Source organism: Actibacterium lipolyticum, assembly GCF_900184935.1.
Classification (GTDB): domain Bacteria; phylum Pseudomonadota; class Alphaproteobacteria; order Rhodobacterales; family Rhodobacteraceae; genus Actibacterium_A; species Actibacterium_A lipolyticum.
Window position 1 is genome coordinate 1,187,520 of the sequence record NZ_FXYE01000001.1, and the last position, 54,699, is coordinate 1,242,218.

64 protein-coding genes (2 of these 64 running past the window's edge) are annotated in these 54,699 nt (G+C 57.8%); 32 read left to right on the top strand and 32 right to left on the bottom strand.

The window, feature by feature from the left end:
* Positions 1–743 carry the 3' portion of an ABC transporter ATP-binding protein gene (locus COL8621_RS05910; RefSeq protein WP_235823753.1) on the top strand. It extends 361 nt beyond the left edge of the window, so 743 of the gene's 1,104 nt are visible here — the last part of the coding sequence; its start codon lies off the left edge, out of view; its stop codon occupies positions 741–743.
* Here COL8621_RS05910 and COL8621_RS05915 read toward each other — a convergent pair.
* Positions 740–1,117 carry a rhodanese-like domain-containing protein gene (locus COL8621_RS05915; RefSeq protein ID WP_093966346.1) on the bottom strand — a complete coding sequence of 126 codons (378 nt, stop codon included), beginning with the start codon at positions 1,115–1,117 and terminating at the stop codon, positions 740–742. The two genes, COL8621_RS05910 and COL8621_RS05915, sit on opposite strands and share 4 nt — an antisense overlap.
* A 231-nt stretch (positions 1,118–1,348) precedes the next feature.
* On the opposite strand from COL8621_RS05915, the gene COL8621_RS05920 reads away from it, so the two are divergent.
* Genes COL8621_RS05920 through COL8621_RS05935 form a run of 4 tightly spaced genes read left to right on the top strand, consistent with a single transcriptional unit; the run spans position 1,349 to position 3,964 of the window.
* Positions 1,349–1,561, top strand: coding sequence for a twin-arginine translocase TatA/TatE family subunit (locus COL8621_RS05920; protein WP_093966347.1), 213 nt, complete (start codon positions 1,349–1,351; stop codon positions 1,559–1,561).
* A 32-nt stretch (positions 1,562–1,593) separates the two neighbouring features.
* Complete coding sequence (tatB, locus tag COL8621_RS05925) at positions 1,594–2,166, top strand: Sec-independent protein translocase protein TatB (RefSeq protein ID WP_093966348.1); 573 nt, start codon at positions 1,594–1,596, stop codon at positions 2,164–2,166.
* Positions 2,163–3,125, top strand: a complete 963-nt coding sequence (gene tatC, locus COL8621_RS05930) for a twin-arginine translocase subunit TatC (RefSeq protein ID WP_093966349.1) — start codon at positions 2,163–2,165, stop codon at positions 3,123–3,125. The genes tatB and tatC overlap by 4 nt, the downstream gene beginning before the upstream one ends.
* The gene (locus tag COL8621_RS05935) at positions 3,122–3,964 is read left to right on the top strand and encodes an ATP-binding protein (protein ID WP_093966350.1); all 843 of its coding nucleotides are present in this window, start codon (positions 3,122–3,124) and stop codon (positions 3,962–3,964) included. The genes tatC and COL8621_RS05935 overlap by 4 nt, the downstream gene beginning before the upstream one ends.
* 39 nt (positions 3,965–4,003) lie before the next feature.
* On the opposite strand, the gene COL8621_RS05940 is transcribed toward COL8621_RS05935, so the two are convergent.
* From COL8621_RS05940 to pyrC, 15 genes are all read right to left on the bottom strand, one after another.
* Positions 4,004–5,200, bottom strand: coding sequence for a peptidoglycan DD-metalloendopeptidase family protein (locus COL8621_RS05940; RefSeq protein WP_093966351.1), 1,197 nt, complete (start codon positions 5,198–5,200; stop codon positions 4,004–4,006).
* A 55-nt stretch (positions 5,201–5,255) separates the two neighbouring features.
* Positions 5,256–5,900, bottom strand: a complete 645-nt coding sequence (locus COL8621_RS05945) for a protein-L-isoaspartate(D-aspartate) O-methyltransferase (RefSeq protein ID WP_093966352.1) — start codon at positions 5,898–5,900, stop codon at positions 5,256–5,258.
* Positions 5,897–6,682, bottom strand: coding sequence for a 5'/3'-nucleotidase SurE (gene surE, locus COL8621_RS05950; RefSeq protein WP_093966353.1), 786 nt, complete (start codon positions 6,680–6,682; stop codon positions 5,897–5,899). The genes COL8621_RS05945 and surE overlap by 4 nt, the downstream gene beginning before the upstream one ends.
* 133 nt (positions 6,683–6,815) lie before the next feature.
* Positions 6,816–7,469: an SDR family NAD(P)-dependent oxidoreductase gene (locus COL8621_RS05955; protein WP_093966354.1), complete on the bottom strand. Its 654-nt coding sequence runs from the start codon at positions 7,467–7,469 to the stop codon at positions 6,816–6,818.
* Positions 7,466–8,923 (bottom strand): amidophosphoribosyltransferase, encoded by a 1,458-nt coding sequence (gene purF, locus COL8621_RS05960; RefSeq protein WP_093966946.1) that lies wholly within the window; start codon positions 8,921–8,923, stop codon positions 7,466–7,468. The genes COL8621_RS05955 and purF overlap by 4 nt, the downstream gene beginning before the upstream one ends.
* A 151-nt stretch (positions 8,924–9,074) precedes the next feature.
* Positions 9,075–9,635 (bottom strand): CvpA family protein, encoded by a 561-nt coding sequence (locus COL8621_RS05965; protein WP_093966355.1) that lies wholly within the window; start codon positions 9,633–9,635, stop codon positions 9,075–9,077.
* Positions 9,636–9,653: 18 nt separating this feature from the next.
* Positions 9,654–11,021, bottom strand: a complete 1,368-nt coding sequence (gene radA / locus COL8621_RS05970) for a DNA repair protein RadA (protein WP_093966356.1) — start codon at positions 11,019–11,021, stop codon at positions 9,654–9,656.
* A 52-nt stretch (positions 11,022–11,073) separates the two neighbouring features.
* Positions 11,074–11,517 carry a paraquat-inducible protein A gene (locus tag COL8621_RS05975; protein WP_093966357.1) on the bottom strand — a complete coding sequence of 148 codons (444 nt, stop codon included), beginning with the start codon at positions 11,515–11,517 and terminating at the stop codon, positions 11,074–11,076.
* Between the two features lie 73 nt (positions 11,518–11,590).
* The gene (locus COL8621_RS05980; protein WP_141137840.1) at positions 11,591–12,361 is read right to left on the bottom strand and encodes a DNA repair protein; all 771 of its coding nucleotides are present in this window, start codon (positions 12,359–12,361) and stop codon (positions 11,591–11,593) included.
* A gap of 107 nt (positions 12,362–12,468) precedes the next feature.
* Positions 12,469–13,215 carry an ABC transporter ATP-binding protein gene (locus COL8621_RS05985; RefSeq protein ID WP_093966359.1) on the bottom strand — a complete coding sequence of 249 codons (747 nt, stop codon included), beginning with the start codon at positions 13,213–13,215 and terminating at the stop codon, positions 12,469–12,471.
* The gene (locus COL8621_RS05990) at positions 13,212–13,991 is read right to left on the bottom strand and encodes an MlaE family ABC transporter permease (protein ID WP_093966360.1); all 780 of its coding nucleotides are present in this window, start codon (positions 13,989–13,991) and stop codon (positions 13,212–13,214) included. Before COL8621_RS05990 ends, COL8621_RS05985 begins: the two co-directional genes overlap by 4 nt.
* Positions 13,991–15,040, bottom strand: a complete 1,050-nt coding sequence (gene alr, locus COL8621_RS05995) for an alanine racemase (RefSeq protein ID WP_093966361.1) — start codon at positions 15,038–15,040, stop codon at positions 13,991–13,993. Before alr ends, COL8621_RS05990 begins: the two co-directional genes overlap by 1 nt.
* Positions 15,041–15,109: 69 nt before the next feature.
* The gene (locus COL8621_RS06000; RefSeq protein ID WP_093966947.1) at positions 15,110–16,603 is read right to left on the bottom strand and encodes a replicative DNA helicase; all 1,494 of its coding nucleotides are present in this window, start codon (positions 16,601–16,603) and stop codon (positions 15,110–15,112) included.
* A gap of 201 nt (positions 16,604–16,804) precedes the next feature.
* Positions 16,805–17,485 (bottom strand): orotate phosphoribosyltransferase, encoded by a 681-nt coding sequence (locus COL8621_RS06005; protein WP_093966362.1) that lies wholly within the window; start codon positions 17,483–17,485, stop codon positions 16,805–16,807.
* 42 nt (positions 17,486–17,527) lie between these two features.
* On the bottom strand, positions 17,528–18,568 hold the full coding sequence (pyrC, locus tag COL8621_RS06010; protein ID WP_093966363.1) for a dihydroorotase: 1,041 nt from the start codon (positions 18,566–18,568) through the stop codon (positions 17,528–17,530).
* 195 nt (positions 18,569–18,763) lie between these two features.
* Here pyrC and COL8621_RS06015 point away from each other — a divergent pair, with 195 nt between their 5' ends.
* From COL8621_RS06015 to ureG, 13 genes are all read left to right on the top strand, one after another.
* Positions 18,764–19,591 carry an urease accessory protein UreD gene (locus COL8621_RS06015; protein ID WP_093966364.1) on the top strand — a complete coding sequence of 276 codons (828 nt, stop codon included), beginning with the start codon at positions 18,764–18,766 and terminating at the stop codon, positions 19,589–19,591.
* Positions 19,592–19,600: 9 nt separating this feature from the next.
* Positions 19,601–19,903 carry an urease subunit gamma gene (locus COL8621_RS06020; protein WP_093966365.1) on the top strand — a complete coding sequence of 101 codons (303 nt, stop codon included), beginning with the start codon at positions 19,601–19,603 and terminating at the stop codon, positions 19,901–19,903.
* A gap of 10 nt (positions 19,904–19,913) precedes the next feature.
* Entirely contained in the window at positions 19,914–20,069 is a 156-nt protein-coding gene (locus COL8621_RS19000; RefSeq protein WP_235823754.1) for a hypothetical protein, read from the top strand.
* On the top strand, positions 20,066–20,371 hold the full coding sequence (locus tag COL8621_RS06025; RefSeq protein WP_093966366.1) for an urease subunit beta: 306 nt from the start codon (positions 20,066–20,068) through the stop codon (positions 20,369–20,371). The genes COL8621_RS19000 and COL8621_RS06025 overlap by 4 nt, the downstream gene beginning before the upstream one ends.
* A 26-nt stretch (positions 20,372–20,397) precedes the next feature.
* Positions 20,398–20,979 (top strand): hypothetical protein, encoded by a 582-nt coding sequence (locus tag COL8621_RS06030; RefSeq protein ID WP_141137842.1) that lies wholly within the window; start codon positions 20,398–20,400, stop codon positions 20,977–20,979.
* A 9-nt stretch (positions 20,980–20,988) separates the two neighbouring features.
* Positions 20,989–21,309, top strand: a complete 321-nt coding sequence (locus COL8621_RS06035) for an antifreeze protein (protein WP_141137843.1) — start codon at positions 20,989–20,991, stop codon at positions 21,307–21,309.
* Entirely contained in the window at positions 21,306–21,755 is a 450-nt protein-coding gene (locus COL8621_RS06040; protein WP_093966369.1) for an Rv1443c family protein, read from the top strand. Before COL8621_RS06035 ends, COL8621_RS06040 begins: the two co-directional genes overlap by 4 nt.
* A complete protein-coding gene (gene ureC, locus COL8621_RS06045; protein WP_093966370.1) occupies positions 21,755–23,464 on the top strand; it encodes an urease subunit alpha in 1,710 nt (569 codons plus the stop codon). Before COL8621_RS06040 ends, ureC begins: the two co-directional genes overlap by 1 nt.
* Positions 23,465–23,588: 124 nt before the next feature.
* Complete coding sequence (locus tag COL8621_RS06050) at positions 23,589–23,810, top strand: hypothetical protein (RefSeq protein WP_093966371.1); 222 nt, start codon at positions 23,589–23,591, stop codon at positions 23,808–23,810.
* Positions 23,811–23,941: 131 nt separating this feature from the next.
* Entirely contained in the window at positions 23,942–24,157 is a 216-nt protein-coding gene (locus COL8621_RS06055; RefSeq protein WP_093966372.1) for a DUF1127 domain-containing protein, read from the top strand.
* A gap of 72 nt (positions 24,158–24,229) precedes the next feature.
* Entirely contained in the window at positions 24,230–24,724 is a 495-nt protein-coding gene (gene ureE, locus COL8621_RS06060) for an urease accessory protein UreE (protein ID WP_093966373.1), read from the top strand.
* Between the two features lie 17 nt (positions 24,725–24,741).
* Positions 24,742–25,365, top strand: a complete 624-nt coding sequence (locus tag COL8621_RS06065) for an urease accessory protein UreF (protein WP_093966374.1) — start codon at positions 24,742–24,744, stop codon at positions 25,363–25,365.
* Complete coding sequence (gene ureG, locus COL8621_RS06070; protein ID WP_093966375.1) at positions 25,362–25,973, top strand: urease accessory protein UreG; 612 nt, start codon at positions 25,362–25,364, stop codon at positions 25,971–25,973. Before COL8621_RS06065 ends, ureG begins: the two co-directional genes overlap by 4 nt.
* Here the strand turns inward: ureG and COL8621_RS06075 are convergent.
* The 7 genes from COL8621_RS06075 to COL8621_RS06105 form a co-directional block, all read right to left on the bottom strand.
* Positions 25,970–26,929 carry a regulatory protein RecX gene (locus tag COL8621_RS06075; RefSeq protein WP_093966376.1) on the bottom strand — a complete coding sequence of 320 codons (960 nt, stop codon included), beginning with the start codon at positions 26,927–26,929 and terminating at the stop codon, positions 25,970–25,972. The genes ureG and COL8621_RS06075 overlap by 4 nt on opposite strands.
* Before the next feature lie 131 nt (positions 26,930–27,060).
* Positions 27,061–28,104 carry a glycosyltransferase family 2 protein gene (locus tag COL8621_RS06080; protein WP_176438458.1) on the bottom strand — a complete coding sequence of 348 codons (1,044 nt, stop codon included), beginning with the start codon at positions 28,102–28,104 and terminating at the stop codon, positions 27,061–27,063.
* Between the two features lie 6 nt (positions 28,105–28,110).
* On the bottom strand, positions 28,111–28,800 hold the full coding sequence (locus tag COL8621_RS06085; protein WP_093966378.1) for an FkbM family methyltransferase: 690 nt from the start codon (positions 28,798–28,800) through the stop codon (positions 28,111–28,113).
* Positions 28,801–31,176: a glycosyltransferase family 2 protein gene (locus tag COL8621_RS06090; RefSeq protein ID WP_093966379.1), complete on the bottom strand. Its 2,376-nt coding sequence runs from the start codon at positions 31,174–31,176 to the stop codon at positions 28,801–28,803. It lies immediately after the preceding gene.
* Entirely contained in the window at positions 31,176–31,793 is a 618-nt protein-coding gene (locus COL8621_RS06095) for a sulfotransferase (protein ID WP_235823755.1), read from the bottom strand. Before COL8621_RS06095 ends, COL8621_RS06090 begins: the two co-directional genes overlap by 1 nt.
* 26 nt (positions 31,794–31,819) lie before the next feature.
* The gene (locus COL8621_RS06100) at positions 31,820–32,851 is read right to left on the bottom strand and encodes a glycosyltransferase family 2 protein (RefSeq protein WP_093966381.1); all 1,032 of its coding nucleotides are present in this window, start codon (positions 32,849–32,851) and stop codon (positions 31,820–31,822) included.
* A gap of 182 nt (positions 32,852–33,033) precedes the next feature.
* Positions 33,034–34,254, bottom strand: a complete 1,221-nt coding sequence (locus COL8621_RS06105; RefSeq protein ID WP_093966382.1) for an acyl-CoA dehydrogenase — start codon at positions 34,252–34,254, stop codon at positions 33,034–33,036.
* 224 nt (positions 34,255–34,478) lie between these two features.
* Here COL8621_RS06105 and COL8621_RS06110 point away from each other — a divergent pair, with 224 nt between their 5' ends.
* The 4 genes from COL8621_RS06110 (at position 34,479) to COL8621_RS06125 (ending at position 38,390) form a co-directional block, all read left to right on the top strand.
* Positions 34,479–35,738, top strand: coding sequence for an efflux RND transporter periplasmic adaptor subunit (locus COL8621_RS06110; protein ID WP_093966383.1), 1,260 nt, complete (start codon positions 34,479–34,481; stop codon positions 35,736–35,738).
* A gap of 1 nt (position 35,739) precedes the next feature.
* The gene (locus COL8621_RS06115; RefSeq protein WP_093966384.1) at positions 35,740–36,447 is read left to right on the top strand and encodes an ABC transporter ATP-binding protein; all 708 of its coding nucleotides are present in this window, start codon (positions 35,740–35,742) and stop codon (positions 36,445–36,447) included.
* A gap of 3 nt (positions 36,448–36,450) precedes the next feature.
* Positions 36,451–37,659 carry an ABC transporter permease gene (locus tag COL8621_RS06120; RefSeq protein ID WP_093966385.1) on the top strand — a complete coding sequence of 403 codons (1,209 nt, stop codon included), beginning with the start codon at positions 36,451–36,453 and terminating at the stop codon, positions 37,657–37,659.
* Between the two features lie 320 nt (positions 37,660–37,979).
* Positions 37,980–38,390, top strand: coding sequence for a DUF1801 domain-containing protein (locus tag COL8621_RS06125; RefSeq protein WP_093966386.1), 411 nt, complete (start codon positions 37,980–37,982; stop codon positions 38,388–38,390).
* 23 nt (positions 38,391–38,413) lie between these two features.
* On the opposite strand, the gene COL8621_RS06130 is transcribed toward COL8621_RS06125, so the two are convergent.
* The 4 genes from COL8621_RS06130 to phnF all read right to left on the bottom strand — a co-directional run bounded on the left by COL8621_RS06130 (position 38,414) and on the right by phnF (position 42,698).
* Positions 38,414–39,079, bottom strand: a complete 666-nt coding sequence (locus tag COL8621_RS06130) for a hypothetical protein (RefSeq protein WP_141137844.1) — start codon at positions 39,077–39,079, stop codon at positions 38,414–38,416.
* A gap of 340 nt (positions 39,080–39,419) precedes the next feature.
* Complete coding sequence (locus tag COL8621_RS06135) at positions 39,420–40,634, bottom strand: glycerophosphodiester phosphodiesterase family protein (RefSeq protein ID WP_093966388.1); 1,215 nt, start codon at positions 40,632–40,634, stop codon at positions 39,420–39,422.
* A gap of 89 nt (positions 40,635–40,723) precedes the next feature.
* A complete protein-coding gene (locus COL8621_RS06140) occupies positions 40,724–41,905 on the bottom strand; it encodes an alpha-D-ribose 1-methylphosphonate 5-triphosphate diphosphatase (RefSeq protein WP_093966389.1) in 1,182 nt (393 codons plus the stop codon).
* An 82-nt stretch (positions 41,906–41,987) separates the two neighbouring features.
* Positions 41,988–42,698, bottom strand: a complete 711-nt coding sequence (phnF, locus tag COL8621_RS06145) for a phosphonate metabolism transcriptional regulator PhnF (RefSeq protein WP_093966390.1) — start codon at positions 42,696–42,698, stop codon at positions 41,988–41,990.
* A gap of 113 nt (positions 42,699–42,811) precedes the next feature.
* Between phnF and phnG the strand changes: the two genes are divergently transcribed.
* From phnG to COL8621_RS06160, 3 genes are read left to right on the top strand one after another with little or no spacing between them, the layout of a single operon-like run.
* Complete coding sequence (gene phnG / locus COL8621_RS06150) at positions 42,812–43,249, top strand: phosphonate C-P lyase system protein PhnG (RefSeq protein WP_370804569.1); 438 nt, start codon at positions 42,812–42,814, stop codon at positions 43,247–43,249.
* Between the two features lies 1 nt (position 43,250).
* Positions 43,251–43,823, top strand: coding sequence for a phosphonate C-P lyase system protein PhnH (gene phnH / locus COL8621_RS06155; protein ID WP_093966392.1), 573 nt, complete (start codon positions 43,251–43,253; stop codon positions 43,821–43,823).
* Complete coding sequence (locus COL8621_RS06160; RefSeq protein WP_093966393.1) at positions 43,823–44,911, top strand: carbon-phosphorus lyase complex subunit; 1,089 nt, start codon at positions 43,823–43,825, stop codon at positions 44,909–44,911. The genes phnH and COL8621_RS06160 overlap by 1 nt, the downstream gene beginning before the upstream one ends.
* Before the next feature lie 5 nt (positions 44,912–44,916).
* Here the strand turns inward: COL8621_RS06160 and COL8621_RS19100 are convergent, their stop codons facing one another.
* Positions 44,917–45,060, bottom strand: a complete 144-nt coding sequence (locus COL8621_RS19100) for a hypothetical protein (RefSeq protein ID WP_176438438.1) — start codon at positions 45,058–45,060, stop codon at positions 44,917–44,919.
* 56 nt (positions 45,061–45,116) lie between these two features.
* On the opposite strand from COL8621_RS19100, the gene COL8621_RS06165 reads away from it, so the two are divergent.
* Genes COL8621_RS06165 through phnN form a run of 4 tightly spaced genes read left to right on the top strand, consistent with a single transcriptional unit; the run spans position 45,117 to position 47,989 of the window.
* Positions 45,117–45,995: an alpha-D-ribose 1-methylphosphonate 5-phosphate C-P-lyase PhnJ gene (locus COL8621_RS06165; RefSeq protein ID WP_093966948.1), complete on the top strand. Its 879-nt coding sequence runs from the start codon at positions 45,117–45,119 to the stop codon at positions 45,993–45,995.
* A complete protein-coding gene (gene phnK / locus COL8621_RS06170) occupies positions 45,992–46,762 on the top strand; it encodes a phosphonate C-P lyase system protein PhnK (protein WP_093966394.1) in 771 nt (256 codons plus the stop codon). Before COL8621_RS06165 ends, phnK begins: the two co-directional genes overlap by 4 nt.
* A gap of 4 nt (positions 46,763–46,766) precedes the next feature.
* Positions 46,767–47,447 (top strand): phosphonate C-P lyase system protein PhnL, encoded by a 681-nt coding sequence (gene phnL / locus COL8621_RS06175; RefSeq protein ID WP_093966395.1) that lies wholly within the window; start codon positions 46,767–46,769, stop codon positions 47,445–47,447.
* Positions 47,447–47,989: a phosphonate metabolism protein/1,5-bisphosphokinase (PRPP-forming) PhnN gene (gene phnN, locus COL8621_RS06180; protein WP_093966396.1), complete on the top strand. Its 543-nt coding sequence runs from the start codon at positions 47,447–47,449 to the stop codon at positions 47,987–47,989. The genes phnL and phnN overlap by 1 nt, the downstream gene beginning before the upstream one ends.
* On the opposite strand, the gene COL8621_RS06185 is transcribed toward phnN, so the two are convergent.
* Complete coding sequence (locus COL8621_RS06185) at positions 47,971–48,660, bottom strand: DUF1045 domain-containing protein (RefSeq protein ID WP_093966397.1); 690 nt, start codon at positions 48,658–48,660, stop codon at positions 47,971–47,973. The two genes, phnN and COL8621_RS06185, sit on opposite strands and share 19 nt — an antisense overlap.
* A 71-nt stretch (positions 48,661–48,731) precedes the next feature.
* Here COL8621_RS06185 and COL8621_RS06190 point away from each other — a divergent pair, with 71 nt between their 5' ends.
* Both COL8621_RS06190 and COL8621_RS06195 read left to right on the top strand, forming a co-directional pair.
* Positions 48,732–49,871 carry an alpha-D-ribose 1-methylphosphonate 5-triphosphate diphosphatase gene (locus COL8621_RS06190; protein WP_093966398.1) on the top strand — a complete coding sequence of 380 codons (1,140 nt, stop codon included), beginning with the start codon at positions 48,732–48,734 and terminating at the stop codon, positions 49,869–49,871.
* Between the two features lie 160 nt (positions 49,872–50,031).
* On the top strand, positions 50,032–50,373 hold the full coding sequence (locus tag COL8621_RS06195) for a phasin family protein (protein ID WP_093966399.1): 342 nt from the start codon (positions 50,032–50,034) through the stop codon (positions 50,371–50,373).
* Between the two features lie 3 nt (positions 50,374–50,376).
* Here COL8621_RS06195 and argE read toward each other — a convergent pair whose 3' ends face one another.
* Together argE and COL8621_RS06205 are read right to left on the bottom strand one after the other, a co-directional pair.
* Positions 50,377–51,537 (bottom strand): acetylornithine deacetylase, encoded by a 1,161-nt coding sequence (argE, locus tag COL8621_RS06200; RefSeq protein ID WP_093966400.1) that lies wholly within the window; start codon positions 51,535–51,537, stop codon positions 50,377–50,379.
* A gap of 1 nt (position 51,538) precedes the next feature.
* Entirely contained in the window at positions 51,539–52,726 is a 1,188-nt protein-coding gene (locus COL8621_RS06205; RefSeq protein WP_093966401.1) for a M24 family metallopeptidase, read from the bottom strand.
* Positions 52,727–52,898: 172 nt separating this feature from the next.
* Between COL8621_RS06205 and COL8621_RS06210 the strand changes: the two genes are divergently transcribed.
* A complete protein-coding gene (locus COL8621_RS06210) occupies positions 52,899–54,269 on the top strand; it encodes an aspartate aminotransferase family protein (RefSeq protein WP_093966949.1) in 1,371 nt (456 codons plus the stop codon).
* A gap of 20 nt (positions 54,270–54,289) precedes the next feature.
* Here the strand turns inward: COL8621_RS06210 and COL8621_RS06215 are convergent, their stop codons facing one another.
* Positions 54,290–54,699, bottom strand: the 3' portion of a protein-coding gene (locus COL8621_RS06215) for a protein tyrosine phosphatase family protein (protein WP_093966402.1). It continues 19 nt past the right edge of the window; the window shows 410 of its 429 coding nt (coding positions 20–429); its start codon lies off the right edge, out of view — the gene reads right to left on this strand; it ends in the stop codon at positions 54,290–54,292.

Sequence of the window (54,699 nt, forward strand, 5' to 3'; positions counted from 1 at the left end):
AGCTTTTGACCCGCGTCGATCTTTTACGTTTCATCGATGAATACCCCCATCAACTGTCAGGTGGGGAACAACAGCGCGTCGCCTTGGCCCGCGCTTTGGCGCCGCGTCCTGGTATCATGTTGATGGATGAGCCGTTCTCGGGCCTTGATGATCGTCTGCGCGATGACATCCGGGACGAAACATTAAGCGTCCTGAAGGAAGAGGGCACCGCGGTTCTGCTGGTAACCCATGAACCCGAAGAGGCGATGCGCATGGCCGATGAAATTGCGCTGATGCGTGACGGGCGGATCGTGCAGCAGGGTGCGCCCTATAACATTTATAACGCCCCTGTGGATCGTGCTGCGGCAGGTTTCTTTTCTGATATCAATGTCATACGCGGCGAAGTTCATGATCTTTTCACCAAAACGCCGTTCGGCCAGTTCATGACGCCCGCCATGCCTGACGGGGCCGAGGTGGATATCATCATCCGCCCTCAGCACCTAAAGATTGAATTCGATCGCAACGGAAATGGCCCCAGCCCAACGCCGGAAAACGGTGTTCCGGCGCGGGCGTATGTTGAGCGCGCGCGCTTTATGGGAAGCGAAAGCCTGATAGAATTCCGCATGGATTTTGATGGCTCCATCCTGAAGGCGACGGTGCCGGGCGTGTTCTTGCCTCAGCCCAATACGCCCATGTGGCTTATGATCCGGCGGGAGCGTTGCTTTGTCTTTCCCGCAAAAGACCCAGCAGTCGCAGGCGCTTAGCTGCCCATCTTGCGCGGCGCGCCGGTGGCCGGATCTGTGCCGGTATAGGGCTTGGCCGCTGTTTTCCAGGCTGCGAAACCACCATCCATATGGGCGATTTTGTCATGCCCGGCTTCAAGGTATTTGGTCGCAACCATTCGTGACCGCATTCCAGAGCCGCAGTGAAAGACAATCGGTCGATCATCGGCAGAGGGCATGAATGCCGCGTCAAACCCCGACATCGGTGCCAGCAAAGCACCATGGATATGTTCGAACATGTATTCCTGCGGGGTTCGGACATCGATCAAAATGATCTTTTTCGCAGCAATTGCGCTGGCCACGTCTTCGACGCTCCAGTGTTCTAGGGTCTTTCCGTTCAGGTCTTCTGTATGCATCTCAGCCGCTCCTCAAAGTGAATCATCACTGTCCGCATCGCTAATGTAGGGGCGGAAAGCTGTGACAAAACAGGCAATGGTGCGGTCAGACGCCGCGCAGGGGCCTTTTTATGCAAGAAATCACATTCTTCTGTGGAATGGGGCTTTGAACTCGGTCTGATAACCCATAAATGTGTTGGACAGATTTAAAAACGGGTACTGCCAGACTTGGTACACCCAAGGGAGAAGACCATGCTTAACAATATCGGCCTTCCCGGCCTGTTGCTTATCGCCGTTGTCGTGCTTGTGCTGTTTGGACGTGGCAAAATTTCGTCTTTGATGGGCGAAGTTGGCAAGGGCATCACCGCCTTCAAGAAAGGCGTGAAAGACGGCACGGAAGAGTTGGAAGACCAAGCCGAGTCCGCACGTGACGTGACGCCCGAAACCGAAAAGGACAAGGCGTAATAACCTTGCCCCGCGCCTAAGGCGGATCGCATATGTTTGATCTTGGCTGGACCGAACTTTTGGTCATCGGCATCGTCGCGTTGATCGTGGTTGGCCCCAAAGACCTTCCCGGCATGTTCCGGACGTTGGGTCGTTTTACCGCGAAAGCAAAAGGTATGGCGCGCGAGTTTCAGCGCGCCATGGATGATGCTGCGGACGAAGCTGGTGTGAAAGATGTCTCGAAGAACCTGAAAGACATCGCAAACCCACGGAAAATGGGTTTGGACGCCGTTAAGGACGCCACTGACGGCCTAACAAAGTGGGATCCGACGACACCGTCCCCGGCCAAAGGCCCGGCAACCGCAGCGCTTAGCGAAGAGCGTGCAGAGGCCGCAAAGAAGATTCAGCAGGCCGCCGCGAAAAAGGCCTCTGATCGCATCGCAGCAGAAGAGGCGGCTAAGGCTGCTGAAGCTGCGGCACCGGCAAAAGCGCCAGCCGCGAAAAAAGCCACAGCCAAGAAACCCGCCGCTAAAAAAGCACCTGCAAAGAAGGCTGCTGCCAAGAAAACAGCCTCAACCCCCCGCGCTTCCAGCAAAACGGCCAGCGCGAAGAGTGACGACGCATGAGCAACGCCGACGAGATCGAAGATTCCAGCGCCCCGCTAATTGAACATCTGGCGGAGCTGCGCACGCGGCTTATTCGCGCTGTTCTGGCTTTCATCGTGGGGATGGTTATTTGCTTTGCCTTCGGTGGCGCGATCTTGGACTTCTTGCTGGTGCCGATCGAAAACACCATGCGTGATCTGGGCAATCCAAACCCGGTCATGCAGTACACCGCGCCGCAGGAATACTTCTTTACCTTGATCCGAATCTCGATGGTTGGTGGTCTTGCGCTGTCGTTCCCGGTGATTGGTTATCAGCTTTGGCGGTTCGTTGCGCCGGGGCTGTATCGTAATGAAAAGAATGCGTTTTTGCCGTTCTTGTTGTCCTCGCCCGCGCTGTTCCTTCTTGGCGCGGCCTTTGCGCATTACGTCGTTGTCCCGCTTGCGATGAACTTCTTCCTTGGCTTCGCGGATCTTCCGTCCTTGGTTGCAGCTTTCGTAACCGGCGAAGGGGCTGGCCCCGCAACTGACAGCGGCATCGACATTGTCTTTAACGGCAAAGTTAACGAAACGCTTGATATCACGTTGAAAATGATCGTGGCCTTTGGGCTGTGCTTTCAGCTTCCGGTCTTGTTGACCCTGATGGGCAAGGCGGGCTTGGCAAGTGCTGCTGGGCTTCGCAACACGCGTAAATATGCCGTTGTCGGTATTCTGGTCGTTGCCGCGTTGGTCACGCCGCCAGATGTAACCACGCAGCTTATCCTATTCGTCGTGGTTTACGGGCTCTATGAAATCTCCATCTTCTTGGTGGCGCGCGTTGAAAAGAAACGCGAAGCCGATTTGCGGGCACAAGGCTTGTGGTTCGACGAAGAAGAAGAGGATGACGAAGCCGTTGCCGATGCGTTTGATCCTGAAGCAGTCGACGACGAAGAGCTGATGAAGGAATTCGACGAAGACGACGAGGAAGGTGAAAACCGCACATGAGCGAGGGCGAAACACTTATTCGTATAGCCGAGGCGTTAGAACGCGTAAGTCCGCCCTTGGCTTCAAGCCCCGATTTTGATGCGGCCGATGGTTTCGTTTGGCACGTGTCGCCAGACCGTCTTGCACCGATTGAAAAGATCAACCGCGTTGATTTGAAGCTGCTGCTGGGCATCAACCGCTCGCGCGATACGTTGCTGGAAAATACCCTGCAATTCGCGCGGGGCCTTCCGGCGAACAACGCCCTTTTGTGGGGGGCGCGTGGCATGGGGAAGTCTTCGCTGGTGAAGGCCATTCACGCCGAGGTTTTGCGCCAAGGTCACGCGCTGAAGATCGTAGAGGTCCAACGCGAAGACCTGCCTTCGATTAGTCGGCTTCTGACACTGCTACGCAACTCTGATGCGCGCTTTTTGCTGTTCTGTGATGACCTGTCGTTCAGCCATGATGATCAGCACTACAAGTCGCTTAAGGCGGTCTTGGACGGCGGGATCGAGGGGCGACCAGAGAATGTGGTGTTCTACGCCACGTCCAATCGGCGCCACCTGATGCCACGCGACATGATTGAGAATGAGCGCTCAAGCGCCATCAACCCGTCCGAAGCGGTTGAGGAAAAAGTATCCCTGTCTGACAGGTTCGGGCTTTGGCTTGGGTTCCATCCCTGCAATCAGGATGAATACCTTGCGATGATCCGCGGGTATTGCGACGAACATGGCGTGGTGATTGATGATGATACGCTACGTGCCGAAGCCATCGAATGGCAGGCAACCCGTGGTGCACGATCAGGTCGGGTTGCTTGGCAGTATTTTGTCGATCTTGCAGGTCGACAAGGCGTTACCCTTTAGGGTGGCAGGCGGGCCCAGCGGCCCGCCCACGTAAACCTATCAGTTAAGATACGGCATTGGGTCAACGCTTTCAAAGCCTTGGCGCACTTCGAAATGCAGGAACGATGGATCGCCCGCCCGCACAGTGGCCACGGTTTCACCGCGTTTCACGGTGTCGCCCTTTTCAACTTTGATGGTGTCGATGTTGGCATACACCGTCAGCAGGTTGTCTTCGTGACGCAAAACCAGAATTGGAATCTGATCCGTATCGCGGGTGATTGCCGCGACGGTTCCTGCCTCGGCTGCTTTCACTGGGGTGCCAGCGGCGGCTGAGATGTCGATCCCGTCATTCTTTTTCTTTTCGTAGCCCCGGATGATGCTTCCATCCACTGGGAAGGCCAGCCTTGAGGATACGGTCTTTTCCTTAACCATCTGCGGAGAGGGGATCGGCGCAGCGGCCACTGGGGTAGGGGCGGCTGCCGCTGTTGTCGTTGTTGCGGTCGCCGGTGCCGGGGCCGCCGCAGCGGCGGGTGGCGTGGTTTCTTCGTCTGGCAGCGGGCTGGCCGCGCTTGGCGGCGTCGGAACGGCCGAGATCGCGCCAGGCAAGGTCGCAACCACGACCTCGGGGGCCGCATCGGCTTTGTCTTCCACTGCGACGGGAATCAAAAGGTACTGCCCTTCGCGGACTGTAAGTTCTGTGCCAAGGCCGTTCCATTCTGACAAGGAGCGAACAGACACATTGTAAAGCCGCGCGATGGAGTAAGCGGTTTCGCCGCGTTCAACCTTGTGGCGGATGGGTTCTGCTGTTGGGGCCTGCCGAACCGGCGCGGGTGTCGCGGTGGTTGTACCAGCGCGTTCGATCGCGCTTCCGGCCAGGGTCGCGATGTCGATGTTACCGGATGGTGCTGGCGTCGGCTGGTCAACGCGTTTGGGCAGCGCAAGGATTTCACCTTTGCGCAGCGTGACATCCATCGGGATACCGTTATAGCGGCTCAGCTCTTCGGTTGTCAGGCCAACCCGGTTGGCAACGTCCGAAACGGTGTCGCCGCGCTTTGCCACGGCAACTTGATAGCTGGGGTAAGAAATAATGCCGCGCGCGTCCGGTTCGGGGCGGGGCGCAGTTTCTTGTAGTGCGGCTTGCGACGTGTTGGCGGCATTGTTGCGCAGGTCGATGTCAAAATCATCGCAGGCGGTAACGGCCAGCGCCGCACAGCCCAGCAATAAGGCTCGCAGGCGCACGGGGCGTAGGGTTGGCATGGCTCACTCCTCAATCGTGGGCCCCTTGTTTGCGGGGCTCTCAACGTAGTTCTTTCTACTCTTGTCCGAGCCCCTCGACCAGAGGCACGAAGCGCACTGGGCGAAGCTCGTCATATTCGAAACCATCTGGGGTTCGGGTGACCTTGATCAGGCTTTGCACCGCATCAGACTGCCCCACCGGCACCACCATGATACCGCCCTCACGCAATTGCGCCAATAGGGGGCCGGGCGGGTCTTCGGCTGCGGCGGTCACGAGGATGCGATCAAACGGTGCTTGTTCGGGCAAACCGCGCGATCCATCGCTTAACATGGCCATGACGTTAGTCAGGCCAAGCCGATCAAAACTGCGCTGTGCTTCTTGGACCAGACGGCGGTGGCGTTCCACCGTGTATACGCGCCGCGCCAGCTGACTTAGGATGGCGGCCTGATAGCCGGAGCCGGTTCCCACCTCTAGCACCTTATCGCGTGGCTGTACGTTCAGGGCCTGCGTCATCAGCCCAACGACGGACGGCTGCGAGATGGTCTGCCCACAGGCAATCGGCAGCGGCATGTCTTCGTAAGCGCGATCGGCAAACAGCCCACCTGGAACGAAATCGCCGCGATCGACCTTTTCCATTGCGGTAAGCACGCGCTTGTCCGTGACGCCCTTAGAGCGCAGCGCAAATAGGAACTGCATTTTGCGTTCGGCGGTGTCGCTCATTCCAAACGCTCTTTCAGTGTGGCGATGGTGTCGTGGGCGGTTAGGTCGGCGCGCATCGGCGTGACAGAGATATATCCGTCCAGACAGTCGTGAACATCCGTTCCCGGCGCGGTGGGAAGGTTCTGAGGCCCGCCCTTGATCCACAGGAATTTCCGCCCCGATGGTGACAGATGCGGTTCCACGCCAAAGAAGCTGTCTTTGCGATAACCTTGTGCGCCAACGCGGATGCCTTGAACTTTCTCTGCCGCGATGGGGGGGAAGTTCACGTTGTAAAACAGCCGGTAGTCTTCGCCATCCCAGATGCCATCATCCAACAACGCGCGAACGGTTTTGGCACCATGCGCGGCGGCGGCTTTGAATTGAAGATCTTCGGCGAAATTTTCGGGGCCCAGATATTGGGAAAGGGCGATGGCGGGAAGACCCTGAAGGGCCGCTTCCATCGCGCCGCCAATGGTGCCGGAATACAGCGTGTTTTCGCCAGCGTTGTTGCCGCGGTTTACGCCAGAAAGCACAAGGTCGGGCTTTGCATCGGGCATCACATCGTAAAGTCCGGCCAGAACGCAATCGGCGGGGGAACCTTCGGCGGCGAACCGGCGTGGGCCCAGCTCGGCGATCATCATCGGGTGCGTATATGAGATTTTGTGGGCAACGCCGGATTGTTCAAATGCAGGCGCAACGGTCCAAACTTCGCCATCGGGTCCGGCAATTTCGGCGGCTATCGCCTCTAGGACCTTAAGGCCCGGTGCGTTGATGCCGTCGTCATTGGTGATGAGAATGCGCATGTTTGCCTGCCCCTGTTGCCCTTGGTCTTCATTAAATCAGGCAATGCAGGGCGGCAAGGCGCGTGGGGCATATTCCCCATGCTCAGGCACAGAGTGAGTCTTTTGAACAATGGTTGCGCGTAGTCGGGCGCGTTTAGGCGCTTAGCTGCGCGACCAATCGCTTGGCTTCGGCGGATGGGTGGGTCAGCGGTTCGCGATCTTCACCGGGATAGAACCGGGCGCGTGTGGCTGTTGGCATCGGGGCAGGGACAAAGGACAGAACGCGTGGCGTCCCGGTCTTTTCCGTTTCCGCGGCCCAGGTTTCGAACAACGCACGCTGTGCTGCCTTGGCCGCCACATAGGGGGCAAGGAATTTCCCGGCGTTGTCGTCATCCACAAAAACAGCGGTGCCGTTCGCGGATGCCGTCAAAAGCGGAGAGATAAACGGGATCAGCAAACCAGGTGCGGTGATGTTGGTTGCCACAACCTTGGCCCAGTCTTTTTCATCCAGATGATCGGCCGGGGTCATTGGTGGCACGTGAATGGCACTGTGCAGCCACAGGTCAAGCTTGCCCCATCGGTCGTGGATCGAACGGCACAGGTGGCGCATTGCGTTTGGGTCGGTCACGTCCATCGGGGCAAGGGTGGCTTGACCACCCTGTGCCTTGATGCGGTCGTCCAACTCTTCCAAGGCGCCGACGGTGCGGGCGACGGCAATCACGTGCCAGCCGTTCGCGGCCAATTCCTCGGCCATGGCAGCACCAAACCCGCGCGACGCGCCAGTTACCAGAGCAAGCTTGTCGGTCATTCGGCTGCTTTCACCTCAAAACCCTTGGCGATCATATCGCTGGGGGCCACCGGATATTCACCCGAGAAGCACGCATCGCAATACTGCGGCGCATCAGGGTTACGCCCTTCGGCTTCGCCAGCGGCCCGATACAGCCCGTCGAGAGAGATGAACTTCAAGCTGTCCACGCCAAGATGCGCGCACATCTCATCCTCGCTCATGTGACTGGCCAACAGCTTTTCACGCTCGGGCGTATCAACGCCATAGAAACAAGGCCATGCCGTGGGCGGGGAGGCGATACGGAAGTGAACCTCGGCAGCACCTGCATCAAGGATCATCTGTTTGATCTTCATCGACGTTGTGCCACGCACAACGCTGTCATCAACCAGAATGACCCGTTTGCCTTTGATCAGCGCACGGTTCACGTTCAGCTTTAGCCGGACGCCCATGTTGCGGATCTGTTCAGTCGGTTCGATGAACGTGCGGCCCATGTATTGGTTGCGGATGATCCCCATCGCATAGGGAATACCGCTTTCCTGACTGAACCCAATCGCCGCTGGCGTGCCGCTGTCTGGGACAGGGCAGACAAGATCGGCGTCAACCGGGTTTTCCTTGGCCAGTTCCACACCAATCTGACGGCGTGTTTCATAAACCGAACGACCGCCAAGAATACTGTCTGGGCGCGAGAAATAGACATGTTCGAAGATGCAGAAACGTGGGCGGGTGCGTTCGAATGGGTGGAAGCTTTCGATGCCACCTTTTTCGGTAATCACCAGCATTTCGCCCGGCTCAACTTCGCGAACGAATTCGGCGCCGATGATATCAAGTGCGCAGGTTTCCGAACTAAGAACCCAGCCATCGCCGATGCGGCCCAGCACCAGCGGGCGCACGCCCAGCGGGTCGCGCACGCCGATCAGTTTGGTGCGGGTCATCGCGACAACCGAAAACGCGCCTTCGACACGGCGCAGCGCGTCTTTCATACGTTCAGGGATGTTCTGCTGAAGCGACCGCGCCATCAGGTGAATGATACATTCACTGTCGGACGAGGATTGGAAGATCGAACCGCGTTCAATCAACTCTTTGCGCAGGGAATCCGCGTTGGTGATGTTGCCGTTATGAGCAATCGCCGCGCCGCCCATCGAAAATTCGCCAAAGAACGGCTGAACATCGCGGATCTGGGTTTGCCCCTTGGACCCGGCGGTAGAGTAGCGCACGTGGCCAATCGAAAGGCTGCCGGGCAGCGTTTCCATTAGGCTGGCTTTGGTAAAGTTATCACGCACATAGCCAAAGCGACGTGCGGAATTGAACCCGATGTCCGGCGAATATGAAACGATGCCGCCTGCCTCTTGTCCGCGATGCTGAAGCGCATGCAAACCAAGAGCCACGAAGTTCGCCGCATCGGTAACACCGATTACGCCGAACACGCCGCATTCTTCCTTCAGTTTATCGTCGTCGAACGGGTTGCTGGGGGGCATCTCGCGCATTTCAGCGGGGCTCCGAATCCGTTGGGGCAGGTTGGCCCCTTCCTTAGAGGGTCAGGCCCGCAGTGTCACGAAAGGATCACAAAACAATCTGTCTTTTGGGCCGGAAAGTTTCCCGGGGTGGGAAGAACGGCCCAATTTTCAGTTACTGCGCCGCGCCACATTCGCCGACAAGTTCACCATAGCGGCTGGTCAACCAACCCAGTGCTTCTTCGGGGTCGCGATCTTCGATCTTGCCAGTAAGGTTAGCGAAAACCGTGGCAGAGCGGCTGTCGTCGACGATCGGGATCGGCTCGCTTGTGATGACTGCATTGTACACAAAGAAGGCCACAGCAACCAACAGAACGCCACGCGCGACGCCAAACAGAAAGCCAAGACCTTGATCCACGCCACCAAGCGCAGATCGCTGAACCAGCGATGAGAACAGCGGTGTGAAGATCGAAACAACAACCAGCGCCAGTGCGAAGACCACCGCGAAGGATGCGAGGATAGAGATTTCGCAGCTATCGGCGATGAAATCACCAATGACCGGGATTTGTTTAATCAAGGGTTCTGCCTTGCCGGCGAACAAAAAGGCCAGAACCGCGGCAGCGACCCAACCAAGGATCGCCATCGTTTCACGCACAACGCCGCGCGAATAGGCCAAGATTGCCGAAAGAACGATAACGACGGCAACAACCGCGTCTATGATGGTGAAACCGTCCATGATCCACTCCTCCGTGGCTCAACCGGCCCCGAATATATCTCCAACAAATTCCGCTAGATCGGCCATCTCTCGCAGCTTCAACCCGGCGTCACCCCCCGGCTTACCGCGCGCGGGAGTAATTGCTTGTGTGAAACCAAGTTTTTGCGCTTCTTTCAACCTGTTTTCGGTCTGACCTACGGGGCGTAACGCACCAGAAAGGCTGATTTCGCCAAAAACCACGGTGTCTGGCGGCAGGGAAACGTCCTCTCGCGCGCTTAGAAGTGCGGCCGCGACGGCAAGGTCGGCGGCAGGCTCGGTAACCTTCATGCCGCCAGCGACGTTCAGGAACACATCAAGCCCGGCAAACGGAATGCCGCACCGGGCCTCTAACACCGCCAGTGTGGTCGACAGTCGACCAGCATCAAGCCCGACAACCGTGCGCCGTGGCGTACCAAGCGGAGAGGGTGCGACGAGCGCTTGAATCTCTGTCAAAACAGGGCGCGTGCCTTCGATGCCAGAGAAAACAGCGGACCCGGCGGCAGGTTTGTTTCGATCTGATAAGAACAGGGCAGAGGGGTTCACCACCTCCGAAAGACCGGCGCCGGTCATCTCAAAAACCCCGATCTCATCGGCGGGGCCAAAACGGTTCTTTACGGCCCGAAGAATCCGGAATTGGTGCCCACGTTCACCTTCGAAATAAAGAACCGTATCGACCATATGTTCGACAACGCGTGGGCCTGCGATTTGCCCTTCCTTGGTGACATGACCCACCAAAATGACGGCTGTGCCGGTTCGTTTGGCAAATGTCACCAATTCATGCGCAGAAGCGCGAACTTGGCTGACCGACCCGGGCGCACTGTCCACATTGTCGGCCCACATCGTCTGAATCGAATCAATAATGGCCAGTTGCGGCCGCTCTGCGTCCAGTGTGGTCAGGATGTCGCGCAGGTTGGTTTCTGTGGCCAACTTAACGGGCGCATCCGTCAACCCCAGCCGCTGCGCGCGCATACGCACCTGTGCGCTTGCTTCCTCGCCCGAGATGTAGACGCAGGATAGGCCTGCCCGCGCAAAAGAGGCCGCAGCCTGAAGCAACAAGGTCGATTTCCCGATGCCGGGATCACCACCAACCAAGATTGCCGAGGCCGGAACAAGCCCGCCGCCCAACACCCGATCCAGTTCCGATAGGCCCGAACTGGTGCGCGGTGGGGGCGCCTCTTTGGTGGATAGGTCAGACAGGGCAAGCGATTTGCCGCGGGTGCCCCCCAAAGATTTTGCTTTTGGCCCCGCGGATAGGGGCGCTTCTTCGGTGATGGTGTTCCACGCACCGCAGCCGTCGCAGCGCCCTGACCACTTTGTGTGAACCGCGCCGCAGCCTGAGCATGTGAAAGAAGATGTTGCTTTTGCCATGGCCAATGTTCTGCCTTGGTTCTCTTTTCAACGCAAGCGGTGCGTTGATAAATCAGCCCACCGATTTGCGTTTGGACAAGATTGAAAAGGCAAGGGACGCCAATATGCAGAACGTGAACAAGTAAAGCCCCCAGGCGGTTTCAATTTTCCCAACACCAATCCCTTTCGCCACAACGATATAGAGCGCAATGAGGAATACGTCGGCCATTGCCAGTTTGCCCAACACACCAATCGCGGGCAGCAACCGAGGAGAGGCAAGGCGGAACTGCACCAAGGCCAGCCCGATTGTTTTCAGATAGGGGGCGAAAAGGGCAAAGATCGTAACGATCAATGCCAGAAAAACGTCTTTTTCCCAAAGGCTTTGCAGGCCAGAAATGACGGAGACTTCGCTCATACCGAACAACGGCAATAGCCCTGCACGAAGCAACGGGGCGAACCAGGCAATGGGAAAAAGGATTAGAAGCGAAAGATTAGCGAAACGTAGAAAGGTGTTCATAATTACTCGTCAGGACCGGGGCGTTTGGTCGGGCATAACCGAACCAAACGCTATGGGCCATCGCTAAGAAATCCTATTCCGCTGTTTTGGCCGCAATTGGCACGATGTTCGCGCCAGTCTCGTTAGCGGGCTTAAGCCCGTAACCGATTGCGGGAAGCAGCTCTGACAGATCGGCCGTTAGGCTTTCCATCTGTTTTTCAATCAGAGCTTCCTCGACCGAGACTTCTTGCATCCAGCGGCGCAATTCATCCGTTGTCTGGCGTGCAAGCCCGATGTTTTCGCCAAGCGCGGTCAGTTCTTCCTGACGTTGCTGCAAGAAAGTGCGGGCGCGATTAACCTTTTCATCCGAGTAGACAGTGGCAAGATCGCGCGACTGAAAACTCATTTGGGCGGCAAGGTCCAACAGCTCTGGCTCAAGCCGACCTAGGTCTGGGTGATTGCGCATATGGGTGATGCGTTCGCGCATGTTGTCAAATTCAGAAGACAAAGCGAAAACACCTTCGCGGTCTGCGGCGTGGCTTGCGCGATAAGCATTGGCGACATCGTCCATACGCACCGCAAAATCACGATGAGAATTTTCCAGCGCCATAACGCGATTGCCGGACGGGATGAAGATGCACAGCGCCAGCATCAGTGCGGTCAACCCTAGCTGGGCGATCATACCGGCATTGGTAAAGACAGTGTCGCCATAACTTGCGCTGAACGACAGCCACGGCAAGACGCCGAAGCCCGCCAACACGCTTGCAATCACCAAGCTGACCGCGGTGATCGCGATGAAAACGAGACAGAATTTCTGAGCAATGCGTTGTAGAGTGAATAGGTTGGTAACAGATGTACTGGTCATAAAAACGCTCCTGTCGCAAAGATTCGCCGATGCAAACATGATAGGCGGAAACTTGCCGCAAATTAATGGGAAAATCTTCTGCCTTTTGTCACCCTTAGGGAGAGTGGCTATCGAACAGCAGCAATTGGACCTTCTGCGCGGCCATTAATGAACTGATCTAAATAGGGATCACCAGAGCTGTCCATCTGATCAACGCGACCCGTCCATTTGATCACGCCATCATGTAACATCGCCACATCATCGGCGATCGCGCGAACTGATGTCATGTCATGGGTGATGGTCATGGCAGTCGCGCCCATCTCAACCACGATTTCACGGATCAATTCATTGATGACACCCGCCATGATCGGATCAAGGCCGGTGGTCGGTTCGTCGAAAAAGATGATTTCGGGGTCGGCGGCGATGGCGCGAGCAAGGCCTACGCGCTTTTGCATGCCCCCTGACAGTTCTGCCGGGTACAGGTCGGCGACATCTGGCTTCAGCCCGACACGGCGCAGCTTTTCGATGGCGATATCGCGGGCCTCGGACTTGGTCTTTTTCAGTGAGCCGCGCAGAAGGCGAAAGGCAACGTTTTGCCAAACGGTCATACTGTCGAATAGGGCCGCACCCTGAAACAGCATCCCAAAGCGCGCCAGAAACGCATCCCGATCGGCCGTGGTCACATCTTGACCATCGACCAGCACGCTTCCTGCGTCGGGCTTTACTAACCCCAGAACACATTTCAGCGTCACCGACTTGCCCGTCCCCGAACCGCCGATGATGACCATGCTTTCACCCTTTGGAATAGTCAGGTCAACACCGCGTAATACGGCGTTGTTTCCAAAAGATTTATGTACGCCTCTAAGCTCTATCATCCGGTGAAAAACAACTCTGTCAGCAGGTAGTTGGCTGCAAGGATAAGTACGGACGCGGCGACAACTGCGGATTTTGTGGCACGGCCAACGCCCTGCGCCCCGCGGCCAGAGTTCATGCCGAAATAGCAGCCGACCAACGCGATCAGGAAGCCAAATACCGCACCTTTGATAAGGCCCGATGTCACGTCCCACATCTCTAGGAAGTCGACGGTGTTCTTTAGATACGCAGCGCTGTTAAAGCCCAAACGCCCGGTGCCAACCAGATAGCCGCCGAATATGCCAATCGAGTCGCCAACCGCCACAAGGATCGGCACGGTCAAAGTCGCGGCCAAAACACGCGGGGCCGTCAGATAACGCATCGGGTTCGTCGATAGGGTGACCAAAGCATCGATTTGTTCGGTTACCTTCATCGTGCCAATTTCCGCAGCGATGGAGGATGCAACGCGCGCCGCCACCATCAAGCCACCCAAAACCGGGCCCAGTTCGCGCGTCATGCCGATGGCAACGATGGACGGGACAACCGCCTCGGCCTGAAAACGGCTGCCGCCCGCATAGATTTGCAGGGCAAGTGCCGCGCCGGTGAAGATGGCCGTCAGCCCAACGACCGGAAGGCTTAGATAGCCGATTGTCAGGAGTGCACTGGCAAATTCCCGAAAATAGAAAGGCGGGCTGAATATGGCGGCAATTGTTTGCGCCATGAACAGAACACCGCGCCCAAGCCCCGCAACAAGTGCAAGCGTTGAACGGCCGATTCCTGCGACGGCACCAAGCACCATCAGCTAACACCCCCGGCGTAGCGGCGCTTGTATCGGCTACCCAGAGAGGTGAGTATTTCATACCCGATCGTCCCAGCGGCATCCGCCAAATCATCAACGGATTGATCGACGCCCAAAATATCCAGCGATTTTGGCGTGGTGTTCAGATGGGTAATGTCGACGGTGATCAGATCCATGGAAACGCGACCAACGATGGGGCAGGGCGTGCCTTCGAAGAACAGCATCGCTTTGTTGCTCATGGCACGGATCAGCCCATCGGCGTAACCACCTGCAACGGTTGCAAGCACCGCAGGTTTATCCGTTACCCACGACGCGCCGTACCCTGCGCTTTCGCCCGGCTCCAACTCTCGCGTCTGGATCACGGGCAGTGAAAGATGCGCAACCGGTTCGGCGTTTTCAAAGGGCATACCGCCGTAAAGGCCAATACCCGGGCGCGTCAGGTCAAAATGATAATCCGGGCCCAATAGGATGCCACCCGTCGCGGAGAGGGAGCGGGGAACATCAATACCATCCGTCATCTCGCGGAAGGTCGCCAACTGCTGAGCGTTTTGCGGATGGTCAGGCTCATCGGCGCAGGCCAGATGGCTCATGATCAGTTTCGGGCCAGCAGGCAGGGCGATTTCGGCAACTGCGGCCCATTCGCTGGGTTCCATTCCCAACCGGTTCATTCCGGTATCAAGCTGAATACCAAATGGCGCACCAGGAAGGGCCTCGAAGTGGCGGGTTAGCTGGTTCAGCGAATTCAGCATCGGAATAAGATCAAGGTCGTTGATCATATCCGTGTCGCCAGGCATGTGGCCGCCAAAGACATAGATTTCCGGCCCGCGGCCCAAAACCTCGCGCAGGGCTGCGCCTTCTTCGGCAACGGCGACAAAAAAGCGCCGCGCGCCAGCGCGTGCAAGTGCGCGCGCCGCCCGGCCGGCGCCAAGGCCATATCCGTCAGCCTTAACCACCGCAGCGGTTTCCACGTTTTCGCCGGTCGCTTTGTTCAGCGCCTGCCAATTGCGCATTAGCGCATCGAGATCGATAGAAAGAGAACCAGTAGCCATAACAAGGGTTTCGGTTGCAAGTAATGTCAGGTCAAGGGGGAAACGCGTAACCTTGCGAAGCGTTGCGCATTAGAATCTGTCGTCGCCACCCGCGCCCTGCTGCCACGGCTTCACAAGGTTGCCAAAGCGTGTGAACTGCGGTTCGAACGACAGTTCGACCGTGCCAATTGGGCCATGACGTTGTTTGCCGACAATAACTTCGGCCTTGCCGTGCAGGCGTTCCATGTCTTCTTTCCACTTTTCAATGGCAGCCATGTCACCTTCATCGGGCTTTTCGCGTTCTTTGTAATATTCACCGCGATACACAAACAGCACGCAGTCGGCATCTTGCTCGATCGAGCCCGATTCCCGAAGGTCACTTAGCTGCGGGCGTTTATCGTCGCGGCTTTCGACCTGACGGCTAAGCTGGGACAGGGCGATAACTGGGATGTTCAATTCCTTGGCAATCGCTTTCATCCCCATCGAAATTTCGGCAATTTCGTTGACCCGGTTGTCGGCGGTCCCGCGGCAAAGCTGCAAATAGTCGACGATCAACACATCCAATCCATGCGTCCGCTTCAGGCGCCGCGCGCGGGCGGCCAGCTGGCTGATGGGCAGGGCGGGCGTGTCGTCGATGAATAGGGGGCAGGCCTCTAGGGTTTTGGCGGCCTCAACAAAGCGACGGAATTCGGATTCCGTCATGTCACCCTGACGAATCTTGTGTGACGAAATTTCAGAGGCTTCGGCCAGAACCCGGCCCGCCAACTGTTCAGCGCTCATTTCCAAGGAAAAGAAGCCGACCACACCGCCATCAATAGCGCCTTCGGTGCCGTCCGGGCGAACGCCCCGCTTATAGGCTTTTGCGACGTTAAATGCGATGTTCGTTGCGAGCGATGTTTTCCCCATCGACGGACGACCCGCAAGGATCAGCAAATCCGAAGGGTGCAGGCCACCAAGTTGCTTGTCCAGATCGACCAGACCGGTTGAAAGCCCGGCCATGCCGCCGCCGCGCTGATAGGCGCTGTTGGCGACCAGAACCGCATCGGTCACTGCGCGCAGGAAGGATTGAAACCCGGATTCGCTTTGGCCTTGTTCGCCCAGCTTATAGAGGTGCTGTTCAGCTTCGACGATTTGTTCTTTGGGTTCGCTTTCCACATCGACACGCGCCGCCTTGGACGCGATGTCTTTGCCCAAGCCGATCAATTCCCGCCGGATGGCGAAATCATAAATCATCTGGGCATAGTCACGCGCTGCAAACGACGAAATCGCCGCACCGGCTAGACGCGCCAGATAGGCGGGGCCGCCAAGTTCTTTCAGGCCTTCATCATCTTCAAGGAACGACTTCAGCGTAACCGGGGAGGCAAGCGCATTCTTAGCGATCCGCGCGGCGGCAACTTCGTAGATGCGCGAATGGACGGGTTCATAAAAGTGATGCGGCTGCAGGACAGACGCGACCCTGTCGTAGATGTCGTTATTCGTCAGGATCGCGCCCAGTAGCTGCTGCTCGGCCTCGATGTTGTGCGGCAGTGTGCCGCCTTCTTCACTGCCCGAATTTTCCTGCCGGATCGCTGCGATCTCGTTCATCATTAGCCCCTGTGTCCCCGTGAGGAGTGGGTATAGGCGCAGCAGGGCTGCGCGATCAATCTGGATATCCTGTGGATAGCCTGTGAGCAAATAGTCCCGCATCTATGTTGCGGGACCAATGTGCCATCCGTCAATATGTAGTGAAGTGGCGCTAGGCTGTTTTTTGCAAGGCCAGCGCAATTTGCACTGGCCGCAGCAAAATCAGCCCTTGGAACGCGCGTCCTGCCATGCCCGCGGGGCCTTCAGGAACGACTCAACCTCGGTCAGGGTTTCGTCGTCAAATGCACCCGATGCGCGCGCTTCTTCCAGCACGTCCCACCACGTACACAGATAGTGAAGCTGCACACCGTGATCGCCCAGCGTCTTTTCCGTTTCGGGGAAGATCCCGTAATAGAAAATCACCGCCGTGTGGCCGCAGGTCGCGCCGGTTTCACGGATCGCATCCACAAAGCTAAGCTTGGAACCGCCATCGGTTGTCAGGTCTTCGACCAGCAACACACGCTCGCCTTCGCTCATCGCGCCTTCGATCCGGGCGTTGCGGCCATAGCCCTTTGGCTTTTTGCGCACATAGGTCATCGGAAGCGCCATACGTTCCGCCACCAATGCCGCAAATGGAATGCCCGCAGTTTCACCGCCTGCGATATTATCGAATGCCTCAAACCCGGCGTCGCGCATGACGGTGACGGACATGAAATCCATCAGCGTGGAACGGATGCGCGGGTACGAGATCAGCTTGCGGCAATCGATGTAGGTCGGCGATGGCAGGCCAGAGGCCAGCGTAAAAGGCTCGGCCGCGTTAAAGTGAACGGCCTTGATCTCTAGCAGCATCTTGGCAGTCAGGCGCGCCATTTCGGCCTTGGTCGGGAAGGAGGTCGGGATCATCGCTGTGGCCTTTCGTGGGAGGTGTCGCGCTGGGGCAGGTGGTTAGGCTTCGACGCGCCAATGCAGCGGGAAGCCGGGATCAAACACCGTCACCGGGCCAGCGCCGGTTTCGATTTTGGCGGGGTATTCGACGGGGTCGCCCTTAACCAACGTGATGGTGCTTTCATTCGCGGGCATGCCATAGAATGCGGCACCGTTGATGGATGTGAACGCTTCCAGATTTTCCAGCGCGCTGACACCTTCAAAGACTTCGGCCAAGCAGCTCATCGTGTTGGTTGCGGTGAAGCAACCGGCGCAGCCACAGGCGCTTTCTTTTGCCGGATCGGCGTGGGGCGCGCTGTCTGTGCCAAGGAAGAACCGCGGATCGCCCGATGTGGCGGCTTGCAGTAGCGCAAGCCGGTGCTGTTCACGCTTGGCGACTGGCAGGCAGTAATAATGTGGTTTGATCCCGCCAACCAGAATGTGGTTCCGGTTGATGATCAGGTGATGCGTCGTGATCGTTGCGCCAAGGTCTTCTTCATGGGCGCTGACATAGGCGACGCCGTTGGCGGTGGTGATGTGTTCCATCACGACTTCTAGGCCGGGGGTGGCGCGGCGGATCGGGTCAAGCACCCGGTCGATGAACACAGCTTCGCGGTCAAAGATGTCAACGTCGGGGTCTGTAACCTCGCCATGAACACACAGGGGCAGGCCGATTTCAGCCATTTTTTCCAGCACAGCACGGACTTTATCAAAGTCCGTGACGCCCGAGGCCGAGTTGGTCGTCGCGCCAGCGGGGTAAAGTTTGACCGCCGTGATCAGCCCGCTTTCATGTGCGGCGGCGACATCGTTCGGATCGGTGTCTTCGGTCAGATACAGCGTCATCAACGGCGCAAAATCCGCGCCTTCGGGGAGGGCTGCCAGAATGCGATCACGATAGGCCGCCGCATCTGCGCCGGTTACGACCGGCGGGACGAGGTTGGGCATGATAATCGCGCGCCCAAAATGGCGGGCGGTTTCGGGCAGGATACCTTCCAGCATAGCGCCATCGCGCAGGTGAAGGTGCCAATCATCGGGGCGGCGGATCGTGAGTTTTTGTGTCATGGCCCCGGCGTTACACAATTGCGGTGCGGCTTTCCAGTATCTATCGCGCGTCGAGGCGCTGAACGCGTTTGTTATGTGGTTAAATATTGGGCGTGTGCGCCCCCATTTTGTGCGGTTCGCATTAAATGCGGGCATTGCTGCAGTGCGGCGTCGTGCTAAGCTGAGCATTGAGAAGGGTTCAGGTATCAAGAGGCCATGTTCGACCGGGTGGATACCATAGTCTCGATGCAACGCACGCGCGGGCGTGCCGAAGTGGCGCTGAACGCCGCACCAAACGGTGCGCGGTTGGCACGGCTGCATCAGTCGGGTTCTGCAAAGGCGATGCTGCCAAAGGTTCATTCGCCACGCCCCGAAATTGTGTTTCTGAACACCGCAGGTGGCCTGACCGGTGGCGACAAGATGCGCTATGCGCTGACACTGGCACCTGGCGCGAAAGCCACGGCGACAACCCAGACGGCCGAGCGCGCCTATGCTTCTTCGGGTGGTGTTGCTGAGTTGGACGTTGAAATGAGCGTGGGCGCGGGTGGGGCGCTGGATTGGCTGCCACAAGAAACCATTCTGTTCGAAGACTCGGCGCTTTCGCGGCGCACAACGATGACCCTGCAAGGCGATGCGCGGTTGTTGATGGTTGAAATGGTCACGCTTGGCCGCGCGGCCATGGGCGAAACGCTAAGCAATATGTTTCTGCAAGACCACCGTTCGGTCACGCGCGATGGCACACCGGTTCTTATCGAACCCTTGCGTATGACAACCGAAACGCTGGCCCGGCGGGGCGCGCGTGCCGGATTGCGCGGTGCGCGGGCTTTTGCAACGCTTGCTCTGATTGCGCCGGGGGCGGAAGATGCGCTTGGGCCATTGCGCGCGGGGCTTGACCACGACGGGGTAGAGGTTGCCGCGTCAGCATGGAATGGAAAATGCGTCGCGCGGTTTATCGGCGCGGATGCGACCCCGCTGCGCCAAGCAGTCGCGCGGGCAATAACAACACTCCGGGGCGGGCCGCTGCCTCGGGTTTGGCAAATCTAAGGGGACGGTATGAACCTGACACCACGGGAAAAGGACAAACTTTTGGTCAGCCTTGCGGCAATGGTCGCACGCGGGCGTTTGGAACGGGGGGTAAAGCTGAACCACCCCGAAGCCATCGCGCTGATCACCGATTTCGTGGTCGAAGGTGCGCGCGATGGGCGCGCCGTGTCTGATCTGATGGAGGCGGGCGCACATGTCGTTACTGCGGCGCAATGCATGCCGGGGATCGCTGAAATGATCCATGACGTGCAAGTCGAAGCTACGTTTCCAGACGGCACCAAACTTGTCACCGTTCACCACCCGATCCGATAAGGAGATGACATTGAAAACCGCATTCACTTTCGCCGCACTGACCATCGCAACGCCTGCTTTGGCGCATGATGGTATGCATGTTCACCCGCATGGTTTCGGGGCCGCGACGCTTGTTGTGGTTGCGTCCTTGGTGGCTGGTGCCTTCTTCGTGTGGGGGCGAAAATGATCCCCGGACAGGTCTATACGGTTGAGGGTGACATCACCCTGAACGAGGGTCAGGAAGATGTGTTTCTAAGTGTTGCCAACACTGGTGACCGCCCGGTTCAGGTTGGCAGCCACTATCATTTTTATGAAACAAACTCCGCGCTTTCGTTTGACCGCGAGGCAGCACGAGGAATGCGCTTGGACATCGCAGCCGGTACGGCCGTTCGGTTTGAGCCGGGCCAAACACGGAATGTGGCGTTGGTACCCATTGGGGGCGCGCGGCGGATTTTTGGTTTCAACCAAAACGTAATGGGCGACTTGTAAGTAACTACCTTGAAAGGCTTTTTGAAATGGTTTGCGTTACACCAGTAGGACTTTCCAGCCAGTATTCGAATGCGGTCGAGATGTGGTCAAAGGGCATCGCGATGCAGATGTCCATGGTCGATGCGTGGTATGACATGGCGCGCCGGTTCAACCCGCTGCTTCCTGCATTTACGTTTGCAGAACTGTCTCATGCGCACGAAACCCCGCTTTATTCGCGGGAGCCAAAGCTTTCGGTTGTTCCGTCTGTGAAAAAGACGGCACCCAAAGCGGCGGCCACGACCAAGACTGCGGTAAAGAAGCCCGCGGCTCCGAAATTGGTTACGCCGAAGGTAAGCGTTGAAAAAGCAGCGGCCCCAGCGGTGAAAACTCCTCCGCCTGTGAAAGCAGAGGCGCCCAAAGCTGCGGCACCTGCAAAGACGGCTGCCAAGAAACCGGCGACCCGGAAAACGACCGCGGCGAAGGCCAAGGTTGCAGAACCGGCACCGGCCACGCCGAAGCCCGCAGCAAAAACCGCGGAGCCTAAGGCGAAAACAGCCGCAAAACGCACATCGTCGACGCGCCGCCGCCGCAAAGCGCCCGCCGCGCCCGCCCAGCCCTTCAAAGAATAGGTGAGGGTGATGAACAAGCAGCCTTCTCCGATTGACCTGTGGCGCATGGGGCTAGAGCTTTGGCACCTGACGGTCGAAACGCAAATGGTCGTCGGGATGCGTCTGTTGGGGATGGCGGGTATCTGGTCTGTCACGCCCTATGAAAACCGGCGGATGGTCGGTGAAAAAATTCCGGCGTTTTCTAACGCCGCCTTCGCCGCTGGCCATTCGGTAATGCGTGGAGAGCGGCCGGACCAAGTGCTGTCTGCCGCCATTCGGCCGATACGTGGCAAAACCTATGCTAACTCTCGCCGCTTGTCCCGACGTGGCGTGCGGACTTGGCCGAAATGAGCGCAGTCGTTGAACTGGATCATTCCTATAAGGTCCCGGCGCGCAAGCTGTGGGCACTGGCCATCGATCTCGATGCGTTGGCCGAGGTGTCGAAAAAAGTGGTTCGCTTCACCGGGTTGCCCAGCGGCCAGTGTGAGACGGGGCAAGAGATTGATGTCAAAGTCTCTTTGTTTGGCCTCTTACCGGCGCAGCCTTATCATATGACAGTCTTGGAATGCGATCACGACACGATGACCCTGCGCAGCAATGAGCAGGGCGCAGGCGTGAAACGTTGGCAGCATACCTTGACCGTGCGGGAGGATGGAGACACCGCCACCTTGCACGACCGTATTGAAATAGATGCGGGTGTTCTGACCCCGCTGTTTGCCCGCTGGGCACGTCACCTTTATTCCCAAAGACACAAGCCCCGCCAGCGCCTGCTGGGGCTTCAAGAAGGAGAGCATTAATGCCCGCCAAAATCTCCCGCGCGACCTATGCCGATATGTATGGCCCGACTGTTGGTGACAAGGTGCGCCTTGCCGACACCGATTTGATCATCGAGGTCGAAAAAGATCTGACCACCTATGGCGAAGAGGTGAAGTTCGGCGGCGGCAAGGTGATCCGCGACGGGATGGGGCAGTCGCAAGTCACGCGTGCAGGCGGGGCCATGGATACCGTTATTACCAATGCGTTGATTGTGGATCACACGGGTATCTACAAAGCGGATGTTGGCCTGAGGGACGGGCAGATCACGAAGATCGGGAAGGCAGGCAATCCCGACACCCAGACGGGCGTCGATGTGATCATCGGGCCAGGCACAGAGATTATCGCCGGCGAGGGGCGCATTCTGACGGCGGGCGGCTTTGACAGCCACATCCACTTTATCTGTCCTCAACAGGTCGACGACGCGCTGCATTCGGGCATCACGACGATGTTGGGTGGGGGGACAGGCCCCGCGCATGGCACCTTGGCGACCACATGTACGCCGGGGCCTTGGCATATTGGGCGGATGCTTCAGGCGCTTGATGCATTGCCGATGAATTTCGGTCTTTCCGGCAAAGGGAATGCAAGTCAGCCCGCGGCCATTGTCGAAATGGTAAAAGGTGGCGCCTGTGCGTTGAAGCTGCACGAAGATTGGGGAACCACCCCCGGCGCGATTGATTGCTGTCTGTCGGTTGCTGACGACATGGACGTGCAGGTTATGATCCACACCGACACGCTGAACGAATCCGGCTTTGTTGAGAATACCGTCGCCGCCATGAAGGGCCGCACGATCCACGCCTTCCATACCGAAGGTGCCGGGGGTGGCCACGCGCCAGACATTATTAAGGTCGTTGGGGAAAACCACGTTATCCCATCGTCCACGAACCCGACGCGGCCCTATACGGTGAACACGTTGGAAGAGCATCTGGATATGCTGATGGTTTGTCACCACCTTGATAAATCCATCCCCGAAGATGTCGCCTTTGCCGAAAGCCGTATCCGCAAGGAAACCATCGCAGCCGAAGATATCTTGCACGACATGGGCGCGTTTTCGATCATCGCGTCTGACAGTCAGGCGATGGGCCGGATCGGCGAGGTGATCATCCGCACGTGGCAGACCGCGCATAAGATGAAGGTCCAGCGCGGGCGGCTAAGTGACGAGACCGGCGAAAACGATAACGTCAGGGTCAAGCGCTATATCGCGAAATATACGATCAATCCGGCCATCACCCACGGGATGAGCGCCCACATCGGAAGCATCGAAGAAGGCAAACGCGCCGATTTGGTACTGTGGAGCCCCGCCTTCTTCGGTGTGAAGCCCGAGATGGTCTTAATCGGTGGCACGATTGCCGTGGCGCAGATGGGTGATCCCAACGCCTCTATCCCGACGCCGCAGCCGGTTTATACCCGCCCGATGTTCGGTGCACTCGGTCGCTCGCTTGAAAATTCGTCGGTATCGTTTGTGTCGGCCGCGGCGCAGGCAGATGGGATCGGCGCGGCGCTGGGCTTGCGTAAGCAAACGATGGCGGTGGAAAACACGCGCAATATTGGCAAGTCCGATATGGTGATGAATGCCGCGACGCCCCAGATCGAGGTGAACCCAGAAACCTATGAGGTGCGCGCAAATGGCGAGCTGCTGACCTGTGAGCCTGCGGACGAATTGCCAATGGCACAGCGGTATTTCCTGTTCTAACCGCGCCGCGCGGTGTTGGCGAAAAGACGCACTGCTGTGTTGTAACGCATCTTTGGCTTGCTGCATTGCAGCGATGCCTTACCCTTTCCCCATGGGAGGAAACCGTCAGGCATGAGGTTTCCGAATGTCACACGCATATTCAACAGAAACGGGCGCGCAGCTTGATCTTGTCTTTTCCCAAATGGGGCAGGGGTTTAACGCCTATCTTGAACGGCGCAAAGCGGTTGGGATGGTGCGCGAACTGAACGCCCTGTCAGATTCGGAGCTGGCCCGGCGCGGCCTGCGCCGCATTGATATCGTCGCCCATGTGGCCGCGCAGATGGGGAAGGGAACGCTGGCCTGTTAGTTGACATTGTCAATGCTAAGGCGAAACACGCAACCCGGCCATGCAGGATCAGCAATGGAAATGTATGACATGCTGACCTATGTTCATTCCCAAGGGAGGGAACCTTGTAGATCGAAACAGGAGTTTCCAAAATGGCACTAACAACTACTGCTCATGGCTTTTCGGGCTTTTCACTGACTGCACCTTTTGTGGCGTTTGGCCGCGCAATCGTGCGTCTTGCAGAAGCTAATCCGCGCATGCGCCAAATCGAAGAACTGAACAACACGACAGACGAGCAATTGGCAGAACGCGGCGTATCCCGTGATGATGTCGTTCGCCACATCTTCCGTGATCGTTTGTACCTGTAATCGCTTTCGGCTTTTACCTGACATTCCCGCCGCTTATGCTGCCTCTGAACACACCGTAAACCGGAGAGGCACATGGCGGCGGAAAGTCCTTGCGCATATAAGATCGCTCGGTGCGGCGAATGGTCCGGCCCGGCAGTGACGGCGACACTCAGCTATGATGAACGTTTTGTGCGCCGAAAAAGGCTGACCTCTGACTGCGGGTTTTCATTCCGCGTTGATCTGCCTGAAACAACCAATCTTGAAGCCGACGATGCCTTCCTTCTGGACGACGGGCGGTACGTGGCAGTGAAAGCCGCCGAAGAGGCGTTGCTGGCCGTCAGCGGCGCTGCGCTGGTCAGGCTTGCGTGGCACATCGGCAATCGCCACACCCCATGTCAAATTGAAGATGACCGTTTGCTGATTCAGCGCGATCACGTGTTGGCCGATATGCTTGGTGGCCTTGGCGCAACCATTGAAGAGGTGACCGAACCCTTCACGCCGGAAGGCGGCGCATATGGGCACGGACGCACGATGGGCCATTCCCACGGGCCAGACGACGCGCATCACCACCACCATCACCACGATTGAAACCTAGGGGGCAACGAATGAATGCTGACCTCCTGACGTTAACGCAATGGCTCTCTCCGGCGTTTCCGGTGGGTGGGTTTGCGTATTCGCACGGTTTGGAGCAGGTCATTTCTGTCGGCGAAGTCACAGACGCAGCGTCGTTAGAGGAGTGGCTTACCGTCATTCTGGAGGATGGGGCCGGCGCGGTTGACGCGACCCTGTTGTGCCTTGCGCTTGAAGGCGCGGACGTGGCCGAAACCGCGCGCGCATTGGCACCATCGCGTGAGCGCCTGGAAGAGGCCGAGGCGCAGGGCCGCGCCTTTGTTGCGACGGTAAACAGCCTTTATGGCAGCGACCTGCCGCCAATGCCGTTGCCTGTCGCAGTTGGCGTATCAGCCCGCCAGTTGTCGCTTTCAGCGACCGAGGTCGCGTCGCTTTACCTGCATGGCTTTACGTCGAACCTTGTTTCGGCGGCGGTGCGGTTTGTGCCCTTGGGGCAAACCGACGGTCAGCGTGTCTTGTCAAATCTTCACCCGGTGATCTCCGCAGTTGCTGAAGCTGCGTCAAAGGCCAAGATCGAAGATATCGCAAGTTCGGCGCTTGGCGCTGATTTGGCCGCTATGAGCCACGAAACTTTGGACGTAAGGATTTTCAAGACATGAGCAGCCCCAACGGCCCTTTGCGCATTGGTATCGGTGGCCCTGTGGGTGCCGGCAAGACAACGCTGACGGAACAATTGTGCCGTGCGTTGGCACCCAAATATTCGATCGCGGTTATCACGAATGATATCTACACCGCCGAAGACGCCGAATACCTAATGCGCGCGCAGGCCTTGCCGATTGAGCGGATCAAAGGTGTCGAAACGGGCGGCTGTCCACACACGGCGATCCGGGAAGACGCGTCGATAAACCTTGCCGCAATCGCAGAGTTTCGAGAGCGTATTCCTGACCTAGATGTTATCCTGATTGAAAGCGGTGGCGACAATTTGGCGGCGACGTTTAGCCCCGAATTGGCGGATCTGACGCTTTATGTGATCGACACGGCCGCGGGCCAAGACATCCCGCGAAAGAAAGGCCCTGGGATTACCCGTTCAGACCTGTTGATCATCAATAAGACCGATTTGGCGCCCTATGTCGGGGTCGATACCGATCTGTTGCAAAGTGACGCGCTTGCCGCTCGTGGCAAACGGCCATTCGTGATGGCCGCCTTGAAAACGGGGATGGGCGTTGACCAAATCGCGGCCTTTATCGAAGCCGAAGGCGGGCTTTAGCTGGGGCTTGCCGCCATGGCCGCCCATGGTGTCGGGTGACCCGTGCTGGTGAATTCGTGTTCCAGTTCGGTCAGCCGCTTTTCGAAAACCGGGTCATGCGTGCGCTCAACCACGTTTACACACAGGAATGCAGCCAGTTTCTTACGCTCGGCTTGATCCAGAGCGTTCAGAAGGTTGCTTAGGTATTGTGCATTGGTGCGGCGTGCGCGGAACAGCCGGTGGAAGATCTTTTCGTCCAGAAACCCTTCGCAAGCGGCATCAATCAGTTCTGACAACACGCCCATTTTTTCAAGTTCGCGGGCAATTTCATCACCCAAGTAACGGCAACGCAGCTTTGATACGTTGGTTCGCGTGAACAGGGCAGCGTGTGCGGCGTCTTGCCAAATCTGCGGATCGTAAAGAACGAAGGCCTTTTCGGCAGCATCCAGCATATCGGGGGCATAGGCGTAACGATCTGTGAATGTCAGGCGGCGGTGGCTGGAAAAGCGGGTGTCCCATCCTGTGGTGCGTGGATCCAGCGTTGCCTGCGGGCTTAACGCGATTACGGTCGCGCCGGGGGCGGCAACGGAAAAAGCAGCGGCCGCATAGCCACACATGCCCTCGCCAAAAAACACGATCTTGTCGAAGTTATCGAAAAAACCGTCATCCGTCAGGCGGTCAAAGTATTCATAAATTGCCGGGTCGCGGAACCATGTCGGACCTTCGGCCATGATTGAAAGTTGGGACCAGCCCGCTTCTTCGGCGAGCGTCCGGCACAGTGGAAGGCCGTCTGCACGATCACGCACACGTTCAGCGCTTTCAAAAGACACCAACAACGTGGGCATGTCTTCCAAAAACAAAGCAGAGTGTTTGTTGCCCAAGCGTTCGAACGTGCCCCCAGATATCCCAAGCTCTTCCAGCTTAGAGTACCACTCTGCACGCGCCCCACTTTCAGGCTGACCGTAGTCGTCTGGCATTCAGTTTTTCTTTCCCTCAGCACCACTGCCACGGCTTGTGGCAAACGTGATGGTAACACTAACAATCGTTAATTCGCCAGAGAATGGGGCATAAATGGGAAAATGCGATGGGTTTTTAGCGGTTTAGGCGTTCAATTCTGCCTTTGATGCGCCAGATTCGCAAAACGCGTAAGGAAGCGGGCCGCATTGATTTGCACCGGCCGCGAGGGCGGAGTCATCACCAAACGCGCGAAAAGGGCACGGTTTGGTTCCTCCATCATCAACTGTGAAAAGCGTTCTTTGCGCCAGCGAACAGCACTGTGATGCAGGTCGTTCAAAGCGGCGTCAGCCATCAAATCTGCAAGCTCTTTGTCACGCTCAGGCGCGGTTGCCGCGATGCTTGTATCTTTGTCGGTGTTAAAGTTCCGCTCGACCCAATAATCCATGCCAAGCTTGTCTTCGCCATGAACGGCGCGACCCCGATCACATTTCAGGATATAACTTTCCATCGCACCAAGCGGATAGTGGTTCAGTTGAACCAACCCAAAGTTCGACTGGCCCATATTGGAAAATATGCGCTGTCGGCTGAACATTTCGGGCAGGGGGCGGCCTTCGCCATCAAACCATTTTGCATCAGGCAGCTTGGCCGGATCAGGATTGCGTGGCCGGTGAACGCCCAGCTTTCCGTATGTGCCGTCGTTGCGATACAGCGTCTTGAACATGTTTGCGCGCCAAGGCCAATTGGTGATGGCCGGTGCAGCGTTCGTAAACTGATCGCATATGGGGCGATCTTCGAAATGTGCGATGCCGCCGTTTCCAAACAGTCGCCATGTCAGCGTAATGGCGGTGGCGTCGGGCAGGGCGTCAAATAGCGCAGACAGCGTATGATCGCCGGTGTGGATGTTGACGAACTCGTCGATGTCCAGCGGCAGAATCCAGTCTGCCTTTTGCACCAAGGGGTGTTTATCGGCCAGCTTCATTGCTGCCCACTGGACACCTCCGTCAAACGGGCCCGTGTTTCGCACATGGGTTAGGTGCCCCAGTTCCGCCAGACGATCCAGCATGGCATCCGTGCCGTCGTCACAGTCGTTCGAAAACACCAGAAAATCGCTGAACCCAATGGCACGATGGTGCGCAAGCCATTCCAGCAGAAACGCCGCTTCGTTGCGAACTGTCAGAACCGCAAGCGCGCGCACCACTGATTACCAGCCTTTCAGGAAGGTCACGACCTTACCTTCGGAGGCTCTGGGCGAATAGGTAAGCCCGCCGGCGGCCATCGCGTCAAACACCGCCTGAACGCCTTCTTGTCCGATCCATTGAGGATGCAGTTCGATCACCGCACAGCGCAGGCAGGACAAGTCTATCTTTTTGAGCAGGTCAGCCTCGGCGCCTTCGATATCGCAGATCAGGGCGGTCGGCTGAATCTCGTCAAAGGTCTTCTGTGCGTTCATCACCGGAATGCTTTCGACCGAAGTCACACCGCCCGCCGCGTCTTTTGATAGGGAAGACGCAACAAAATCATCACGGACATAGAACTTGGCTTTGCCTTTGCGCGGGCCAAGAACGGCATTGTAAACTTTGATACGCTCAAGCCCGTTCTGGGCATGCACGGCTTTGATATAGGGGATCAGGCGCGGGTTCGCTTCGAAGGCATGAACGTTGCGCACACCAAGTCGTGCCGCGACGAACGACGACATATATCCCATACCCGCCCCAAGTTCGATCACCGTGTCGCTGGCTTGGATATTGCGCAGAACGGCCTCTGTCTCTTTCTGCTCATAGGTGTTTTGGCGCAGCAGGCGGCGGCGTTTTCGGGTGATAATGGTTGGATCATCGGGAAACAGAATTCCGCGCGATTTGATGAAATCCACCTGTTCGACCGTGTCCGGCATTTAGTTGTCCACTTCAAGCGCAAGAGAGTATGCGACACGCTCCAGCGCGTTCAGTTTAATGCCTATGGCCTGTTCGTAAAGTTCTTGGAACTCTGGCATGGCATGAAGGCTTTTTGCCTTTTGTTTATGCCACTCGACAGCCGCTTCATGGAGGTTCAGCAGTTTCTTGTCCTGCAGCAACCGATCAAGTTCAGCGCGTGTCCGGGCAAGGTTACGCTTGATCGAGACGTCTTTGTGGTCGCTCCAATCCATGCGGATCCAATAGTTTAGCCCGATTGAACGATCCACATGCAGCGCGCGCCCGCGTTGACGCTTGATTAAAAAACTTTCGGCAGAGCGTAGCGCATAGTGGTTCAGTTGCAGCAGGTCATAGCCGATTGAGCGCTTGGAAGAGCGCCAGCCGTTATCCAGCACATCATCGGCCATAGGTTCGCCCGAGCCGTTGACCCAGCTCACCTTATCGCGGAAGGCGTCATCCAACTTGTTGGGGCGGTGGCAGCTGATTTTTTCATAAGCACCGATGTTGCGGAACATCGTCTTAAAGCCCCAGACGGTGTGCGGCTTGGGGCAATATTTCGGTGCGCAGGTTTCGAACTGATCAATCACCAGATCATCGCGATATTCGCGCACGTCGTTATGCCCGAACAGCCGCCAAGTCATCGCCACGTTGGTGGCGTCTGGAATCCGTTCGATGAAATCGGCCAGCGTGCCGTTGCCGCAGCGCACATTGATGAACTCATCAACGTCGATATGGATGATCCATTCGGCGTTTTTGATCACGTCTTCTTTCAACGATTGGTTCAGCGCGTATTGCTGGGGCGAGTTGCCCTTCCATTCGTCATTGTTGCGGTGCTGAAGCACGCCCAATTCCTGAAGGCGGTCCAAAATCTCGCTGGTGCCGTCTTCGCAGCCGTTGGTGTAGATGATGAAGTTATCCACGCCGATGGCGCGGTGATAGGCGACCCATTCAAGGATATAGGGGGCCTCGTTCTTCATGCAGCCAACGATCACGTTGCCCGAATTGCCTTTGGGCAGTTCGCGCATGGGAACTTCGCTAAACGCGGCGGCAAGGTCTGCGTCGTTGTCCAAACCAATGCGGTTGTGCGGGGCCAACGTGCCGCCTTTCAGCTTTTCATAGTTCGCGATTGCGGCAGGCGGTAACAGCTTTTCAGCCGCCGGCGAAAGCTGATCCTTTTGGGGCGCGGGTTCGGGCTTTGCGACTTCGACGGGAACGCCCTTGGCAGCCTGTTCAGCCTCTTTTCGCGCGCGGCGCTGTTGCCGGGTGGCTTTATCGATATGCCAAGCGAATGCAGCAACATATTGGGTTGGGCGAAACCCCAGTTCGGGTTCAGCTTCTTGCCAATCGGCAATCTTGCGATTACGTTTCAGGGTTTCAGGCTTAAGCCCGGTGTGGGCTTTTAGCAGGCGCTTGTTGGATGCCTCGAAACTGATCGAAAGGGCGGACAAGCTGCCCGGGGTGATCGGGTCGCCCGGGATTTCGATCACCTCCATCAGGCGGCGCCACATCCGACGCGGGATGGCTTTCTTCTTTTCAAGTAGCCCGTTCAACACGGTGTTGATCTGACGCGCGCGGGTTAACCACGCTGCCGACGGCAGAACCGGCCCGCGCGATGGCTGCGCCTTGCCGATGTTTCGGGGCAAGTCGAAGGCTTCGCACATCTCTTCGGTCAGGTCTGGGGATGCGAAGACCTCTTCGTCATAGGGCCGGAAGGTTACGGAACCGGCGCCGAACACGGATTCCCAGTTTTCCTGAAGCGCCTCGTAATCCAACCAGAAGGGCGGGGCGGTTACTTCTGGGAACTGGTTTAGGTTCGCATTGCGCTTGTCCCAGTGTTCCAGACACGCGTCACGCCATGGGCGGTCACCCGCGGCTATATCAAGCTCTTGGCTGAGTGGCGTTGCGCGACCGGCCAAAACCTGCGTGCCATAGTGACGAACCAGCACGCGCGCCTGTTCATCGATATGCGCAACAATGCGGATATCGTCCGAATAGGGGGTCAACATATCGCGCAGGCGGGCAAGTTCGGTTGTGCTGTTAAGTGATGTTGCAAGCTGAGCGGCTGACAAGATCATCATGTGTGGCTGAACGCGCTCAACCTCGCGGGCGAGTTCTTCGGTCACCGCCTCGCGCAATGCCGATTGTTCCGCTTCGGTCGCGTTCCCGCGCGCAAAGCGCAGGGGGTCGATATGGTCGGGATCGGTGCAGGCCATAAACAGGCGGGTGTGGTTCTTTTTGCCCAAGGAATGGGGGTACAGAATACCCTTGCCTGCCAGCTGATCACGTTTGTCGTTAAAGACCGATTGAATACGGTCGGCACCGCAGGTCGATAGACCGATGTGGACGTAAATACGCATCAATCACGTGCCTCTTCCGCTTGATTTCGGGTGTTGGCGTTGGCCACGCCCCACCACGGAAGCTCTAGGTCCAAAAAACGAGAGACCTTGTTCGGCGCGTCTTCGTCTTCGACGTCATATTCCAAGAAACCGTCCGTATCGTCGAATACCTTGCGGCAAAACGCATAGTGCCCCTCGATCCAGCGGATACGTTCGGCATCGGTGCCACCATACCCTTCGGGAAGCCCAGGGATTGCATTAGAGGGAAGGCGCGTGCGCCCCATGTTAGACCAGCGCCCCATACTGTCAGACAGTTTGGCCGGATCGCGATAGGTCAGGATGAACTTGGCATTCGGGTACCTGTCCCGAATGGCGCAAAGCAGGCCCCAATCGCACTGCGGCCAAAGGTTCAGCCCATTGCGGATCACATCAATTTCAGTGAAGGCATCAAATTCAGGCATCATCGACAGCGGGTCGCCGTTTTCGAAATAGCCGTCATACATCAGCTTTCCGACAAAGCGGCGGTTGATCCGGTCATCGTCACTTTGGCCCGCGCGAATGCGCCAGTCCGCCACCCGAAGGCCTGCCTGTTTCAAGGCTTCGCCCAATGTCGTCGTGCCCGATTTCGGCAAACCCAAGTTAATTATCTTTTGCGCGTGCATATTCATTTGTTCAACACCGCGATCAGTGCTTCTTCCTGAGGTGGGATCTTCGACGCGGCCTTCAACTGTTCGCGCAGTTTGCGATAGGCGCTATCGTCCATCAAACGGGCCAACGTTGCGCGATGTGCCGCGACGGCCGCGTCGTGCAGTTTCGCGATTTCCGGGTCAGATTTCAGCGCCGCGATTTCCTTTTGAAGCTTGGGCAGGTGGCGCAGAATGGAGCTTTCTTCATAAGCGTCGTCATTGCGTTCGCGCCAATAGGTATCATCGAAATTTCGGTTTTCTCGGTTCACGTCGCCCCGGTCATTCTTAACCAAATAGCTGTCGAGAGAGCGCAGCGCATAGTGATTGACCGACGCAAAGTTCCGGCTACCGCGGGCGGGGAACTCTCGTTTCACTTCTGCGGTGAAATATTTGTCTGGGACAGGGCGACCCGAACCATCGGTCCAGCGAAGGCGCTTGTTCTTGGGCAGGTCAGGGGATGCAAGCCGCTCTCTCAGGAAGGGGCGGTGGGCACCGGACATCGCGATTGGTGTGTCGCCACGATAAAGAGACTTCGTTTCGATCGAAAGCGTCCCGGACCAAACGTCGGGGTTATGCGTGCCAAGGAACTGTTCGATCACGGGGCGATCTTCGTATTCTTCGACGTCGCTGTTCGCAAAGAATTGCCAGTTCAGCGAAATGACACTGGGGTTGCCACATGCCGTGACAAGTTCGGGTATCGTGCCATCGCCCACATGGATGTTCAGAAATTCGTCAACGTCAGCGACCCAGACCCAATCCGCCTCGCGCACCACGGCCTGTTTGCGAGAGTCGCGCAAGGCTTCCATCTGGTAATTGCGGCCGCGTGCAGGGTTGGGCAAATGCTGCACAATTCCGCGGCTGTCCAGCGCGTCCAGCAACGTGTCCGTGCCGTCAGTACAGTCGTTGGAATAGAACAGGTGATCGGTCACGCCGATCATCCGGTTGAACGCGATCCACTCCAACAAGAAAGGACCTTCGTTTTTGACGCAAGTGACTGCGGTTATGCGCATAGTGGCGTCTCTGGCCATTGGGGCCTGTACAAACTCATTTTAACTGCCCGCCTGAAAGGGGCGCGGTTTGACCCGCGAGTGCCGATTTTATCCGGTGCATATGTGCCAAATGGCAGGCTTTGCGTCAATTGTAGGTCGCCCTGTTGCGCATCGCTAACGCGGGGAAAATAATAGCGTTCTTGTCAAAAGAACGCCTGCAGTCCGGTTTGAGCCCGCCCAAGGATCAGCGCATGCACATCATGCGTGCCCTCATAGGTGTTCACGGTTTCAAGGTTCATCATATGGCGGATGACCTGAAACTCTTCGGAAATCCCGTTGCCGCCATGCATGTCACGCGCAACCCGCGCGATGTCCAACGCCTTGCCGCAGTTGTTGCGTTTGATCAGGGAAATCATCTCGGGCGCGGCGCTGGCGGCATCCATCAAACGACCCACTTGCAACGCTGCCTGAAGGCCCAGCGTGATCTCTGTCTGCATGTCAGCCAGCTTTTTCTGGAACAGCTGTGTTTGGGCCAATGGCTTGCCGAATTGCAGCCGGTCCAACCCGTATTGCCGCGCCGCGTGCCAACAGAATTCGGCCGCACCCATCGCGCCCCACGCAATGCCGTATCGTGCGCGGTTCAAACAACCAAACGGGCCTTTCAGGCCTTGGACGTTGGGCAGCAACGCGTCTTCGCCGACCTCAACGCCGTCCATCACGATTTCCCCGGTCGTAGAGGCGCGTAGGGACAGTTTACCTTCGATCTTCGGCGCGCTTAGACCCGCCATGCCTTTTTCAAGAATAAAGCCACGGATCTTTCCGCCATGCTCTTCGGACTTGGCCCAGACGACGAAAACATCGGCGAAGGGGCTGTTGGAAATCCACATCTTGCTGCCGGTCAACCGGTACCCAGTGGCGGTTTTTTCCGCGCGGGTTTTCATCGATCCAGGGTCGGAGCCGGCGTCGGGCTCGGTCAATCCGAAACAGCCGATCAACGCGCCGCTGGCAAGGCCGGGCAGGTATTTCTGGCGCTGCTCTTCAGAACCGTAAGCGTAGATCGGATAGATCACCAAGCTGCTTTGCACGGACATCATCGAACGATATCCGCTGTCGACCCGCTCTACCTCGCGGGCGATCAGGCCATAGCTGACGTAAGATGCGCCAAGGCCGCCGTATTCTTCGGGCAGGGTGGCGCCCAACAGACCGGCTTGGCCCATCAACGGGAACAGCTCTGGCGCGGCGGCCTCTTCGCGATAGGCTTGGATCACGCGGGGCTGTAACGCATCCTGCGCAAAAGCCTGCGCGCCGTCGCGCAACATCCGCTCTTCCTCGCTTAGCTGATCGTCAAGCCGCAGGGCGTCGGACCAATCAAACGATGACAGGTCGGGGGCGTCTTTCGGCTTAAGCGGGGCAGCGTCTTTCATGGTGTTCTCCGTTTCACGACGCTGAAAGCCTAAGGGAAACCAATCTGGGGGGCAATCACCCGCGAAATCCGCCGCAGTGCGGAATTTCTTGCGCTAGATCAGGGTATGCCCGTGCGTGGTCGTGGCATTCTGCAATTGAAACGGCCTTTGTGAACGCTGGATGCAAAGGGCACGCGATATCGAAATTTTGGGCGGTCTGATGCGCTTAGATTTGGCAGGTTAAGATGAACGAAAAGCGCGAAAGCATTGAGAAGACACTGAAACTTGGCAAACATCGCAGCAAAGTTCCCCTGTGGGCTAAACTGCTGGGTGGCGGTGTTGTTGTTGCCTTTGCCGTTTGGTTCTTTGCCCTGCGGCCCGATACCACCAGCGCGGTGAACTATGTCAGCGAAAAGGTCACACGCGGCGACCTGTCGGTCACCGTGTCAGCAACCGGAACCGTGGAGCCGACCAATTTGGTCGAAGTCTCGTCAGAGCTTTCGGGGACGCTTGCGTCTGTCGAAGTGGACTATAACGACAGGGTCGAGGTGGGGCAGGTGCTTGCCCGGCTGGATTCCGCGAAGCTGGAGGCACTTTATGAAGTGCAGAAGGCGGCCCTTGTCGCAGCCGAAGCGCGCGTCGAACAGGCGCAAACCAACCTGCACGAAGCCTTCGACAACTTTGAAATCGCGCGGACATTGGATGAACGTGGCGTGACCACACACCAAGCATTCTCTGCGGCCGAAGCAACCCTTGAACGTAACCAAGCGGCGCTTCAGATCGCGGATGCAGACCGGGCGTTGGCCGCGGCCAACTTGGACCTATACGGGGCCGATCTGGCAAAGGCTGTCATTACGGCCCCGATCAAGGGGATCATTCTGGAACGGAACGCCGATCCGGGGCAGATCGTGGCTTCATCCCTGTCGGCCCCTGTGCTGTTCACCATCGCCGAAGATCTTGCCAGCATGGAGTTGCAGGTCGATGTGGACGAGGCTGATATCGGTCGCATTGCGGTGGGCAACAAGGCGATTTTTACTGTCGATGCCTATGACGATGAAACCTTTCCCGCAGAAATCACCAAGGTTCGCTTCACCCCGGAAGAGGCAGAAGGCGTAGTGACCTATAAGGCGATCCTGATCATCGACAATTCTGATCTTCGCCTGCGCCCCGGCATGACGGCCACCGCCGACATCGTCGTGGCAGAGCTTCGTGATGTTTTGCGCGTTCCCAATGCTGCCTTGCGGTTCGAACCGCCGCAGGTGGCAGCAGCGTCCGATGGTGAGAATTCGGGCAGCGGGCTGCTGGGTCTGATCATGCCTGATCCGCCCGACCGTAATGAAGAGAGCGAAGACAAAAGCGCAAAGACCGTCTGGGTCCTGCGGGATGGCGTGGCCGAAGAAATAGAGATCGTCGCCGGGCAAAGTGACGGGGATCAGACCGCAGTGCTGGGCGGGGAATTGGCCGCTGGCGACGTGGTAATCACCGACCAAACTGAGGCGAACTAAGATGACCGCCGCAGCGCCGTTGATCGAACTTAGCGGAATTACCAAAATCTATGGCAGCGGAGAGGCCGAGGTGCGCGCCCTGCGTGGCGTCGATCTTACCATCCGCGCCGGCGAGTTTGTGGCGATCATGGGGGCGTCGGGCTCTGGGAAATCCACAGCGATGAATGTTCTTGGCTGCCTTGATACACCGACGGCAGGGACCTATCGCTTTGAAGGCGTGGACGTCGGCGGGCTTGACCGTGACCAACGTGCGCTGCTGCGGCGCAACTATCTTGGGTTCGTCTTTCAGGGCTACAATCTATTGCCGCGTACCTCGGCCTTGGAAAACGTGGAACTTCCTTTGATCTACAAGGGCCTGCAAGGCGGCGAGCGTCGGCAGCTGGCACAAGAAGCGTTGGAAAAGGTGGGGTTGTCGCACCGGGCGCACCATGACCCATCAGAGCTTTCTGGCGGCCAACAACAGCGTGTCGCCATTGCCCGTGCGTTGGCGGGCAAACCCGACGTCATCTTGGCGGACGAGCCTACCGGCAACCTCGATTCCAAACGGTCGCGCGAAATCATGGAGCTTTTGACCGAGCTTAATATCTCGGAAAAGATCACCATCGTCATGGTCACACACGAAGAAGATATGGCGTCCTATGCTGGGCGGCTTGTGACCTTTCTTGATGGCAGTATCTCGGGCGACAAAATCACAAGAAAGGCGGGCTGAGCCATGTTGTGGGAAACCGTGCGTCTTGCCGTACAGGCAATTTTTCGCAACACGCTGCGATCGTTCCTGACCGTTTTGGGGATCGTCATCGGGGTTGCAGCCGTCATTGCGATGGTGACTGTTGGTCAGGGGTCCCAGCAACAGGTTACGGCAGATGTTGAATCGCTTGGCACCAATACGTTGATGGTCATGCCGGGGCAGGGTGGGATGCAGTCGGGGGGCTTTACGGCCGACCGGGCGTTCACCCGCGCAGATGCCGAAGCGATGGAAGAAGAACTTTCCAGTGTTGAAATCGCTGCGCCCTATTCGATGACAAGCATCGCGGCTGTCTATGGGAATGAAAACCACTTCACTCAGCTTGCGGGTGCCGACAAATCCCTGATGCTAGCGATGGAATGGAAGATGTCGCTGGGGCGCCCGTTTACGGATGTCGAGGAAAAAGCCGGGCGGCCTGTCTGTGTGATCGGGGAAACGATCCGGCAAGAGCTGTTCGGCAACATTGACCCCGTCGGAGAGACCTTGCGGCTTAAGAACTTGGCGTGTGAAATCGTTGGCGTGCTGGATGCAAAAGGCGTTACCAGTTTTGGCGAGGATCAGGATGATCTGGTCGCGATCCCGTTGAAGACGTTTCAGCGCCGTATCGCGGGAAATGACGACGTATCGCTGATCTACACCACCGTGCGCGATGGCGTTTCGACCGAACGCGCAATGCGAGAGATAGAGGTGCTTCTGCGCGAGCGGCGCCGCATCACCTCGGGTGAAGAAGATGACTTTTCGATCATGGATATGAAGCAGTTCGCGACGATCCTTTCAGGTATCACGGCGGTACTTACGGGGCTTTTGTCGTCGGTCGCGGCGGTTAGTTTGCTGGTGGGGGGCATCGGGATCATGAATATCATGCTGGTGTCCGTCACAGAGCGGACCCGCGAAATTGGCATCCGCCTGGCCGTTGGGGCGCAAGCGGGCCAGGTCTTGTTGCAGTTTCTTGTCGAAGCGATTGTTTTGTCGCTGTTGGGTGGTGCGTTGGGCATCATCTTGGGGCTGGCTTTGGCGGCACTTGCGGCCAATTTGATGTCGATTCCGTTCACGCCAGATGCGTCGATTGTTTTTCTTGCCTTCGCTTTCTCTGCCGCCGTGGGTGTCGTCTTTGGCTACTTCCCGGCGCGGCGTGCTGCGCGGATGGATCCTATCGAAGCCTTGCGTCACCAATAGGCTTAGAAGCGGCGAAGTTCTGCCAGCGGCGAAAAATTTCATCCCGTTGATCTGGGTCAAGGTTGAAACAGCGGGATGAGCCTACATCTAACAATACGAATTGTGGGCGGATGTTCCTGAGCCTTCGCCAAGGCAATATCAAACACTGCGCCTTTTCCCAGCGCGGTGATGCAGGAAAATAGGGCTGTTCTTCCGTTGTCCTAATTCCCAAGGCGCTGTGGGCCCTCCCTCCCGCAGCGCCTTTAATTTTGGGGGTCCGGATGGCTGCACGACAACGCATGACTTTGACGGGAAAGGTGTCCGCGGCTAGATTTCTTGACATGTTTGAACAGCGACGCCCTTTCCAAGACGCCAATGTCCAAAGTGTCTTCGCGGCATACCCCTCCGCCACGCGTGATGCGTTGCTTGATCTGCGCGAGGTGATTTTTCAGATGGCCGCGACAACAACTGGCGTTGGCCGGGTCGAAGAGACCCTGAAATGGGGGCAGCCAGCTTATCTGACATCAGAACCGAAATCTGGTTCAACAATTCGGCTGGGGCGGCCCAAAAGCGGTGGCTTTGCCATCTACGCTCATTGTCAGACGACGATCATATCTGACTTCAGAAGCTTATTTCCCCACGATTTCATATATGATGGCAACCGTGGGGTGCAGTTTGAAATTGGTCAGGCTGTGCCGGTCGAAAAGGTCAGGCTGCTGATTGCAAGCGCGTTGACCTATCATTTGAAATGAGGGCTGAAGCTGGCCGAACAGCGCTAAGCTTGCGTATGACGACGGCGTTTTTTCCGCGCGAGGCCAAGCCCGGCAAGCGCGCCTGACAACAGAAAGCCTGCGCTTGTAATTGGAACGGCGGCCGGATTCACGACAGTCAGCCGGATGTTGGGGTGCAGCGCGTTTGCGAACGAAATCCCGCTTGTCGAATTCCCCTCGGCACCGTCGAGGATGGTAACCAGCCCCAGTGTTTCAGGCAAAACCGCGTCAGAGAACATGGCATTCGGAGAGGCCCCAGCCAGCCAATCACCGCTGCCTTGATCGGAAGGCTCCCACTGAATGTAGTAATAGTTGCCCGCCGTGAAGGCATAGGAGATGTCGATATCATAGTAACTAACGCCTGAACCGCCGGTGACTTCGGATGCACTGACAAGTGGGGCGATCAGGTCGTACCCGTTGGTGCTGCTGTAAATGAGCACGTCGTAGGATTCTGATTTCAGGTCAAGATAGATGCCCGCAGCGCTGATCGAAAAATCTTCCTCTACCAGAAAGGAAACGCCACGCCCTGCGCCTTCGCCGCCCGCACCGATTGTGATGGGCGATGCCGTGGCAGAGTGTAATTCAACCGTCGCCGCAGCAGCGCGAAATGGCAGGGCCATAAGCGTTAGGAACAAAGCGTGTAGAATTGCGTTGTAGATTTTCTTCGGCACCTGAGGCCCCCGCGGTAAGTAAACTAAACGTCCGTTTCCGACAGAAGAGCGCGTTAAGGTGAATCATTCGTTAACGGCGCGAAAGAAATTTGGATCACGGTAGTTAAGTGTCTGCAAATAAATAAAAAGGGGCGACCTGAAGCAACAGGCCACCCCCGAAAAATGATCTTTTGAAATACTTAGTATCGCGTCGTCTAACGTAATGGTTACAGCGGGATTATGGCGCGGCGATGTAACACTGGTGTTAAACGCCCAAGGTTTTCCGCTGCGCAGCAGCGAATGCGCATTGCTGATCGAAAGGGGGCGACCGATGAGGCCGCCCCACTGTCGCCGCGAAGTATCAGTTCAGGCCCATGCAGCTTGCATAGTAGCTGACGGTCGCGGGCCAATCGCTGAAGACGCCTTCGACCTGAACGTCTTGGGCAAGAACGTGAAGCAGGTTGAAATAGTCTGCGTCGTTATTGACCGCGTCTTTCACCGATTGGAAATACCAACCACCGCCGTTGCCCAGCGGACCAGAGCGTTCAAGCGTCCAGGTGATGATTTTCAGGCCAGCCTCTTTCGCCTGTTTGGCGTATTCGGAGGGAACGATTTCGCCGCCCTCTAACGTCACCAGAACCCACATCGGCGGCGCGATGAAGTTCACGCCCATATCGGCCAGCTCCTGCATGGAGTGTGGCCATGTGGACGGGTCCATCGCGCTCCACCCTTCAAGGTCATAGCTGCCGTCAAGATAAACGGCTTGGGCACCGAACTCTGGCTCGTTGTTGATCCAGTACAGAACGTCATCAAGGTTAAAGCTTTGCGCCCAAACGTCAGACGCAGGGATGCCAGCGGCCTTGTATTCGTCGATCATCTTTTGCGCGTAGTCTTCTTGGGTGAAGCCATCAAAGGGCATATCGACCGACGGCGACTTCAGCTCAGGCGTGAATTTCGCGCCCAGCGATTTGAACAGTGCGATGGAATCAGCATGCGTCATCAGGGTGCCCCCTTGGGTCGAATACAGATCGGTGCGCCAGTCGGCGGTGCCGTTCATGTAATCAGCGGCGGTGGTGGCGGTTTTGTTTGCGGCGTCCATCTTTCCGGTCAGGGTGCGGAATTCGGCCAGCGTGATGTCAGAGGCGCGGCATTCGGCCTTGGCGGGTTCTTCCCCGGTGGCCGGGGCGAAGGGCGTTGTGCATTTCGCGGCCAGATCAGTGCCAAGGATGTTGGTCGTGGTGTGCAGGTCGTTCTGGGCGTGGCGGCAGACAAGTTCCTTGTCGGCGGTAAAGGTCACGTCACATTCCAGAATCCCGGCACCCATGCGCGCGGCGGCACGGTTGGATTCAACGGTATGTTCCGGGAACATCAGCGGCGCGCCACGGTGGCCAATCGAAAAGTTGGAGCGCTTGAATGGGCCAGCGGCGCAGCTTTCTAGCTTGGCTTTCAGCGGGCCATCTTCCATCCGGTCGATCAGATAGAACGGGCGCGGGCCCATTTCGATGACCTCAGCAATGGCAGAGGTGGCGCAGATGGCTGCAGCGGCGGCCAACGCAAAAGTGGATTTCGAAAACATGTGTGTCCCCATGGTTTTGTGTGACCACGGAACTTAGGCGACCAACTGTGTCAGCGGGTTTAAGCCCATGTAACGGCGGCTTGAAGGTTTTATTCCGCCGCCATGTCAAGCGCGGCGAGGCGACCGGCAAAGCGATGCGCGGCTTCGCCTGCAAGGTAACTTAGCCGTCCGCCGCAAATCGTCATCTCAACCCGGCGGGTGTGTTCGTTCACCACACAGATGTCAGCGCGTTTGCCAATGTCCAACCGCCCGCGATCGGGCATGCGCAAAATCTCGGCCGGTTTTTCCGAAATCATCGCCCACGCCTCGGGCAGGGTTTTGACGCGCTCATCCACCAATCGCCACGCTGCGGCAGCCAGGGCGGGGTAGTAATAGTCAGACACCAGCGCATCGCACAGGTTTTGCGTCACCAGATCCATCGCCGCGATGTTGCCGGATTGGGAGCCGCCCCGAACGATATTGGGCGCGCCCATCAGAACCGGGTCATTCATTGCCTTCGCAGCAGCCGCAGCCCGGCGCGAGGTGGGAAACTCTGCAATCCGCGCGCCGATCATCGAATAACGTTCGCGGGTTTCGCCGTCAGGGTCATCATGCGAGCCATAGGTGACGCCAAGTGCATCGAACTGATCCGCCAGATTGCACAGGTGGCGCGGCACATCTTTGGTGCGGGCTTTGGCGGCGTTGACGAGGGCCATGTGTTCTTCTGGCGTGCGGCCCGCCTGTTTCGCCCAGTGGTAAATCACTTCGGGCTGTTCGCGGGCGTGATCCAATGCTTCGTCCAAGTGATTGTTGAAGATGACGTAATCGATGCCGTACCGCTTGATTGCCGCCAAAAGGCGGGGGCCGGTGTCAACAAGGTGTGTTTCGCAACGTATTTGAAGGCGCAGATCACTTAGGGCGTGGCGGCGATAACGCGCTAAGGCGTCCATCACCTCTTCTGCGCGGGCGGGGCCGCGGTGGCCGCCTTCCCATGACCAGCTTTGTGCCAGCCAAGCGGTGGTGACGCCATTCGCGGCGGCTTCGCGGTCGGTGCCGGCTAGACCTGTCATCAGATCGAAAGGCGCGGTGGGGCGGGGTGCGATATGGCGTTCAAACGCGTCGCCGTGCATGTCGATGATACCGGGTAAGATCAGATAGCCGGTCATATCGACTTCGGGGAGGGGCCCCTTGGTGATACGGCCATCGGCAACCGCAAGCGAGCGTTGCTGCATTTCGCCATCGCGCAGGATGGTCGCGCCAGTGAAGCGCAGAGGGCTAAGATGCTGTGACATGGCAACTGCTCGATACTCTGGTTTTCCCTGTGGATAACCCGAATCTGTATCGTGTATGTGACAGAAACCCCTTGTTTTTCTGCTATTCGGGCGAAACCGTTAGGCTGATCCGGTCGCCTGCGAACCATGTGATGCCATATTCCACGGGTTGCAGGGTCGCATCCACATTCACGCTTACAGTGCGCAAAATCGGTGCGCCTTCGGCAATGCGTAGATGCAGCGCCTGCGTCGGCGTTGCCAGTTTCGCCGTTAGCCGGGTCGATGAACGTGTGTAATCCGCAACCCCGACGGAAGCCAAGGCAGCCGTCACAGATCCCGTTTCCTGCAACGCCTTCGGTAGCAGAGGAAACCGCGCAGCGGGAAAGACACTTCGGAAAAGCGCAAGTGGGGCGCCATCTGCGGATGAAACGCCTTCGTACACATGGACCTCATCCTGTTGGGACAGGGCCAATGCGTCTGCCTCGCGGGTATTGGCCAGACGGGTTTCGATGCGCAGGATCTTTCGTTCAGGCGTTTGCCCGGCTGCTTGAAGGTTTTGGTGAAAGCGTACCCGGCGACCGATGGGATATTCCGTCGGTTTCGCGTTGATAAAAACGCCCGAGCCTCGTCGCGAATGCACCAGCCCGGTTTCCGCCATCTCAGATAGCGCGCGGCGAACCGTGTGGCGGTTCACACCGAACCGAAGCGCCAATTCCGCTTCGGTCGGAAGTTTGTCGCCCGGGCGATAGTGCCCCTCAGCAATTTCTGTGCGCAGCGATGAAGCGATGGATTTCCAGAGAGCGGTCCGGCTCATGTTGTCACCTAAACTTCATATCTCTGTTCTTGTTCGACTCAGCGCCGATGCGTAATGATTTGTCTAGTTGTATAGTTAAATAGACAAATCGGCAAGCTGTCTACATGGCACATATGGATACTCGACAAGGTTGGATGGGGCTTGTGGCTAAGGCCCCGGCAGAGGCATTGGCCCGGCATTGGGCTGCACTTGGCGTGTCACCCGAATTCACATGGCTGCGCCCGCCCGAGGTGGGCGGTGCGATGGTTCGTGGGCGGATGGGTGGCACCGGCGCGGCATTTAACATCGGTGAAATGACGATCACGCGCTGCGCCCTGAAACTCACGAAGGGCGGGGCCATCGGTCATGCCCATGTGCAAGGGCGTGACAAGGCAAAGGCCGAACAGGCTGCGCTGGTCGATGCGCTGATGCAGACGGATTTGGCCGACACGGTTCGCACAGCGGTGCTGGTGCCGCTGGCGGATGAACTGGCGGTCGCATCAGCGGCACGGGCGGCCAAGGCGGCAGCCACCAAAGTCGATTTTTTCACAATGGTTCGCGGAGAGGATTGAGATGACAACTGAAGCTTCTTTAACGGGTGGGTTTGAAAACACCCCGGTCGATGCGGCCCATGCGTTTCGTGTGGCCTTGAACACAATGGCACGGCCCGGCCACATTGAAACCGTCACGGGTGCCAAACCGCCCGCGCCATTGTCGGTTGCGGCGGGGGCGTTGCTGCTGACACTGGCAGATGACGAAACGCCGGTTTATCTGGCGCCGTCGCACGACCTTCCCGAAGTGCGCGATTGGATAACCTTTCACACTGGAGCGCCGCTTTCTGACCCGGCTGAGGCTGTTTTCGCGGTCGGCGGTTGGTCCGCGCTGCGCCCGCTGGATCACTTTCGGATTGGGGTGCCGGAATATCCAGATCGCTCTGCCACATTGATCGTGGAGATGGTTGGACTGGAAAACCACGGTGCCATTTTGACAGGGCCAGGGATTCAGCACAGCGCGCGGCTGTCCCTTCCGGCGGTAGAGGCGTTTAGGGCAAATTCAGCGTTGTTCCCATTAGGGTTGGACTTCTACCTGACTGCGGGCAACAACCTTGCCGCGCTTCCCCGCACCACCAAGATAGAGCGCGCCTGATGTATGTCGCGGTAAAAGGCGGCGAGCGCGCCATCGACAACGCCCACGCATGGCTGGCCGAAGAGAGGCGCGGCGACACGGCTGTGGCGGAATTGAGCGTGGCGCAAATCCGCGAGCAGTTGTCGCTGGCCGTGAGCCGGGTCATGGCCGAAGGGTCATTGTTTGATCCCGACCTTGCCGCCCTTGCCATCAAACAAGCACGCGGCGATTTGATAGAGGCGATCTTCCTGATCCGTGCCTATCGCACGACACTGCCGCGCATCGGCAATTCCAGACCGATCGAAACAGAAAGCATGGCCTGCGATCGTCGCATCTCGGCCACGTTCAAGGATGTGCCGGGGGGGCAGGTTCTTGGCCCGACGTTCGATTACACCCACCGGCTGTTGGACTTTGTGCTTGCCGCAGATGGTGAAGTTCCCGAAGCGGCCAGTGTTTCGGCCGATACCGGGGGCGTGCCTCATGTCACCAGCTTTCTAAACCGCGACGGGTTGATCCAAACCGAAGACCCGGATGATGCACCGCCCCCCGATCTAACGCGCACCCCGTTGGAGTTTCCGGCCAACCGCGCGCTTCGCCTGCAAGCCTTGGCGCGCGGGGACGAAGGGTTCGTGCTTTCGATGGCCTATTCCACCCAGCGTGGCTATGGGCGCAATCATCCGTTCGTGGCCGAGTTGCGCGTGGGCCGTGTTGCAGTTGAAATGGATATTCCCGAACTGGGCTTCGCGGTTGAAATAGGGGAAATCACCGTGACCGAGTGTGAAACCGTCAATCAGTTCACAGGCTCGAAAACCGAACCGCCACAGTTTACGCGTGGCTATGGCCTGACCTTTGGGCACACGGAACGCAAAGCGATTTCCATGGCGCTGGTGGATCGGGCAATGCGTTGGAAAGAGTTGGGCGAAGACAACGTCGGCGCCCCGGCGCAGGACGAAGAGTTTGTTCTAAGCCATGCCGACAATATTCAAGCGACGGGGTTTCTGGAGCATATCAAGCTGCCCCATTACGTCGACTTTCAGTCAGAATTGGAATTGGTGCGTAAACTTCGGGCCGAAGCGGCCGCCGCCAATGCACCAGAGGCGGCAGAATGAACAGCTTATTCTTCGCCGGTGTTAACCAACCAGCCACCGGGACCAGCAACATCATTAGGAAGAACTTGGATCATAGCTTCGCGTACAACGCCAAGGGTCAGTACGGTCAGGGCGATTTGATCAAAGGTGATGTTGGTAAACAGGTCCACTTGGAAAACTCCTCTTTCGTTCGAGGATGTGTTTGTCAGCCAAAAAGGGCCGAAACATGACGGAAACGGGCCAATATAATTTTGCTTACCTCGATGAGAAAACAAAGCGCATGATTAGACGTGCATTGTTGAAAGGATTGGCCATACCGGGCTACCAAGTGCCCTTTGCCAGCCGCGAAATGCCCATGCCCTATGGTTGGGGAACGGGCGGAGTTCAGGTTTCCGCCGCGTGTTTAACGCCTGATGATTCTTTTAAGGTGATAGATCAGGGAGCGGATGACACGACCAATGCCGTATCTATCCGCAAGTTCTTTCAACGCACTGCAGGGGTGGACGTAACCGAACATACGGGCGAGGCGACGGTCATCCAAACCCGCCACCGCATCCCAGAAGAGCCGCTGCGCGAGGATCAGATACTTGTCTATCAGGTGCCGATCCCTGAACCCTTGCGGTTTCTGGAGCCCCGCGAAACCGAAACGCGCAAGATGCATAGCCTAGAGGAATACGGGCTGATGCACGTAAAGCTGTACGAAGACATCGCGCGCCACGGCTCTATCGCGACATCTTATGCCTATCCCGTAAAGGTAGAGGGGCGTTACGTGATGGACCCGTCGCCCATTCCGAAATTCGACAATCCGAAACTTGAAATGGCCGCGATCCAATTGTTCGGGGCGGGGCGTGAACAACGCATCTATGCGGTTCCGCCCTATACGAAGGTCGTCAGCCTCGATTTCGACGACTATCCGTTTGAGGCCAGCAAGGCCGATCATCCCTGCGCGCTATGCGCTGCCACGCACACTTATCTGGATGAGGTGATCATTGATGACGCGGGCGGGCGGATGTTCGTGTGTTCCGATACAGACTATTGCGCCAAGCGTCGCGCCGAGGGGCACACCGGTACGATGGGAACCCCAATGAACGAGGATGCGGCATGATCCCTTTGTTAAAGGTGCAGGACATCGCGAAAACCTATGGCGGGCGGATCGGCTGCACCGACGTTTCCTTTGATCTGTATCCCGGAGAGGTGATGGGCATCGTCGGGGAAAGCGGATCGGGCAAGTCCACGCTGTTGAATTGTCTGGCCGGGCATCTGGTGCCGGACCGTGGGCAAGTATTGTTCGACACCCGCACCGAAGGGCTGAAAGACACGGTAAGGATGAGCGAACCTGAACGGCGCATGCTTTCACGCACGGATTGGGCCTTTGTGCATCAAAACCCGCGCGACGGGCTGCGCATGGGCGTTTCAGCAGGGGGCAACGTTGGTGAGCGGCTGATGGCCGTGGGGGCACGTCATTATGGTGACATCCGGGCCGAGGCATTGGATTGGCTGGGCCGTGTTGAAATCGCCAACGACCGTATCGATGACCGCCCCAGCGCCTTTTCCGGCGGGATGCAGCAGCGGCTTCAGATTGCGCGTAATTTGGTGACTGGGCCGCGCTTGGTGTTCATGGATGAACCCACCGGAGGGCTGGATGTGTCCGTGCAAGCAAGGTTGTTGGACCTGCTGCGCGGTTTGGTCCGTCAGATGGGGCTTAGTGCGATCATCGTAACGCATGACTTGGCCGTCGTGCGCCTGTTGGCCGATCGGCTGATGGTCATGAAGTCCGGGCATGTTGTGGAAACCGGGCTGACAGATCAGGTGCTGGACGACCCACAACACAGCTATACCCAGCTTTTGGTTTCCTCGGTTCTGCAGGTATAGGGCAATGATCCAAATCGAAAACGTCTCAAAACACTTCACGCTGCATAATCAGGGCGGTGCGGTTATTCCGGTCATGCAGGATGCCTCTCTGTCCGTCGCACCGGGGGAATGTGTTGCGCTTGTCGGGCAATCGGGGGCAGGCAAGTCCACCTTGATGCGGATGATCTATGGCAACTACCTTTCGCAAGCCGGGCGCATTTTGGTCGACGGCGTGGATGTCGCCAACGCCGAACCGCGCGAGATTTTGGAACTGCGGCGGACCACCTTGGGGTACGTCAGCCAGTTTTTGCGCGTCGTGCCACGTGTGCCAACCGTTGATGTGGTGGCCGAACCTTCGCTGAATACGGGCAATGATGTGGATCAGGCGCGCAGCCATGCGCGGTCCTTGTTGTCACGGCTGAACATTCCCGAACGGCTGTGGGCTCTTTCGCCCACCACGTTTTCCGGCGGTGAACAGCAGCGTGTGAATATCGCGCGCGGCTTTGCCTATGATTATCCGGCAATGCTGTTGGATGAACCCACGGCCAGCCTTGATGCCATCAACCGCGAAGTCGTCCTGTCCCTGATCGAAGAGGCCAAAGAGCGCGGCGCAGCCATCATCGGCATCTTTCACGACGAAGCCGCCCGCGCGCGGGTTTGCGAGCGGGAGGTGGATGTCTCTGCCTTCACGCCAGAGGTCGCCTGATGCGTGGGCGCTTGTTCGCGGTTGTCGGGCCATCGGGGGCTGGCAAAGACACATTGATGGAGGCCGCGCTGGGCCAGCGGCCCGACCTGCATCTTGTACGCCGTGTCATCACTCGGCCCACGGATGCGGGCGGCGAAGCGTTTGACGGCGTCAGCGAAGCGGAGTTTGAACAGATGCGCCAAGCAGGGGGTCTCGCCCTGCATTGGCAGGCGCATGGCCTAAGTTATGGCATTCCAGAAAACATCAACGCCGCGCTGGGCCGGGGGCAGGATGTGGTTTTCAACGGCTCCCGCGGGGTGCTGGCCGAAGCAAACCGGCGCTATCCCGGTTTAATTGTGCTGCACATCACCGCGTCGATCCCAACGCTGGCCGCGCGGCTGGCGGCACGGGGGCGGGAAACCGAAAGGGATATCGCGAACCGGCTTAAACGGGCGTCTTATGGGTTGCCTGCCGGGGTGAACGTGCGCGTGATCCAGAACGATGGCGCGCTGTCGGATGCGGTTGCGCAGCTGCTGGACGCGCTTCAGCCAGAAAGGGTGTAGCGATGCAGGTTGTGGAAACGCCCATCTTCGTCTTCCCCGAAAAGGCACAGGCTATCGATGATAAATGGCTGGGGCAGCAGGGGGTCAAGCACAGGGGCCAGAACCGCATGCGTCGCCTCCAGATCGTCCGGCTTAAGACGGCCAGACAGGGTCAGGTGAAAGCGGAACTCCTCCATGACATAGGGATATCCCCAGCGGTTCAACAGCGCCAGTTGCACAGGGCTCAGGGCGCTGCGGGTGCGGCGTTGAATTTCGGCGTCCGAGGGCGGCGCTCTAAATTCGTCAAGCTCCATCACGACGTGCGACGCAAGGGACGCCAGCGCGGTCGCCTTTCCGACGGGCGTCAGTGCCAGGAAATTGCCCAGGCGCGACAGCTCCAGACCGTCAAGTGTTACAGATTGCAACCATTTTGCCAGCGACGTGGCGGCGTTGTGCAACCCTTCTGCGGTTTTGCCGTCGGCCAATCGAAACGGTGGTTTGATCGTGCCGTGAAACCCGTATTTACTGGGCGTTCCCGTGATTTCCACTGCTGGACAGGGCAGGCCGGGAAATTCTTTGGGCGCTTCGCTTTCGCCCACAACCGGATCCCATCCCAGCCACTCTGCGCCGAACTCTGCCAGCGGGCCGGGTTCGGGGGCATAGTAGATTGCGTATCGCTTATATCCGTTCATGATCAGACCTATAAGTTGCCTGCGCAACATAGGCATGACACGGCACTGCACCTCCATTCAAGGAAGCATTGATGACCGAAACCGTTTTCGCAAACGCCACGCTTGTCCTGCCAGACGAAGTGCTGCGCGGCAGCTTGCACGTGACCGATGGCGTGATTACCGCAGTTGATCAGGGGGCGGCTGTGCCCCATGGCGCGATAGATTGCGCAGGCGATATGGTGATGCCCGGCTTGATAGAGCTTCACACCGACAACCTTGAACGCCACATTCAGCCGCGTCCAAAGGTGGATTGGCCCCACACAAGTGCGATCATGGCACATGACGCAGAACTGGCCGGTGTTGGGGTCACAACGGTATTTGATGCGATGCGCGTCGGCTCCATCCCAGATGGGGCCGGGGGATACGCCAAATACGCGCGGGGCCTATCACGAGAGCTTCTTCAACTGCGTGAAAAGAATGCGCTTCGTATCAGCCATTTCCTGCACCTCAGGGCAGAGGTATGTTCCGAAACCCTGATCGAAGAAATGGCCGAATTCGGACCGGAAGACAGGATCGGCATCGTCAGCTTGATGGATCACACTCCCGGCCAGCGCCAGTTTCGCGATGTCAGCAAACTCAAGGCCTATGTCATGGGCAAGAAAAACCTAAGCGATGCCGAGTTCATCGAACATGTCGCCAACCTGAAAGAAATGCGCGACCGCCTGGGCGATGCGCATGAGGCCGCCGCCGTAAGCGAGGCTGCACGCTATGGCGCGATCCTTGCCAGCCATGATGACACCACCAACGAACATGTCGCGGTGTCCGCAGGGCATGGCATTAAACTGGCCGAGTTTCCGACCACCGTTGAGGCCGCACAGGCCTGCCATGCGCAGGGCATTGCCGTGATGATGGGTGCGCCGAACCTTATTCGCGGGGGGTCGCACTCGGGGAATGTCGCCGCCAGCACCTTGGCCGAAAAAGGGCTGCTGGATATTGTTTCGTCTGATTACGTTCCTTCGGCGCTGTTGATGGCTGCGGTGATGTTGGGCGACCTGTGGGACGATATGGCCCGCGGGATTGCCACCGTCACCAACGCCCCCGCTAACGCCAGTGGCTTGGCCGATCGGGGCCGCATAGAGGCTGGTGCGCGGGCTGACCTAATTCGCGTTGCCCGGATTGATGGCACACCCACAGTGCGCGAAACTTGGGTGCAGGGGCACCGGGTCGCTTAGGGCGGATCGTAAGATGCTTAAATTACGCCCGCCGTGGCGGATTGTTGCGCAAACGGGGCGGAATGCCGCGTTGTTTGGCGCTACCGTTTCCCTTAGGTAAACATCTGTTACGGGAATCACCCTAACCTGACACTCAGATACCATCCTTGGGAGGCTGAAGATGGCACAGACGACCACCACAACGACCGATGGAAAATCCCCCGTTAGCACGCTTGCAACCGCGCAGGCCGAAGGCGCTGGCATGATCACCGCTTTCAACACTGCAATGATGCAAGCAATGGCGCGTTACGGGACGGAATTTACGGAATTCGTATCAAAGCGTCTGCAAGAAGACATGAAAACCCAGCACGAAATCTTGGGCTGCCGCGATATTGGAAAGCTTGGCGATATTCAGGCGACGTTCGTGAAAACCGCGATGGATCAGTACAGCGCCGAAACCGGCAAACTGTTGCAGATGAGTAACGAGATCATGGACGAGGCCTTCAAGCGGGCCAAATCCTGATCCTTATCTTGCGGTTTCAAGTTGCGGTGTCAGCTTTGCCAACATCGAAAGGCATTGGTCAAGCTGGGCGGTCGTAATGAACTCATCCGGCTTGTGGGCCTGCGCAATTGCGCCGGGCCCGCAAACAACCGCCGAAATCCCGATCTTTTGAAACAGCCCAGCCTCTGTTCCGAAGGGGACGGTTAGGGCGCTGTTTTGGCCTGTCAGTTCCGACAAAAGCTGGCGCGCGGCGCTGTCGCTCATCGGTTCCAAACCGGGGACTTCGCCAATCACTTGGGTTGTGATGTCCGCGCCCGCGTGAACCGCCTGCATCGCGGGCAACAAAACGTCTTCGCAATATTGGGCAATTTCAGATTTCACAAATTCTGCGTCACCCGCCTGAACAGGGCGCATTTCCCATTCGACCATGGCTTTTGCGGCGATCACGTTACGCGCGACGCCGCCTTGGATGCTGCCGACGTTTAGCGTGGTAAACGGGGGCTTGAACGGGCTGTCAGCGGGCGCGCGCGTCTTCAGGGCCTCGCGCAGTTCCAGCAGCCGAATGACATAGCGGGCGGCATATTCGGCGGCGTTCACCCCTTGGGCCGGGTCAGAGCTGTGCCCATCAAGCCCCTGAAAATTAACCGTATATTCGCAACAGCCTTTGTGGGCTTCGATGATCTTCATCTCGGTCGGTTCGCCGATGATCGCGATGTCGGGGCGGATGCCGCGGGACTCTAGCTCTGCCACCAAGGCTTGGCCGCCAAGGCAGCCGACTTCCTCGTCATAGGTAAGTGCGAAATGCAGTGGGCGGCGCAGGTTCGCCTTGGCATAGGTCGGCGCCATAGCCAGCGCAGCCGCGATGAAGCCTTTCATGTCACAGGTTCCGCGCCCGTAAAGGCGACCGTCATTTTCGCGCAGGGAAAACGGATCGGAAGACCAATCCTGATCGGCCACCGGAACCACATCGGTATGGCCCGACAAAACGATTCCGCCATTGCCTTCGGGGCCAAGCGTGGCGAATAGGTTGGCCTTCTGCCCACTGTCATCGGTCAACACTTCGATCCGTGCGCCGATATCGGACAATCGGTTTGCCAGATAGGCAACCATTGCAAAGTTGCTGTCAGATGAAACCGTGGGGAAGCCGACCAGATCGGCCAAGATGGTTTGGGTTTCACGTAACATTCTAATCCTTCACGAACAGTTTGCGCGGCCGATGACAGAGCGTTTCAGCGGCACCATCGCTGCGGATCAAAATCGATTCCGTAATCTCCAATCCCCAGTTTTCCATCCATAGGCCGGGCATGAAATGAAAGGTCATGCCAGGTTCAAGTACGGTCTCATCCTCGGCCCGGAAACTGATTGTGCGCTCACCCCAATCAGGCGGGTAGGATAGGCCGATAGGGTAGCCCGCGCGCGCGCCGCGTTCAATGCCGGCCCTTTCTAACGGCGCAGCCAGCGCGTTGGCCACGTCACAGGCGCGATTGCCGGCCCGCGCGGCCTCCAACCCGGCTTCCAAGCCCTCAACCAAGGCGGCCTCGGCGCGCAGAATGTGGTCAGGTGGCTTGCCCAGAAAAACCGTTCGGCAGAACGGCGCGTGATAGCGGCGATAGCAGCCCGCGATTTCGTAAAAAGTGGCCGCGCCGGTTTCAAACGGCTTTCCGTCCCACGTCAGGTGGGGGGCTGCGGCATCCGTGCCCGAAGGCAGCAACGGCACGATAGAGGCATAGTCGCCCCAGTCATCATCCACACCGCGCAGCGCATCGCGCATGATTTCAGCGACAAGTTCGTTCTTGGGCAGGCCGGGTTCGACGCGTTCGATGATCCCATCGACGATCTTTTCTGAAATCCGCGCGGCCTTGCGCATGAACCCGATTTCATCGTCGGATTTGACGGTGCGTTGCCAGTTCACCAAGGCCGTCGCATCCACCAGATCAGCATCGGGAAGTTCGGCCAGCAGTGTAACGTAAGCTTTTGCAGAGAAATAATAATTCTCCATCTCAACGCCGACGCGTTTGGTGCCGTACCCACGGGCGCGGATCAGTTCGGCCAGATCCTGCATCGCGTGCCGTTCTGTCGATTGCACGAAGTTGTCGGCGTACCCGCGTACGTTTTCTTCGCCCATCCACACCGTGCGCAATGCGCCATTCGCATCCTGCCCGCGGCCCCACCAAACAGGGTCAGCGTCGTGAAAGATCAGAACGCCCTGATGCACATAAAACGACCAGCCGTCATACCCTGTCAGCCACGCCATGTTAGAGGGGTCTTCGACAAACAGAACATCAATTCCGCGTTCGGCCATCGCGGCGCGGGTTTTCACCAGCCGCCGTTGATATTCGGCAGAACTAAACGGGGCGCGGCTTTCGTGCTTCATGAACTCTCCGTCGGTGCTGGTGTTGACTTCTGCGCTGCGTGATGTTGGCCTCTGCGTTAGCGTTACTGTGATGATGGCGCGGATGTTTCTTATGCGCCTGCGAAGTGACGACACGAAATCGAACGTTTCCGACAATGCGGTTCCGACATTTGTGATTACGAAAGGGCAGATAATGCTGAAAAACGACCTGCTTGAGCAGTGGGACCGGGAGAATTTCCTTCACCCCTCGACCCACCTTGCACAACATGCACGCGGCGAAAGCCCGGCCCGCATCGTCACCGGTGGCAAAGGTTGCCACATCACAGATCGTGACGGAAACCGCCTGCTGGATGCCTTTGCCGGCCTATACTGTGTGAACGTCGGTTATGGGCGTGACGAGATTGCGGATGCCATCGCGGCGCAAGCCAAAGAGCTTGCCTATTACCACGCATACGTGGGCCACGGCACCGAAGCGTCGATCACCTTGTCAAAGATGGTTTTGGACCGCGCGCCGGATCATATGTCGAAGGTCTATTTCGGGCTAAGCGGGTCTGACGCGAACGAGACGAACATAAAACTTGTATGGTATTACAATAATATACGAGGCCTTCCTGAGAAGAAAAAGATCATCTCTCGTTGGCGGGGATATCACGGGTCCGGGTTGATGTCGGGGTCGTTGACCGGGCTGGAATTGTTCCACAAAAAGTTCGATCTGCCGCTGACACAAGTACTGCATACCGAAGCACCGTATTATTATCGCCGTGCGGACCGTAACCAGTCTGAGGCTGAATTTACCGCATACTGCGCCGCCGAATTGGAGGCACTGATCGAACGCGAGGGTGCCGACACCGTCGCGGCGTTCATCGGAGAGCCGATGCTGGGAACTGGCGGCATCGTCCCGCCGCCCGCTGGCTATTGGGAGGCAATCCAACCGATCCTTGAAAAGCACGACATCCTGCTGATCGCGGATGAAGTTATCACTGGCTTTGGGCGATTGGGTACAATGTTTGGGTCCACTCATTATGGTATCAAGCCGGATATCATTACGATCGCGAAGGGGCTGACATCGGCCTATGCGCCTTTGTCGGGATCGATCATCAGTGACAAGGTCTGGCAAGTGCTAGAGCAGGGCACCGATGAAAACGGCCCACTTGGCCATGGCTGGACGTATTCCGCACACCCGATTGGCGCAGCCGCCGGTGTGGCAAACCTAAAGCTGCTGGATTCACTGAACCTTGTTAGCAACGCTGGCGCGATGGGAGCGTATTTCGTGAAGGCGATGCAAGACGCGCTGGGGGATCATCCCCACGTGGGCGACGTGCGCGGCGAAGGGATGATGTGTGCGGTTGAACTGGTCGAAGATCGCGATAACCGCGTCTACTTCGACCCGGCGAAGAAGGTCACTTATGGGATTGTCGCCGATATGGCCCAAGTCGGGTTGATCGGGCGCGCAATGCCTCAGGGCGACATCATTGGTTTCGCGCCGCCCCTATGCCTGACGCGGCCAGAGGCGGATGAAATTGTCGCCAAGACAGCAAAAGCCATCAAGGCTCATTTCGACTAAGCGAAGCTGCGCGTCGTGGCTTAGGCCGAGGCGTGCAGCTGTTCCAACATCTGACGCACGTTGGACAGGTCGTAGCCGCCTTGCGCTGCGGCCTTCAGGATATCGTCGGGTGCCATTTTGCAGGCCTGCGCCAAACCCCACAACGTGGTGGAGCGTGTGCCCGACCGGCAATAAGCCAGAACCGGGCCATCGCTGCTGTCCAACGCGTCACGGAATTCGTTGATCAGTTCCATCGACAGACCGCCGGGGGCGAGGGGGAGAAAGCGAATTTCCAATCCGGCCTCTTTTGCGGCGGCTTCGATGTCGGCAAAACAGGGCTGCCCGGGGACTTCGTCGTCGGGCCGGTTGCACAGGATCGTTTTGAACCCGGCTGCTGCGGCCTCGGCGATGTCAGCGGCGGCGATTTGCGGGGCAGCCGCGAAATCCGGCG

Bases quoted from the DNA above. Each gene is read 5' to 3' on its own strand.
- COL8621_RS05915 (WP_093966346.1), bottom strand. From the start codon at position 1,117: ATGCATACAGAAGACCTGAACGGAAAGACCCTAGAACACTGGAGCGTC.
- COL8621_RS05920 (WP_093966347.1), top strand. From the start codon at position 1,349: ATGCTTAACAATATCGGCCTTCCCGGCCTGTTGCTTATCGCCGTTGTC.
- tatB (WP_093966348.1), top strand. From the start codon at position 1,594: ATGTTTGATCTTGGCTGGACCGAACTTTTGGTCATCGGCATCGTCGCG.
- tatC (WP_093966349.1), top strand. From the start codon at position 2,163: ATGAGCAACGCCGACGAGATCGAAGATTCCAGCGCCCCGCTAATTGAA.
- COL8621_RS05935 (WP_093966350.1), top strand. From the start codon at position 3,122: ATGAGCGAGGGCGAAACACTTATTCGTATAGCCGAGGCGTTAGAACGC.
- COL8621_RS05940 (WP_093966351.1), bottom strand. From the start codon at position 5,200: ATGCCAACCCTACGCCCCGTGCGCCTGCGAGCCTTATTGCTGGGCTGT.
- COL8621_RS05945 (WP_093966352.1), bottom strand. From the start codon at position 5,900: ATGAGCGACACCGCCGAACGCAAAATGCAGTTCCTATTTGCGCTGCGC.
- surE (WP_093966353.1), bottom strand. From the start codon at position 6,682: ATGCGCATTCTCATCACCAATGACGACGGCATCAACGCACCGGGCCTT.
- COL8621_RS05955 (WP_093966354.1), bottom strand. From the start codon at position 7,469: ATGACCGACAAGCTTGCTCTGGTAACTGGCGCGTCGCGCGGGTTTGGT.
- purF (WP_093966946.1), bottom strand. From the start codon at position 8,923: ATGCCCCCCAGCAACCCGTTCGACGACGATAAACTGAAGGAAGAATGC.
- COL8621_RS05965 (WP_093966355.1), bottom strand. From the start codon at position 9,635: ATGGACGGTTTCACCATCATAGACGCGGTTGTTGCCGTCGTTATCGTT.
- radA (WP_093966356.1), bottom strand. From the start codon at position 11,021: ATGGCAAAAGCAACATCTTCTTTCACATGCTCAGGCTGCGGCGCGGTT.
- COL8621_RS05975 (WP_093966357.1), bottom strand. From the start codon at position 11,517: ATGAACACCTTTCTACGTTTCGCTAATCTTTCGCTTCTAATCCTTTTT.
- COL8621_RS05980 (WP_141137840.1), bottom strand. From the start codon at position 12,361: ATGACCAGTACATCTGTTACCAACCTATTCACTCTACAACGCATTGCT.
- COL8621_RS05985 (WP_093966359.1), bottom strand. From the start codon at position 13,215: ATGATAGAGCTTAGAGGCGTACATAAATCTTTTGGAAACAACGCCGTA.
- COL8621_RS05990 (WP_093966360.1), bottom strand. From the start codon at position 13,991: ATGGTGCTTGGTGCCGTCGCAGGAATCGGCCGTTCAACGCTTGCACTT.
- alr (WP_093966361.1), bottom strand. From the start codon at position 15,040: ATGGCTACTGGTTCTCTTTCTATCGATCTCGATGCGCTAATGCGCAAT.
- COL8621_RS06000 (WP_093966947.1), bottom strand. From the start codon at position 16,603: ATGAACGAGATCGCAGCGATCCGGCAGGAAAATTCGGGCAGTGAAGAA.
- COL8621_RS06005 (WP_093966362.1), bottom strand. From the start codon at position 17,485: ATGATCCCGACCTCCTTCCCGACCAAGGCCGAAATGGCGCGCCTGACT.
- pyrC (WP_093966363.1), bottom strand. From the start codon at position 18,568: ATGACACAAAAACTCACGATCCGCCGCCCCGATGATTGGCACCTTCAC.
- COL8621_RS06015 (WP_093966364.1), top strand. From the start codon at position 18,764: ATGTTCGACCGGGTGGATACCATAGTCTCGATGCAACGCACGCGCGGG.
- COL8621_RS06020 (WP_093966365.1), top strand. From the start codon at position 19,601: ATGAACCTGACACCACGGGAAAAGGACAAACTTTTGGTCAGCCTTGCG.
- COL8621_RS06025 (WP_093966366.1), top strand. From the start codon at position 20,066: ATGATCCCCGGACAGGTCTATACGGTTGAGGGTGACATCACCCTGAAC.
- COL8621_RS06030 (WP_141137842.1), top strand. From the start codon at position 20,398: ATGGTTTGCGTTACACCAGTAGGACTTTCCAGCCAGTATTCGAATGCG.
- COL8621_RS06035 (WP_141137843.1), top strand. From the start codon at position 20,989: ATGAACAAGCAGCCTTCTCCGATTGACCTGTGGCGCATGGGGCTAGAG.
- COL8621_RS06040 (WP_093966369.1), top strand. From the start codon at position 21,306: ATGAGCGCAGTCGTTGAACTGGATCATTCCTATAAGGTCCCGGCGCGC.
- ureC (WP_093966370.1), top strand. From the start codon at position 21,755: ATGCCCGCCAAAATCTCCCGCGCGACCTATGCCGATATGTATGGCCCG.
- COL8621_RS06050 (WP_093966371.1), top strand. From the start codon at position 23,589: ATGTCACACGCATATTCAACAGAAACGGGCGCGCAGCTTGATCTTGTC.
- COL8621_RS06055 (WP_093966372.1), top strand. From the start codon at position 23,942: ATGGCACTAACAACTACTGCTCATGGCTTTTCGGGCTTTTCACTGACT.
- ureE (WP_093966373.1), top strand. From the start codon at position 24,230: ATGGCGGCGGAAAGTCCTTGCGCATATAAGATCGCTCGGTGCGGCGAA.
- COL8621_RS06065 (WP_093966374.1), top strand. From the start codon at position 24,742: ATGAATGCTGACCTCCTGACGTTAACGCAATGGCTCTCTCCGGCGTTT.
- ureG (WP_093966375.1), top strand. From the start codon at position 25,362: ATGAGCAGCCCCAACGGCCCTTTGCGCATTGGTATCGGTGGCCCTGTG.
- COL8621_RS06075 (WP_093966376.1), bottom strand. From the start codon at position 26,929: ATGCCAGACGACTACGGTCAGCCTGAAAGTGGGGCGCGTGCAGAGTGG.
- COL8621_RS06085 (WP_093966378.1), bottom strand. From the start codon at position 28,800: ATGCCGGACACGGTCGAACAGGTGGATTTCATCAAATCGCGCGGAATT.
- COL8621_RS06090 (WP_093966379.1), bottom strand. From the start codon at position 31,176: ATGCGTATTTACGTCCACATCGGTCTATCGACCTGCGGTGCCGACCGT.
- COL8621_RS06100 (WP_093966381.1), bottom strand. From the start codon at position 32,851: ATGCGCATAACCGCAGTCACTTGCGTCAAAAACGAAGGTCCTTTCTTG.
- COL8621_RS06105 (WP_093966382.1), bottom strand. From the start codon at position 34,254: ATGAAAGACGCTGCCCCGCTTAAGCCGAAAGACGCCCCCGACCTGTCA.
- COL8621_RS06110 (WP_093966383.1), top strand. From the start codon at position 34,479: ATGAACGAAAAGCGCGAAAGCATTGAGAAGACACTGAAACTTGGCAAA.
- COL8621_RS06115 (WP_093966384.1), top strand. From the start codon at position 35,740: ATGACCGCCGCAGCGCCGTTGATCGAACTTAGCGGAATTACCAAAATC.
- COL8621_RS06120 (WP_093966385.1), top strand. From the start codon at position 36,451: ATGTTGTGGGAAACCGTGCGTCTTGCCGTACAGGCAATTTTTCGCAAC.
- COL8621_RS06125 (WP_093966386.1), top strand. From the start codon at position 37,980: ATGTTTGAACAGCGACGCCCTTTCCAAGACGCCAATGTCCAAAGTGTC.
- COL8621_RS06135 (WP_093966388.1), bottom strand. From the start codon at position 40,634: ATGTTTTCGAAATCCACTTTTGCGTTGGCCGCCGCTGCAGCCATCTGC.
- COL8621_RS06140 (WP_093966389.1), bottom strand. From the start codon at position 41,905: ATGTCACAGCATCTTAGCCCTCTGCGCTTCACTGGCGCGACCATCCTG.
- phnF (WP_093966390.1), bottom strand. From the start codon at position 42,698: ATGAGCCGGACCGCTCTCTGGAAATCCATCGCTTCATCGCTGCGCACA.
- phnG (WP_370804569.1), top strand. From the start codon at position 42,812: ATGGATACTCGACAAGGTTGGATGGGGCTTGTGGCTAAGGCCCCGGCA.
- phnH (WP_093966392.1), top strand. From the start codon at position 43,251: ATGACAACTGAAGCTTCTTTAACGGGTGGGTTTGAAAACACCCCGGTC.
- COL8621_RS06160 (WP_093966393.1), top strand. From the start codon at position 43,823: ATGTATGTCGCGGTAAAAGGCGGCGAGCGCGCCATCGACAACGCCCAC.
- COL8621_RS06165 (WP_093966948.1), top strand. From the start codon at position 45,117: ATGACGGAAACGGGCCAATATAATTTTGCTTACCTCGATGAGAAAACA.
- phnK (WP_093966394.1), top strand. From the start codon at position 45,992: ATGATCCCTTTGTTAAAGGTGCAGGACATCGCGAAAACCTATGGCGGG.
- phnL (WP_093966395.1), top strand. From the start codon at position 46,767: ATGATCCAAATCGAAAACGTCTCAAAACACTTCACGCTGCATAATCAG.
- phnN (WP_093966396.1), top strand. From the start codon at position 47,447: ATGCGTGGGCGCTTGTTCGCGGTTGTCGGGCCATCGGGGGCTGGCAAA.
- COL8621_RS06185 (WP_093966397.1), bottom strand. From the start codon at position 48,660: ATGAACGGATATAAGCGATACGCAATCTACTATGCCCCCGAACCCGGC.
- COL8621_RS06190 (WP_093966398.1), top strand. From the start codon at position 48,732: ATGACCGAAACCGTTTTCGCAAACGCCACGCTTGTCCTGCCAGACGAA.
- COL8621_RS06195 (WP_093966399.1), top strand. From the start codon at position 50,032: ATGGCACAGACGACCACCACAACGACCGATGGAAAATCCCCCGTTAGC.
- argE (WP_093966400.1), bottom strand. From the start codon at position 51,537: ATGTTACGTGAAACCCAAACCATCTTGGCCGATCTGGTCGGCTTCCCC.
- COL8621_RS06205 (WP_093966401.1), bottom strand. From the start codon at position 52,726: ATGAAGCACGAAAGCCGCGCCCCGTTTAGTTCTGCCGAATATCAACGG.
- COL8621_RS06210 (WP_093966949.1), top strand. From the start codon at position 52,899: ATGCTGAAAAACGACCTGCTTGAGCAGTGGGACCGGGAGAATTTCCTT.